The organism is Agarivorans sp. D1326 (assembly GCF_056958115.1).
The window spans coordinates 114980-155913 of sequence record NZ_JBTWEN010000010.1; the positions used below are offsets into that span (position 1 = coordinate 114980).

General features: G+C 44.8%; 39 protein-coding genes and 1 pseudogene (1 of these 40 cut by a window edge). 28 read left to right on the top strand and 12 right to left on the bottom strand.

Translation table 11 applies throughout. The features are described 5' to 3' along the window. From pomA to ACYFDN_RS17905, 4 genes are all read left to right on the top strand, one after another. Positions 1-640 carry the 3' portion of a flagellar motor protein PomA gene (gene pomA / locus ACYFDN_RS17890; RefSeq protein WP_221074381.1) on the top strand. 125 nt of this gene lie to the left of the window's left edge, so only the last 640 of its 765 coding nucleotides appear in the window; its start codon lies off the left edge, out of view; its stop codon occupies positions 638-640. A 10-nt stretch (positions 641-650) separates the two neighbouring features. Further along, complete coding sequence (locus ACYFDN_RS17895; protein WP_040307387.1) at positions 651-1568, top strand: flagellar motor protein MotB; 918 nt, start codon at positions 651-653, stop codon at positions 1566-1568. A 158-nt stretch (positions 1569-1726) separates the two neighbouring features. Further along, positions 1727-3190 carry a tRNA uracil 4-sulfurtransferase ThiI gene (gene thiI, locus ACYFDN_RS17900; protein WP_483512183.1) on the top strand — a complete coding sequence of 488 codons (1464 nt, stop codon included), beginning with the start codon at positions 1727-1729 and terminating at the stop codon, positions 3188-3190. Positions 3191-3388: 198 nt separating this feature from the next. After that, positions 3389-3892 (top strand): glycine cleavage system transcriptional repressor, encoded by a 504-nt coding sequence (locus ACYFDN_RS17905; protein ID WP_016402708.1) that lies wholly within the window; start codon positions 3389-3391, stop codon positions 3890-3892. Positions 3893-3962: 70 nt separating this feature from the next. On the opposite strand, the gene ACYFDN_RS17910 is transcribed toward ACYFDN_RS17905, so the two are convergent. Next, entirely contained in the window at positions 3963-4367 is a 405-nt protein-coding gene (locus ACYFDN_RS17910; RefSeq protein ID WP_016402709.1) for a CBS domain-containing protein, read from the bottom strand. Between the two features lie 322 nt (positions 4368-4689). On the opposite strand from ACYFDN_RS17910, the gene ACYFDN_RS17915 reads away from it, so the two are divergent. Continuing rightward, positions 4690-7404 carry a bifunctional acetate--CoA ligase family protein/GNAT family N-acetyltransferase gene (locus ACYFDN_RS17915; protein WP_483512184.1) on the top strand — a complete coding sequence of 905 codons (2715 nt, stop codon included), beginning with the start codon at positions 4690-4692 and terminating at the stop codon, positions 7402-7404. 290 nt (positions 7405-7694) lie between these two features. Here ACYFDN_RS17915 and ACYFDN_RS17920 read toward each other — a convergent pair whose 3' ends face one another. The 3 genes from ACYFDN_RS17920 to ACYFDN_RS17930 form a co-directional block, all read right to left on the bottom strand. Then, positions 7695-8507 (bottom strand): N-acetyl-ornithine deacetylase, encoded by an 813-nt coding sequence (locus tag ACYFDN_RS17920; protein ID WP_483512186.1) that lies wholly within the window; start codon positions 8505-8507, stop codon positions 7695-7697. 125 nt (positions 8508-8632) lie between these two features. Then, positions 8633-9325 (bottom strand): hypothetical protein, encoded by a 693-nt coding sequence (locus ACYFDN_RS17925; protein ID WP_483512188.1) that lies wholly within the window; start codon positions 9323-9325, stop codon positions 8633-8635. Positions 9326-9413: 88 nt separating this feature from the next. After that, positions 9414-10316, bottom strand: a complete 903-nt coding sequence (locus tag ACYFDN_RS17930; protein ID WP_483512190.1) for a LysR family transcriptional regulator — start codon at positions 10314-10316, stop codon at positions 9414-9416. A gap of 228 nt (positions 10317-10544) precedes the next feature. On the opposite strand from ACYFDN_RS17930, the gene ACYFDN_RS17935 reads away from it, so the two are divergent. Genes ACYFDN_RS17935 through ACYFDN_RS17950 form a run of 4 tightly spaced genes read left to right on the top strand, consistent with a single transcriptional unit; the run spans position 10545 to position 16327 of the window. Continuing rightward, complete coding sequence (locus ACYFDN_RS17935) at positions 10545-11318, top strand: (Fe-S)-binding protein (protein ID WP_483512192.1); 774 nt, start codon at positions 10545-10547, stop codon at positions 11316-11318. After that, entirely contained in the window at positions 11315-12778 is a 1464-nt protein-coding gene (locus ACYFDN_RS17940) for a LutB/LldF family L-lactate oxidation iron-sulfur protein (protein ID WP_483512193.1), read from the top strand. Before ACYFDN_RS17935 ends, ACYFDN_RS17940 begins: the two co-directional genes overlap by 4 nt. Then, positions 12778-13443 (top strand): LutC/YkgG family protein, encoded by a 666-nt coding sequence (locus ACYFDN_RS17945; protein ID WP_483512194.1) that lies wholly within the window; start codon positions 12778-12780, stop codon positions 13441-13443. Before ACYFDN_RS17940 ends, ACYFDN_RS17945 begins: the two co-directional genes overlap by 1 nt. A gap of 55 nt (positions 13444-13498) precedes the next feature. After that, positions 13499-16327 (top strand): FAD-binding and (Fe-S)-binding domain-containing protein, encoded by a 2829-nt coding sequence (locus ACYFDN_RS17950; RefSeq protein WP_483512196.1) that lies wholly within the window; start codon positions 13499-13501, stop codon positions 16325-16327. Positions 16328-16354: 27 nt separating this feature from the next. On the opposite strand, the gene ACYFDN_RS17955 is transcribed toward ACYFDN_RS17950, so the two are convergent. The 5 genes from ACYFDN_RS17955 to ACYFDN_RS17975 form a co-directional block, all read right to left on the bottom strand. Then, positions 16355-18166: an ABC transporter ATP-binding protein/permease gene (locus tag ACYFDN_RS17955; protein ID WP_483512197.1), complete on the bottom strand. Its 1812-nt coding sequence runs from the start codon at positions 18164-18166 to the stop codon at positions 16355-16357. A 195-nt stretch (positions 18167-18361) separates the two neighbouring features. After that, the gene (locus tag ACYFDN_RS17960) at positions 18362-18889 is read right to left on the bottom strand and encodes a hypothetical protein (RefSeq protein WP_483512198.1); all 528 of its coding nucleotides are present in this window, start codon (positions 18887-18889) and stop codon (positions 18362-18364) included. A gap of 202 nt (positions 18890-19091) precedes the next feature. Continuing rightward, positions 19092-19649, bottom strand: a complete 558-nt coding sequence (locus ACYFDN_RS17965; RefSeq protein ID WP_483512199.1) for a VC2662 family protein — start codon at positions 19647-19649, stop codon at positions 19092-19094. Positions 19650-19799: 150 nt separating this feature from the next. Then, the gene (locus ACYFDN_RS17970; RefSeq protein ID WP_483512201.1) at positions 19800-21041 is read right to left on the bottom strand and encodes a cytochrome-c peroxidase; all 1242 of its coding nucleotides are present in this window, start codon (positions 21039-21041) and stop codon (positions 19800-19802) included. A gap of 124 nt (positions 21042-21165) precedes the next feature. Further along, positions 21166-22110 carry an AraC family transcriptional regulator gene (locus ACYFDN_RS17975; RefSeq protein WP_472588873.1) on the bottom strand — a complete coding sequence of 315 codons (945 nt, stop codon included), beginning with the start codon at positions 22108-22110 and terminating at the stop codon, positions 21166-21168. Positions 22111-22244: 134 nt separating this feature from the next. On the opposite strand from ACYFDN_RS17975, the gene ACYFDN_RS17980 reads away from it, so the two are divergent. The 10 genes and pseudogenes from ACYFDN_RS17980 to ACYFDN_RS18025 all read left to right on the top strand — a co-directional run bounded on the left by ACYFDN_RS17980 (position 22245) and on the right by ACYFDN_RS18025 (position 29374). Beyond that, positions 22245-23066 (top strand): NAD(P)H-binding protein, encoded by an 822-nt coding sequence (locus ACYFDN_RS17980; protein ID WP_483512202.1) that lies wholly within the window; start codon positions 22245-22247, stop codon positions 23064-23066. Positions 23067-23231: 165 nt separating this feature from the next. Then, a complete protein-coding gene (locus ACYFDN_RS17985; protein ID WP_483512203.1) occupies positions 23232-23813 on the top strand; it encodes an SCO family protein in 582 nt (193 codons plus the stop codon). After that, entirely contained in the window at positions 23810-25309 is a 1500-nt protein-coding gene (locus ACYFDN_RS17990; RefSeq protein ID WP_221074363.1) for a methyl-accepting chemotaxis protein, read from the top strand. Before ACYFDN_RS17985 ends, ACYFDN_RS17990 begins: the two co-directional genes overlap by 4 nt. 196 nt (positions 25310-25505) lie before the next feature. Further along, entirely contained in the window at positions 25506-25820 is a 315-nt protein-coding gene (locus ACYFDN_RS17995) for a hypothetical protein (protein WP_483512204.1), read from the top strand. An 80-nt stretch (positions 25821-25900) separates the two neighbouring features. Further along, positions 25901-26071 (top strand): hypothetical protein, encoded by a 171-nt coding sequence (locus ACYFDN_RS18000; protein ID WP_483512206.1) that lies wholly within the window; start codon positions 25901-25903, stop codon positions 26069-26071. 97 nt (positions 26072-26168) lie between these two features. Beyond that, a complete protein-coding gene (locus ACYFDN_RS18005) occupies positions 26169-26417 on the top strand; it encodes a DUF3297 family protein (RefSeq protein WP_152781741.1) in 249 nt (82 codons plus the stop codon). A 201-nt stretch (positions 26418-26618) separates the two neighbouring features. After that, positions 26619-27143, top strand: a complete 525-nt coding sequence (locus ACYFDN_RS18010; protein ID WP_483512207.1) for a GNAT family N-acetyltransferase — start codon at positions 26619-26621, stop codon at positions 27141-27143. Positions 27144-27228: 85 nt separating this feature from the next. Beyond that, positions 27229-27642: a lysozyme inhibitor LprI family protein gene (locus tag ACYFDN_RS18015; RefSeq protein ID WP_483512208.1), complete on the top strand. Its 414-nt coding sequence runs from the start codon at positions 27229-27231 to the stop codon at positions 27640-27642. Positions 27643-27807: 165 nt separating this feature from the next. After that, positions 27808-28323, top strand: a complete 516-nt coding sequence (locus ACYFDN_RS18020) for a TetR/AcrR family transcriptional regulator (protein WP_483512210.1) — start codon at positions 27808-27810, stop codon at positions 28321-28323. After that, positions 28323-29374: pseudogene (locus ACYFDN_RS18025) on the top strand (alcohol dehydrogenase family protein). The gene ACYFDN_RS18020 and the pseudogene ACYFDN_RS18025 overlap by 1 nt, the downstream one beginning before the upstream one ends. A gap of 123 nt (positions 29375-29497) precedes the next feature. Here the strand turns inward: ACYFDN_RS18025 and ACYFDN_RS18030 are convergent. Continuing rightward, the gene (locus ACYFDN_RS18030; protein WP_483512211.1) at positions 29498-29929 is read right to left on the bottom strand and encodes a GNAT family N-acetyltransferase; all 432 of its coding nucleotides are present in this window, start codon (positions 29927-29929) and stop codon (positions 29498-29500) included. Positions 29930-30275: 346 nt separating this feature from the next. Between ACYFDN_RS18030 and ACYFDN_RS18035 the strand changes: the two genes are divergently transcribed. Together ACYFDN_RS18035 and ACYFDN_RS18040 are read left to right on the top strand one after the other, a co-directional pair. Beyond that, positions 30276-31763 carry an L-fucose/L-arabinose isomerase family protein gene (locus ACYFDN_RS18035; RefSeq protein ID WP_483512212.1) on the top strand — a complete coding sequence of 496 codons (1488 nt, stop codon included), beginning with the start codon at positions 30276-30278 and terminating at the stop codon, positions 31761-31763. Between the two features lie 157 nt (positions 31764-31920). Continuing rightward, positions 31921-33081 (top strand): PQQ-dependent sugar dehydrogenase, encoded by a 1161-nt coding sequence (locus tag ACYFDN_RS18040; protein WP_483512213.1) that lies wholly within the window; start codon positions 31921-31923, stop codon positions 33079-33081. Here ACYFDN_RS18040 and ACYFDN_RS18045 read toward each other — a convergent pair whose 3' ends face one another. Beyond that, complete coding sequence (locus ACYFDN_RS18045) at positions 33082-33666, bottom strand: TetR/AcrR family transcriptional regulator (RefSeq protein ID WP_221074354.1); 585 nt, start codon at positions 33664-33666, stop codon at positions 33082-33084. A 273-nt stretch (positions 33667-33939) separates the two neighbouring features. Here ACYFDN_RS18045 and ACYFDN_RS18050 point away from each other — a divergent pair, with 273 nt between their 5' ends. The 3 genes from ACYFDN_RS18050 to ACYFDN_RS18060 all read left to right on the top strand — a co-directional run bounded on the left by ACYFDN_RS18050 (position 33940) and on the right by ACYFDN_RS18060 (position 36207). Next, positions 33940-34551, top strand: a complete 612-nt coding sequence (locus ACYFDN_RS18050) for a glutathione S-transferase family protein (RefSeq protein WP_483512214.1) — start codon at positions 33940-33942, stop codon at positions 34549-34551. Between the two features lie 113 nt (positions 34552-34664). Then, positions 34665-35132, top strand: a complete 468-nt coding sequence (locus tag ACYFDN_RS18055) for a nuclear transport factor 2 family protein (protein WP_215426505.1) — start codon at positions 34665-34667, stop codon at positions 35130-35132. A 121-nt stretch (positions 35133-35253) separates the two neighbouring features. Continuing rightward, positions 35254-36207: a pyridoxamine 5'-phosphate oxidase family protein gene (locus tag ACYFDN_RS18060; protein WP_483512216.1), complete on the top strand. Its 954-nt coding sequence runs from the start codon at positions 35254-35256 to the stop codon at positions 36205-36207. Here ACYFDN_RS18060 and ACYFDN_RS18065 read toward each other — a convergent pair. Next, positions 36204-37166 carry an integron integrase gene (locus ACYFDN_RS18065; RefSeq protein WP_483512217.1) on the bottom strand — a complete coding sequence of 321 codons (963 nt, stop codon included), beginning with the start codon at positions 37164-37166 and terminating at the stop codon, positions 36204-36206. The genes ACYFDN_RS18060 and ACYFDN_RS18065 overlap by 4 nt on opposite strands. A gap of 236 nt (positions 37167-37402) precedes the next feature. On the opposite strand from ACYFDN_RS18065, the gene ACYFDN_RS18070 reads away from it, so the two are divergent. The 4 genes from ACYFDN_RS18070 (at position 37403) to ACYFDN_RS18085 (ending at position 40719) form a co-directional block, all read left to right on the top strand. After that, positions 37403-37951, top strand: a complete 549-nt coding sequence (locus ACYFDN_RS18070; protein WP_483512219.1) for a hypothetical protein — start codon at positions 37403-37405, stop codon at positions 37949-37951. A gap of 78 nt (positions 37952-38029) precedes the next feature. Further along, entirely contained in the window at positions 38030-38713 is a 684-nt protein-coding gene (locus ACYFDN_RS18075; protein ID WP_483512220.1) for a S1 family peptidase, read from the top strand. Positions 38714-38820: 107 nt separating this feature from the next. Further along, on the top strand, positions 38821-39684 hold the full coding sequence (locus ACYFDN_RS18080; protein WP_483512222.1) for a hypothetical protein: 864 nt from the start codon (positions 38821-38823) through the stop codon (positions 39682-39684). Between the two features lie 255 nt (positions 39685-39939). Further along, positions 39940-40719, top strand: a complete 780-nt coding sequence (locus ACYFDN_RS18085) for a hypothetical protein (protein WP_483512223.1) — start codon at positions 39940-39942, stop codon at positions 40717-40719. Positions 40720-40934: the final 215 nt, after the last annotated feature.

The window sequence follows — 40934 nt, forward strand, 5'->3', positions numbered from 1 at the left end:
CTTGTTTGTTGTATTGATGAAATACAACCTAGGTCAGTTTTTGGGAGCGATTAAAATTGCGGCTAAGGCTTTTATGTTTAAAGCAGACAAGCCCGACGATCTTATCGAACGCTCTGTAGAAATGGCTGACGCAGCCCGTAAAGGCGGCTTTTTGGCGCTAGAAGAAGCCGAGATCACCAACCCCTTTATGCAAAAAGGTATCGATATGCTGGTGGATGGCCATGATGCCGACGTCGTGCGCGCCACCATGGAAAAGGATATCTTGCTTACCTCCGAGCGCCATGAATTTGGAGCCGGTATTTTTAAAGCCTTAGGTGATGTAGCACCAGCCATGGGAATGATTGGTACCCTGATTGGCCTGGTAGCTATGTTATCTAACATGGATGACCCAAAGTCTATTGGTCCAGCTATGGCGGTAGCCTTGTTAACGACTTTGTATGGAGCCATTCTTGCCAACATGGTGGCCATTCCTATTAGCGAAAAACTGCTATTGCGTGCGGGTGAAGAAAAGCTTAACCGTAGTTTGATTCTGGATGCTGTATTGGGTATTCAAGATGGCCAGAACCCGCGAGTGATTGAGGGTGTTTTGAAAAACTACTTGCCAGAAGGCAAACGCTCACTAGGCACAACAGACGAGTAGGTAGCGCAGTATGGAAGAACCTTGCAAGTGCCCCCCCGAAGGACTACCCGCATGGATGGGCACCTTCGCCGATCTCATGTCTCTGTTGATGTGCTTCTTTGTATTGCTGTTGGCTTTCTCGGAAATGGACGTACTAAAGTTTAAGCAAATTGCCGGTTCAATGAAGTATGCTTTTGGTGTGCAAAACCTACTGGAAGTAAAAGACATTCCAAAAGGAACCTCGGTAATTGCGCAAGAGTTTAGGCCGGGCCGCCCTGAGCCAACACCTATCGAAACCATCATGCAGCAAACCATTGATATGACTCAGGCCAAGCTTGAGTTTCATGATGGCGAAGAAGCCGATGCTGGTGGTCAGCAAAAAGCTGCTGGCCAGCAAACCGGTGGCCGAGCCTCAGCAACTCAAGCTCAGTCTTCACAAAGCCAATCCGAAACCCAAGCGCAACAAAATGAAACTGCTAAACGAATCGCCCAGCAGCTGCGTGACCAAATTGAAGATGGCGCCATTGAAGTGGAGTCGCTTGGTCAGCAAATTATTATTCGGGTGCGAGAGAAGGGCGCTTTCCCTTCAGGATCTGCCTTTTTACAACCTAAGTTTCGCCCGGTTATTCGCCGTGTGGGTGAGGTGATTAAAGACATTCCTGGTATTGTCACCGTGTCTGGCCATACCGATAACCAGCAAGCAGAGTCAGAGTTGTACCGCTCAAACTGGGATTTATCTAGTCAGCGTGCTGTGTCGGTGGCTCATGAGCTCATTAAAGTGCGTGGTTTTGCCGAAGAGCGCTTAATCGTGAGCGGATTAGCGGATACTCAACCCTTAATGAAAAATAATACTATCGAAAACCGCCGCCGTAACCGCCGCGTAGAAATCGGCATTATGCAAGGTAAGGCCTCTCAATCTGGTGAGATAGCCGTTTCTGGAGAAGAGTAAACCAGCCAACTCGCTTAGCCGAGCTAAGCGAGTTTTGTATTTTCTCAATTTGTACTTTCCCCAAAATTCCTGCCAAGGCGAGCTAAACTAAACAATATTGGCTCGCTGCCTTAACTCGCGGTATAATTCGCGCCCAAATTTATCAAGGCCCTTGAGTTATGAAGTTCATCGTTAAACTATTTCCAGAAATTGCCATGAAGAGTAAGCCGGTGCGTAAGCGCTTCAGTAAAATTCTTCAAAGTAATATTCGCAATGTAATTAGTCCAATCGATGAAACTATTCGAGTGCGTTTAGATTGGGATCGCATGGTTGTTACTTCGCGTAACGACAGCGAAGAGAACCGCGAAGCGGTGATTCAAGCGCTTTCTTCTACGCCGGGTATCGTGCACTTCTTGGAAGTGAAACAACATAGCTATACCGATTTACACAGTATTTATGAGTTAACTTTTGACGCTTGGAAAGATCGCTTAAAAGACAAAACCTTTTGTGTGCGGGTTAAGCGCAGTGGCAAACACGATTTCTCATCTATTGAAGTAGAGCGGTATGTTGGTGGTGGTTTAAACCAACATTGTGAGAGTAATGGTGTTCGTTTAAAAAATCCTGATGTTACGGTGAAAATCGAAATCGCCGACGACGTGATGTATTTGGTGCAAGAGAAGCACCCAGGTTTAGGCGGTTTCCCTATCGCAACACAAGAAAGTGTATTGTCGCTAATTTCCGGTGGTTTTGACTCAGGTGTGTCGAGTTATCAACTCATCAAACGTGGCGCAAAAGTACACTACTGTTTCTTTAATTTAGGTGGTCGCGCTCATGAGCTAGGCGTTAAGCAGGTTGCTCACCACCTCTGGAAGCGCTTTGGTTCGTCGCATCGGGTTAAGTTTGTTGCGGTAGACTTTGATCCAGTGGTGAACGAGATACTTGAAAAAGTAGACAACGGCCAAATGGGCGTAGTTCTCAAGCGTATGATGGTGCGAGCAGCATCTAAAGTAGCTCAGCATCTAGATATTCCCGCATTGGTAACCGGTGAAGCGGTAGGTCAAGTGTCTAGCCAAACCTTGGTTAACTTAAGCATGATTGACCGAGTGTCAGAAACCTTGATTCTTCGACCGCTAATTGCCACCGATAAACAAGATATTATTGATACGGCTAAGCATATTGGTACCAACGATTTTGCTGAAACCATGCCAGAGTACTGCGGTGTTATTTCTAACAAGCCAACGGTAAAAGCGGTTGAGTCTAAGTTACTGGCCGAAGAAGAAAACTTCGATTTTACGATTTTGGATAAGGTAGTAGAAGAGTGCCGCATTACCGATATTCGTGATGTGACCAAAGAAGCCGACGAGCAAGTAACCGAAGTGCTTAGCGAAGAAGAGCTAGCACGAGATAAAGAAGCGGTTGTTTTAGATATTCGCTCCATAGAAGAACAAGAGCAACAGCCTTTTAGCTTAGAAGAAGTGGAAGTAAAGCATATCCCATTCTTTAAGTTAGCTACTCAGTTTGGCGATTTAGACCAATCTAAGCATTACATGCTGTATTGTGACCGTGGGGTCATGAGCAAATTACAAGCTTTGTATTTACAAGATGCTGGTTTTAAAAATGTCGGTGTTTATAGCAACAAATAAGCATGAAATAGAGCCGACGATAGTCGGCTTTTTTATTGGGCTGGCAAAGCAAACTCATTAAAAAATAGGCATTTTTCTGCCCACTTAGCATTTTTACAAGCTTTTACTGTTAACCCGCTCAAATCCTGCGTCTCGTCACACCCTTTGCCGCTGGGTGGTATAAACTTAAACTAGGTTTTAGCATAAAGGGGTAGATGTATGAGCGATCTATTTTTAGTTACTGCCACCGGTGAGGATAAGCCGGGTACACTAAATCGCTTGGCCGATATCACCCACTCTCATCAAGGAAAGTGGTTAAGTAGTCGGGTTGTAAATTTGGATGGTCAAGTGGCTTGTATCTTCAAAGTGCAGGTTCCGCAAAAAAATACTCAGGCCTTGCAGCAAGCCTTGCTAGCGGTAGATGACTTACACCTAAGCATTAACGGCTGCAAACCTGCCCACTTATCTCAAAGTGAATCATTAAGTTTGGTTATTGATGCAGAAGATCGCCCCGGCCTCATTAACGATATTACGCGTTTGCTAGTCGGGCATGGCGTTAATGTTAACAAGCTTGAATGCCATAGAATGAGCGTACCTGAAGCTGGGGGGAGTGTATTTACCGCCGAGCTTGATCTAATGGTGCCAGACAGTGAGAACACTGCTGGAATTATTGCCGAGATAGAAGGTTTGCAATCTCAAATGGTGGTTAATCAAGTTCACTAATCGGTAGGTTACCAAGAGCAAAAAAGGGCAGCTTAACTGCCCTTTTTAGTGAGTAAAGACAGTGAACTAGTTATTTGAGATTAAATTCTTTCACTGCATTAAGAATGCTTCGAATACTGTATTGACCAATAAATTTGCCATTTTGCACCACTGGCATTCTACGACGTTTTTCTTTAATCAATTTTTCTGCAACAGCAAGAATATCCATGTCGGTGCCAATAATATCTACTTCTTCACTCATGTAATCAGCGACTGAACCACCAATCTCCCCATGATAAGTGCCTTTTAAAATGGCCTGTAAGCAGTCAATTTCAGAAATAACACCAACTACTTCACGTCGCTCGTTGATGACGGTCGCGCCAGAAACCTTGGCGGTAATCATGATATCAATCGCTTCAAATAGAGAGTTTGAAGGGGTAACCGTAACCGGATTTTTGGTCATGTAGTCAATTGCTCGAATAGAGGTTAACGGCATGCTTTCTTCCTTAAAATTGCAGGGTTTCTTTAAGATATGAATAAAAAAAATGCTTTTTGTCCAGTTGTTTGTATAAAAAACTGGTGCGACTTAAAAAAACCAGGGTGACTTTGAATTAATTGTAGTTGTAATGTTGCTCAATAGTCGTATTTTTTGTGGGTAATTAGATTATAAGGTCTCTAGTTACTCTATTATTCAGCTCACGCTTACTACTACCTTGGTCTAGCGATGTAAATTGTGTGAACAATGAATACTTTAGTCTTAGTCGATACACGTTACACTTGAGCATAATTGCTTAAGTTCAGCCAAAGAGATCCCGCTAATGAGTCAACGCAAGCTGCATGATTTGTTTTCGCCAAAGTCTATCGCGGTTATTGGTGCATCTAATCGTGCCTCACGACCTGGCAATGTGGTAATGAAAAACCTAATGAGCGCCGGCTTTAATGGTCCTGTTATGCCGGTGAGCCCTAAATATAAAGCGGTGTTAGGTGTACTGGCTTATCCCAGTATCGAGAAGCTCCCTCAGCGCCCAGACCTCGCCATTATTTGTGTAAACGCTAGCCGTTTGCCAGAGGTTGTGGAAAAGCTTGGCCAATTTGGCTGCAAAGCCGCCATTATTACAGCCGGCGGTTTAGATATTAAATTAGACGGCCAAGAGCAAACTATTGCTGAACAGGTTCTGGCCTTTGGCCAGCGTTACGGCATGCGTATTTTAGGGCCAAACAGCTTAGGCTTAATGCTACCTAATATTGGATTAAATGCCTCATTCGCTCACGCCAATAGCCAGCCAGGCAAGATAGCCTTTGTGTCGCAATCTGCTGCTGTGTGCACAACCGTGCTCGATTGGGCAAACAACAAGGGCATTGGCTTCTCCTCCTTTATCTCATTGGGAGATGCCTTAGATATCGACTTTGGCGAACTGCTCGACTTCTTATCCAGAGATGCCAAAACCCAAGTGATTATGCTGTATATCGATTCGGTGAAGGATACCCAGCGCTTTATGTCGGCGGCTCGAGCTGCCTCTCGCAATAAAGCCATATTGGTGATTAAGTCCGGCCGCAGCCGTTTAGGCGCTCAAGCGGCAGCCCTACATACCGGCGGACTAGTGGGTAACGACGCGGTTTACGACGCGGCGTTTAAGCGTGCTGGTATGTTACGGGTAAAAGACCTACATGAGCTGTTTGCTGCGGTAGAGACGCTGACTTACGCCAACCCTTTGCAGGGTGAGCGCTTAGCTATTTTAAGCAATGGCGGTGGGCCAGCAGTGCTGGCGGTAGATGCTTTAATGGAGCGCGGGGGGAAACTGGCAGAGTTCTCAGAGGATACTTTGGCTAAGCTGTCTGAGGTGCTACCCAGCGCTTGGTCAGGGCAGAACCCCTTAGATATTGTTGGCGACGCCGACCCAAGTCGCTATGCCAAAGCCTTAGACATAGTTGCAAGCTCAGGCGAAGCAGACGCATTGCTGTTAATGCACGCACCTTCGGCGCTGGCGGGGGCAGAGTCCACCGCCGATGCTTTAATTAATGTGATCAAGCAAGATAGCAAGGCGCGTCGCCTTAATATACTTACTAATTGGATGGGGGAAGAAACCGCTTATTCTGGTCGGCTGGCCTTCACTAAAGCAGGCATTCCTACCTACCGCACCCCCGAAGGGGCTGTGGGAGCATTCATGCATATGGTTGAGTTTCGTCGCAACCAAAAATTGTTGTCAGAAACCCCCAGCACTACCGACAAAACCTTGGTTGATCAAGATGCTAAGCAGTTGCTCCAGCAAGCGATTGCTAAAGATATTTTTGTGCTGGAAACTCATGATGCCAAGCCCTTGTTGCATGCCTATGGCTTGCAAACTATCGATACTTGGTTTGTGCACAATGTTGAAGAAGCCATTAGTTGCGCCGACACCATTGGCTACCCGGTAGCCTTAAAAATTCAGTCGCCCGATATACTGCACAAATCTGATGTGCATGGGGTGAGCTTAAATATTAATAACCAGCATGAGCTAGAAATAGCCGCAGAATCGATGCTCGACAGGGTCAAGCAAGCCTATCCACAAGCCAAGGTTGAAGGCATGATCCTGCAACGAATGGCCTTAACTGCTGGCGCACAAGAGCTGCGTGTGGCAGTAATTAATGACCCAGTATTTGGCCCTGCTATTTTCTTGGGCGAAGGTGGCTCTGAGTGGGACGAAACCCAAGATGCAGCGGTGGCCCTGCCGCCACTTAATATGAGTTTGGCGCGTTATTTAGTTATTTCGGCACTTAAAGCAGAAAAAATACGAGACAGGCGCTTGCCTAACGGATTGAAAATGCAGGCGCTCTGCAGCATGTTAACTCGGCTATCAAACTTGATTATCGATTGCCCAGAGATTGCCCGCTTAGATCTCAATCCGGTGCTGGCTGCTGGCGATAACATTACCTTGCTTGACGTGAATATGCGTTTGCAAAAAAACGATCAGCGCTCAAGCCAGCGCCTTGCCATTCGCCCTTACCCCAAAGAGCTGGAAGAGTATTGCCAGACCAAAAGTGGTACAAAGGTATTACTTCGCCCAATTTTGCCAGAAGACGAGCCTAACCACTTAGCCTTCGATTCATCACTTACCGAAGAAGATCGCTATAAGCGTTACTTTGGCGCACGTGGCCAAATGACCCATGAAGAAATGGCTTTGCTCACTCAAATTGATTACGCCCGAGAAATGGCCTTTATTGCGGTAGATGAGCAAGCCGAAGACGACCGGATGATACTAGGAGTAGTGCGCGCCAGCATCGATCCCGACAACTTGGATGCCGAGTTTGCTATGGTGGTGAGAAGCGACTTGCAAGGGCAAGGTTTAGGTAAACATTTGCTGCAAAAGATGATTCGCTACTATCAACAAATGGGCACCCAAACCTTAAGTGGCATGACCATGATCCAAAATCGCGGCATGGCGGGTTTAGCCAAACACCTTGGTTTTAAGGTGAAGTTTGAACTGGAAGATGGGGTAATTGAAATGCAGCTTGAGCTACAAAACAATCCCCCAGCAGAGGCTAAGGTCTGTTGATCTTTGATCTTTGATCTTTGATCTTTGATGTTGAAATGTTGTTCGAGATAAGCGGGCTTTAATCGCGGCGAGCACTTAGAAGCCTAGTGGGCTAAGCAAGAAGTGCTTAACAAAGAGTAAAGTTCGCTTATCCGAACCTTTCGGGCAGCATTTCTTAGCCATTTATTCAGCGTTAGCGAGTGATTATTAAGCCCACTTAACTGCACACTCACTGCCTTGCCTAAATGGCTAATAAATAACTGCAAAAACCATCAGCAAAGATCAACAGACCCTAGTTAGCGGCTATTTAGTTATTGGCTTGAAATAACAAACTTTTGCATCACAGCGCAGTTAGCATTAATGCGCTGGTCAAAATCTTCTAGTGCAGGGGTTTCGCTGCACGCGCCGCGTTTAGCGCCAATGCGCACTAAGCAAGATTCAAAGGAGCTGTCGTAATGGTTGTGAATCAAACCATTGTCCAGTGGGCAACCGTCAATGCTGTTGTCCTCGGCCACCTTAAAGTACTGCGCTAAACTATCTCGCAAACCTAGGCTAAAAGGCCCTGCATCTAGCTCTGGTTCAAAAGAATACACATAGCAGTGGTGTTGCAATACATCTTCGTGGCAGGTCAGTATGCCGTCACTGCTTAGTGCCTTTAGCAGCGCTTGTTGCTTAATAAGCAGCTTGCCTTCTTTAGAGCTTTCTTCGGTTTCAATTGCGGTGCCGTCGGCTACTCCAAAACCGCGATTGGGGTTTTCGCCATATTGATTAAAGCGATGTCCGGCTTTAAATCCAGTAGGGTTCACTAGCGGCAATAGGCTTAGGTTTACTGATAGAAATACATCATCGTTAAGCTGGCTAAGAAACTTTAGCATTCCCCATGGTCCAGCTGCTTCTTCTCCATGAAAGCCCGCGCTAATAAGAATATTAGGTAAATGTTGCTTGGGCGCCGCAGAGCGATATAAATCAACAGGGTAGCTTTCAATTTTACCAAGTGTTTGCTGTTGCATGCCTAAACGCTGCATTTGTTCATGAAGTAATGAATAGAATCTATCGATGTCATTGCTGGCACAGCCAAACTGCTGAGACTGCCAATGAAACTGTTGGAATGAAGAACGGCTCAAAACCTAAGCTCCTGCATGGTTAAGTGATTGCTTAAACGAACACTACCAGTACTTTTGCTTAGGCTCTAGTCTTGAGCAGTATTTACTTGTTTTTCTAAAAGGAATTAGCGCTTTAGCTTAAGTGTTTAATCGTCGTCATTGTCGGGGTGAAGGCTTACTACTTCGGCGAGTTCTTGTTGAAACAAATCGGCAATAGCGTGATGTTTTTCATTCAAGTAAAAGTAGCTAGTTATGGTAATGAAGGGTTCATTAAAGCAAGGTTTTATTAGCGCCTGGTCGGTTTCATCAAGCAAAAACTCTACGGAGCGTTTGGTTGCTGGGAAGTAATCTGCGCGGCCGCGGCGAAGCATTTCCACCATTATGTGCGGGGTAGCTACTTTCTCAAACCCCATTTCTGATAATTGATAAAAGATATCAAAGTAGGGTATTCCATTTAAACCTACCGGCTTAAAGTTACTGAGCTGGTTTGGGTCATTCACGCAGTTTTGGTCGTGCGGAACCCAAATCCATAATGATGAGCTCTCGATGGGCACATCTATTTTTATCATGTGGCTGGAATCACGAGTAGGAATTTCGTAGGGGAAAGCCTCGCCGTCTAACTCACCATTTTGCACTAAGCGGTGGGCGCGCGCTTCCGGCAGAGGGATAAGCTCCAGCTCAATATCTATTTGCGCGGCGGCTTCTACTAAATAATCTAAACCTGGCTCATCTTCGCCGGAGTCTAGGTCGTAGTCGAGCACGGCTACTTTCATCAATGCCGCTGCATTAATGAAAAAAGGCGTGAACAAAAAGCTTAGTATTAACAATCGAGTTGGCATTATTACTCAAGCGTTTTATTGGCTTAAGCAAAGTATAGAGGGCATTTTAATAACGCTGGTTGTTATTTGATCATTTTGTGCTTAATGCCTAAAAATACTCCGAAATGGCTAGGTAGTGCTGCCGAATATGTTCAATCAGCAATTTGATTTTTTTCGGCTGCTGGCGGGTAAAAGGGTACATGGCGTAAATGCCTAGCACCTTTGCAGCTTGGTCTGTTAGCACTTCTTGTAAGTCTTGTTTGGCTAAATCTTGGTACACCAAACAACGAGGCACATAAATTAAACCATGCCCAGCTAACGCGGTTTTGCGTAATGCTCGTGCGTTATTGGTGCTAAAGCCGCTGTTAATGCGAATGGCCTGAGTATTCTCTCCAACCTTAAATAGCCAGTCTTCGGCACCACCTTCTTGATAGCTATAACTTAGGCAGCGATGTTGTTTAAGCTCATCTGGGGCTTTGGGAGTGCCATGCTGTTTTAAGTAAGCTGGGCTGGCTACCACCACCCAATGCGAGTCGATAATATGTCTGGCAATTAATGATGAGTCAGGCAAGCTACCGGTGCGAATCACTAAATCAAAACCATCTTCTAGCAAGTCAACAAAGCGATTATCCATCGACATCTCAATGCTAATTTCAGGATGTTGTTCGCTAAATGCTGCTAAGGCTTCGGCAAGTAGCAGTTCTCCCGAGATAGTTGGCACACTAATGCGGATCTTGCCGCTTAGGCTTTCGCCATATTCGCCTACTTCAGCGAAGGCTTCTTGTGCACTAAGCGCAATGTGTTTGGCTTGGCTATATAGTGCTTGGCCGGCTTCGGTGAGTGTGAGTTTTCGGGTAGTGCGATAGAGCAGTTGTACCGCCAGTTGCTGCTCTAAACGAGCCACGCGCTTGCTCACTACCGAATTAGTTAACTCGCGCTGTTCTGCGACCCGAGAGAACGAGCCTTGCTCAACCACGTCGGCAAATAAAATCAAATCATCTACATTTGGCATATTTTGGAAATAATTAATTTCTTTGTTTCTATATATGGATAAATCACCAGGGTGTAAAGTAAATGTTAATTAAAAGTGTGATTTTAGCTAAGGCTTGCTTGGTACTTCACGGTTTACTTGCACTAAGGTCTGATTTCCGCTGGAGCAGGATTAACTAAAATCAAAGCTGAAATGCTAAACCTTGTTTTATAGCTGGTTGTTTATTAGTAAGGGAAAGGGATGAGTCAAATGGGATTAAGGATATACCCCAGCAAACCCAGTAAGGTGTATTTTTACGCAACTTGCTTGCTAGACCTGCTCGATCCCGATGGAGGCATTGCCGCCATAGAGCTAATTGAACGAGAAGGGGTAGAGGTTATTTGGGTAGAAAAACAAAGCTGCTGTGGCCAACCTGCCTATACATCTGGTTACCAAGAACAAGCAAAAACCGTCGCCTTAAGCCAAATGGGGCTATTTCCCGAAGATTATCCAATAGTCGTGATGTCGGGTTCTTGTGCCGGAATGATGTTTAAACACTATCCCCACTTATTTGCTAATGATGATATTTACGCCGACCAAGCGGAAGCATTTGCTGAACGGGTTTTTGAGTTTAGCGAATTTTTAGCCCATATTTGCCGGGCAAAATTACACGACCAAGGGCCCTTAACCTCGGTTGTGTTACACACCTCTTGCAGCGGACGAAGGGAGTTGGGGATCCATGCCAGTTCGCAAGCTTTGCTGTCTCAGCTAGATAAAGTAGAACTTAAAAGAGCCGAATACGAAAGCGAATGTTGTGGTTTTGGCGGCAGTTTCTCGCTGCGCCATAGCGAGATAAGCCAAGTCATGGTGGAAGACAAAGCCAGACATTTGCAAGGCTCTGGTGCCAGTTATTTAGTGAGTGCCGATTGGGGCTGCTTAACTAACATTAATGGACATTTGGCCTATCGAGGAGAAGCCAGTCGCTTTAACGGCCAGCACCTCGCGAGCTTTTTATGGCAACGTACCAAGGGAGCTAAAGCATGAGTGTACAGCATTACCAAGCGAGCCAGTTTAAACAACAAGCTAGCGATGCCTTAGCCAATCAAACCCTACGCAGTAACTTTCGCGGTGCTATGGATTATTTGCAACAAAAGCGCAAAGACGCGTTTAGCGATCCGCAAGAGCTTGCACAATTGCGTGAACACGCCGAGAACATTCGCCAACGCTGTTTAAGCAAGTTACCGCAGCTACTAGAGCAGTTAGAGGAAAACTGCCAAGCCAATGGCATACAAGTGCATTGGGCCGAAGATGCCAAGCAAGCTCAACAGTTAATTGCCGAGTTAATTCAAAGCCAAGGCGCTACTAAGGTCGTTAAAGGCAAATCCATGGTGACAGAGGAGATCGAGCTTAACCAACATCTAGAAGGCCTAGGCATTGAATGCGTAGAGAGCGATATGGGTGAGTACATTGTGCAGCTGGCCAAAGAAACGCCCTCTCACATTATCATGCCGGCCATTCACAAAAATAAGCAGCAAGTAGCCGATTTATTTCAGCAACATATTAAAGACTTTGATTACACCTTATCGGTAGACAAGTTAATCCAAACCGGCCGCGAGGCCTTGCGCACAAAGTTTAAGCAAGCAGAAGTGGGCATATCTGGGGTGAACTTTGCGGTGGCTGAAACGGGCACCTTATGTTTGGTTGAAAATGAAGGTAATGGCCGCATGACCACTACCGTGCCACCAGTGCATATTGCGGTTACTGGTATTGAGAAGGTGGTGGAGTTTTTAAGTGATGTGCCACCACTATTTAGCATTTTAACTCGCTCGGCGACTGGCCAGCATATTACCACTTACTTCAATATGATCTCTGGTCCACGACGTGCGCCAGAGCGAGACGGGCCAAACGAAGTGCATTTGGTATTGCTCGATAATGGTCGCTCACAAGCCTATGCCGACGAAGCCTTGCGTAAAACCCTGCAGTGTATTCGCTGTGGTGCCTGTATGAACCATTGCCCAGTTTATACCCGTGTTGGTGGCCATGCCTACGGCACCACTTACCCAGGCCCTATTGGGAAAATAATCTCGCCCCATTTACAGGGTTTAGCGCAAACCAGTGACCTGGTAACCGCCTCAAGCTTGTGTGGTGCCTGTGAAGAGGTGTGTCCGGTTAAGATCCCCATTCCTAGTTTGTTGCAGCGCTTGCGCCACGATGCAAAGCTGCCTGCTGCCGAGCAGACTCCAAGTTTGAAAGGGCAAGCGAGCGCCGCTAGTTGGCCAGAGCACACCGCGTGGCGGATGTGGGCTTGGTTGAGTACTCATCCTAGTATCTACAATTGGGCTATGGCTGTTGGTGTAAAGCTTGCCAAATATTTGCCTATGCCAATGGGAGAGTGGACGCGTTGTCGTAATAAACCTGAGTTAGCCAGCCAAACCTTTCACCAAACAATGAAGCGCCGCGCTAGCAAGTCGGTAACTCGTTCAGCAACTGGAGGAGCACGCTAATGGCGGTGAGTAACTCAAATGCCAAGCAAAACATTATGCAGCGCTTGGCCGCAGTTTCGGCCTTAGCGCCAACAAACCAAACCAGTGCTAATGCCTGGCAGGCTTCTACACCAGAGCAGGCTTTAGCCCGTTTTGAACAAAGCTTAATGGCCGCCCATGCTGATGTAATTATTCTAGAAAATTCCAAGCAATTATCAGCTTGTTTGCTGGAGTTACAGCAACAGCACCAATGGCAAACTGCGCTATGTGGGGAAGACGGCGAATGGAGCAAAGCTTTTAGTTTAGCGCTTGCAGAACACTTACAACTAAACCACTTTTTGCAGCCTTTTGAGCAGCTTAAAACTGCCTTGTTTGATAGTACCGATGTCACTTTTACTGGCTGTGCAGCCGGCATTGCCGATACCGGCACTTTAGTGCTTAAACCCAGTGCCGATGAGCCCCGTAGTTTATCGCTGATTGCGCCGTGTCATGTGGCTGTGATTAAAGCCAGCCAAATTGTCGATAATTTTAGCCAATTAATCAGCGAGCAACATTGGCATAAAGGATTGCCAAGTAACGTAGTGCTGATATCGGGGCCCTCGAAAACCGCCGATATTCAGCAAACCTTAGCTTACGGTGCACACGGCCCCAGCCAGCTAATTGTGATTGTGATAAGTGGCGAGTAGCCGAGATTAAACCAATTTGTTAACACCAAGTAGAAGCAGTGGAGCAGCCAAAAACATGCCTCAAACACATAACGAGTTAGACGGACCTTACCAACAATTGTTTGAGCACTTGTCACTTACGCTTGCTCCCGAGCAGCTAATGACCAGTGAAGCGCAAACTTTAGCTTATGGAACCGACGCCAGTTTTTACCGCCTAATTCCGCAGCTGGTGGTTAAAGTTAACACCTTAGAGCAACTGCAACTAGTAATGGCCAGCTGTGCTAATTTGCAGCTGCCTTATACTTTTCGTGCTGCAGGCACCAGTTTGTCGGGGCAAGCGATCAGTGATTCTGTGCTTATTCTGCTTAGTGATGATTGGCGCTCTCATAAAATATTGGATAATGGCAACAAGATTAGCCTGCAGCCAGGGGTGATAGGCGCCGACGCCAACCGTTATTTAGCCCCTTTTCAGCGAAAAATAGGCCCTGATCCGGCTTCGATTAATGCCTGTAAAATTGGTGGTATTGCGGCCAATAATGCCTCGGGCATGTGTTGTGGCACTGCTCAAAACTCTTATCACACTATGGCATCTATTACCTTGGTACTTACCGACGGTACGGTGCTTAATACCGGTGACCCACAAAGTGTGGCGGCCTTTAAGCAAAGCCACGCTAGCTTGTTAGAACAGCTGAGCGAGTTAGCTCAAACCACCCAACAAAACACCGCTTTAGCCGACAAAATTCGCCATAAATATCGACTAAAAAACACCACGGGTTATAGCTTAAACGCGCTGGTGGACTTTACCGACCCCTTCGATATTTTACAGCACTTGATGATTGGCTCAGAGGGTACCTTGGCCTTTATCGCTGAGCTCACCTACAACACTGTAGTGGAGCATCCGCATAAAGCTTCAACGTTGTTGGTGTTCGAAAATAGTGATGTGGCCTGTAAAGCGGTAGAAGTATTAGCCAAGCAAGCGGTTGCGGCAGTGGAGTTAATGGATGGCCGCGCGCTAGCATCAGTGGCTAACCAAGCGGGTATGCCCAAGTTTATCGCCGACCTAGATAATCAAGCCTGCGCTTTACTAGTGGAAACGCGTGGTAGCCAAGCCGATGAATTAAGCCAATTATGTCAACAAGTGATGGACAGTTTGCTTAATTTCCCCCGCATCGGTGAGGTTGCGTTTACCACTAAATCTTCAGAAACGGCTGCCTTGTGGGCCATTCGCAAAGGTATGTTTCCTGCTGTGGGCGCAGTGCGAGAAACCGGCACAACGGTAATTATCGAAGATGTGGCTTTTCCAGTAGAGCGCCTAGCCAATGGCGTGAACGAGCTGCAAGCATTGTTCACCAAACATGGTTATCACGAAGCGATTATTTTTGGCCACGCCTTAGCAGGTAACCTGCATTTTGTATTTACCCAAGGCTTCGAAGACCCGGATGAAGTGGCGCGCTATGGCCGTTTTATGGATGAAGTAAGCCAGCTGGTGGCGGTTAAATATCAAGGCTCTCTAAAAGCCGAGCATGGCACTGGCCGCAACATGGCGCCTTTTGTTGAGCTAGAGTGGGGCGCCGAGGGCATTGCGCTCATGCAACAAATTAAGCAACTGTTTGACCCACAAGGTTTGCTTAATCCCGGCGTTATTCTTAATGATGATAGCCAAGCCCACTTAGCAAACTTAAAACCGATGCCAGCCGCCGACGACCTAGTGGATAAGTGTATTGAGTGCGGCTTTTGTGAACCGGTTTGTCCCTCGCGCAGCTTAAGCTTGAGCCCGCGGCAACGCATTGTTCTGTACCGAGAGTTAAGCGAATTACGCCGAACTGGCGACAAACCTCTGCGCTTGGCCGAGCTAGAAAAAGACTTTAAGTACCAAGGCGTTGATACCTGTGCTGCAGTAGGCTTGTGTGCTGATCGTTGTCCTGTTGGCATTAACACCGGCGATTTAGTGCGTAAACTGCGCGAAAAACACTATGCCAAACATCAAAATATCGCTCGCTGGACAGCGGAGCATTTTTCTAGCGTAGCCACAATGACACGTTTAGGTTTAGGCACGGCAGAGCTTGGCCATAAAATACTGGGCGACAAAGCCCTAGGTGCCATTAGTAAAGGCATTACTAAGGTATCGACGGGTAAGGTGCCTACTTGGAACCCTAGTTTTCCGCGTCGGGCCAAGTATCAACCACCTCAAGCGCGCTTTCATAAACAAAAGGTGGTGTATATTCCGTCTTGTGCCTCGCGCACTATGGCACCGCCCGCTGATGCTATCGACCCACGCCCTTTGCTGGAAGTGACTTGCAGTGTGCTAGAAAAAGCTGGCTATGAAGTGCTTATTCCCGGTAATGGTGACGAGCTATGTTGCGGGATGCCTTATCACAGTAAAGGCATGTTTGATCTTGCTAGCAGTAAATCACAGCAATTAGAAGACACTATATGGCAGTTAAGTGAACATGGCCGTTGGCCAGTACTCATGGACACTAGCCCTTGTGCTAAACGCAGTAAAGAACAGTTTGAGCGTGATCTGGATATTCACGAACCCATTGGTTTTATTCACCAGCACGCGCTAGACAAGTTAGAGATTGCCCAACTTGATGAACCGGTTATGCTGCACCTAACTTGTAGTTCACGGCGAATGGACATGCACGACCCCTTGCTAAGCATTGCCAAGCGCTGCGCCAAGCAAGCGATATTGCCTGAGCATATCTATTGCTGCGGCTGGGCAGGCGACAAAGGCTTTACCACTCCCGAGTTAAACCAAGCCGCGCTAGCCCCACTTAAAGCACAAGTACCAGAAGGCTGCAGCCGTGGCTACAGCAATAGCCGAACCTGCGAAATAGGCTTATCACAACACAGCGGTGTGGTGTATCAATCGATATTGTATTTGGTAGATGAGGTGAGTTTGTGAAACTCTTTGGGGCTATGTCTTAAAAGACTAAGAATTGTGCTTAAACTGCAACTCTACTAAGCGTTGATATAGCGGGCAGCTTTGCAGCAGAGATTGGTGATCGCCAACATCAATTAAGCGGCCTTGGTCCATTACTGCGATTTTGTTGGCGTGCTGAATGGTTGAGAGGCGGTGAGCAATAATTAAGGTGGTTCGCTTATTCATTAACTCTTGCAGGGCTTGCTGAACGTGGTGTTCGCTTTCGCTGTCTAGGGCGCTGGTGGCTTCGTCCAGCAACAATATACTTGGGTTCTTTAATATGGCTCTGGCGATAGCAATGCGCTGGCGTTGGCCGCCAGATAATCGCACGCCTCGCTCGCCCAAAAAGCTGTTATAGCTTTGTGGTAATTGGCTAATAAACTCATGGGCGTGGGCTTTTTTAGCTGCTTCTATTACTTGTTCGTCGCTGGCATCGGGATTGCCATAACGAATGTTGTGGAATACGTCGCTGCTAAACAGGGCTGGGTGTTGTGGCACTAAGGCCATGTGTTGGCGCAGCGATGCTGGTTCTAGTTGGCGAATGTTTACGCCGCCTAAACTTACTTCGCCTATTTGCGGGTCGTAAAAGCGTTGCAGTAGTTCGAACAGGGTGGTTTTACCAGCGCCCGATGGCCCAACTAGTGCCAGTACTTTGCCTTTATCTGCCTTTAATGTGAGTTGCTCTGTTGCTGCAATATCGGGCTTAGAAGGGTAGTGAAATGTGACATCTTTAAAGGCCACTTCGGCGCTTAACCCGTTAGCTGATGCAAGGTCTTGGGTAGGTGCGGTAATGTGGCTTTTTACTTGCAGAATTTCAATCAAGCGCTCGGTGGCACCGGCAGCACGTTGTAATTCGCCTAATACTTCTGAAATGGTCGCTAAGGAAGAGGCAACCATAATGGCATAAAACACAAAGGCGGCTAAATCGCCGGCTGACATTACGCCATTAATTACATCGCTTCCGCCTACCCACAACATGCCGGCAATGGCACTAAATACAATCACGATAACGCCAGAAATTAAGATGGCACGTTGTTTAACTCGCTGTCTGCCTACTTCAAAGGCCTTTTCTACTTCTTTTGAAAACAGCGCACTTTCTTGGGCTTCGTTACTGTAACTCTGTACCGTTTTTATTTGCTCAATGGCTTCGCCTGCGTAGCTGCCTACATCGGCCATTGAGTCTTGGCTTTGGCGTGAGAGGGCTCTAACACGTCGGCCGTAAATCAGGATAGGAACCAAGATAAAGGGCACCGAGGTTAATACAATAAGGGTGAGCTTTATATTGGTGGCAAATAGCATGATTATTGCGCCCACACACATTAAGGCACTGCGCATAGCCATAGAAAATGACGAGCCAATAATGCTTTGCAATAGGGTGGTGTCGGTGGTGATGCGCGACATAATGTCGCCGCTGCCGTTGGTTTCAAAGTAGCTTGGGTGCAAGGTAATTACGTGGTTAAACACTGCTAGCCTTATGTCGGCGCTTACTCGCTCTCCCACCGAAGACACTAAGTAAAAACGAAAAAAGGTGCCAATAGAAATGAGCAGGGTGACCATAAGTATAAATTGAATGGCATTACCCAGTTCTTGTTGCGACTGCTGGGCGAATCCTTCATCAATTAAAATGCGCACCCCGTAACCCACCGAGAGGGTGAGAGAGGCGGTGAAGATTAGCGCAAGTAAAGCCCCAGCCACCTTAACTTTATAGGGGCGAATAAAAGCAGTTAACTCAAACAAAATGCGCAGGTTTTTAGCTTTTTTCTGTGGCTGCGCAGAGTTTGGGTTGGCGTTGTGCGCATGGTTGTTTGTTTGCGTTTGCATTGCTGAGCCTTGGTTGTAGCCAGCGTTTCGCTAACTATTTTGTACTGCGTGTTTAAGCCCAATATAAGCTTGATAGTGCTGCTCATATAACGATGACTTCAAGTGCTTAGAATAGCAAAGCTTAGTCTTTGAAGTGTGTACCAATTGTCACTTTGTAAGTGTTGTTAAGCATGTTTAACAAGGGCGCTTGGCTCTTCACTTTGTGGCGTCTTTAATGGTTTTGTAAACCTTTAGTTGGCAGGCATCACAGCGGGTTTCTAAACCAATGTACAAAGGGCCTTGGCAAAAGTGGCAATGGGCAGCCTTTAGTGGTTCTAGCTTGGCTCGCCGTTGTTTGTGGCTAGGGCGCTTTTTGTGTTTAAGTAACCAAACAAAGCATAAGATGTTGATGGCAAAGCTTAAGCCACGCAGCCACCAAATATAGTCACTGTATTGCGATGCTTCTGGGTCAAATAGTAGGCCGGTTACGATCAGCGAAAATAACAAAATCACCACTTTTGAGACTAATTCATTGGTGTAACGGCTATCGGTTTGATTATTACATTCGCTACAAAGCCAATGCTGCCTTTTGTTTAACGGTAAAATGGGGATCCAAAACAAACCTAGCCAAGCGCGATAACGCCACAGCTCGGCAATCACTGGTTTCTCACAGTAATTACAGTAATCTCGGCTGTAGCCAATCCGTTTGGTGTTTCGTTTCTTAATCCCTAAGTGTAAGTACATGCTGGCCGTTATCCGAGCCTAAGGCGCTTAGTGCTTAGGCAAGTGGGGGGTTGTTTTTAGTTTACACAAGCGTGTATGTTACTGATTGGAATACAAGTAATACAGAATATTATTGGATTATGTGATGTGAAGTTTGCGGAAATAAAAAGGCCAGCAAATAGGCTGGCCTAGGATTAACCTTGGCTTTTAAGCTTTGCAGAGTTTATTTAGCAAAGTTCAAAATTGGGAAGCACTTAAAGAAGCCATTGTCGGCACAGTTGATTAGGCCAATTTGAACACCGTCGATTTCTTTGGTCATGTTAAATACACCTAACTGGAAGTTAGACTTTTCTGAAATGCTGGCCAAGCCTAAGTCTGCTTTGGTGTACCCTTCTGATACGTTTACCGCACTCCAATTTAGGCCGTTTACATCGTTAGTAATGTTTACTGCTGCCAAGTTAACACCGGTAGTTGAGCCGGTATTCCAGTTAAATAAACCTAAAGATGCTCCTTTCATTTCTTCGGTTACTTTAGCGCCACCAAAAAATAGCCCAAAGTTAATGCCGGTGGTGCGCTTGGTTTCAGACATACCTAATACCGAGAAGTCTACACCTCTTACTTCGTCTACTTGACCATGAAGTACTGATAAACGTACGCCGCCAACAGCATCTGAATCAGGCGCGTTGTAACCGTTAATAGTTGAGAACATTACGGGGGATTCGGCAAAGGCAGGAGCAGAAATTAGGGCGCTAAGCGCGATAGCTGAAATGATTCTTTTCAAAGGTAAATCTCCATTAGCCGCATTGGTATTATAAGTTGTTTTACCAAGGCAGTTGTCAATCAATAAGGGCGCGCAGTATATAGCAGTGAGTGATGTTGTGAATACCAAAATGCTTATATCTACAATGCGCACCATGTAAACATTTAGTGCCTAATTAAAAGGGTCACTGTATTTTTCATCGGCCAACATCTCATGGTCGGTAAGGGTATTTAAGAAGGCGATGAGAGCTTGCTTTTCCTCTTCATTAAAGTTGAATTGGAAGGCTTGGCCATTTGAGTCTAAAAGTGGGGCTCTTAGGTTTGGGTGGAGTTGAATACCGTTGCTGTAATGATCTATCACTTGCTCTAAGTTGGCAAAACGGCCGTCGTGCATATAGGGCGGACGAATAGCAATGTTGCGCAGTGAAGGCGCTTTAAATTTTCCGCTGTCGTTGCTGTTGCCGGTTGTTTCTGCAATACCTAAATCATCGGTGGATATCGCATCTAGTCCATTTACCGTGGCGGTAGTTCTAAGCACTGGGCCATTGGGTATTGGGCCTACAAATGCTTCGCTAACATGGCAACCCGCGCAATTGGCACTATCTCCGTTTTCATTTTCTCTCGGTAACAGGAAGAGATCTTTACCAAGGTTTTCTTGGGCGCTAAAACCTGGGAAATCAACACGAGGCGATAGCACCTCACTTCTGGCTACATCATATTTGGCGGTGGTACTTACCATGCTTCTTACAAATTGGGCTAAGGCTTTAGCAATGCGGTCACTGGAAATGCTCTCATCACCAAAGGCATCGTTAAACAGTGCAGGATAGTATGTTTGGTTGGAAACTATTTCTTCTAGCTCTGCGAGGATCAGCCCCATTTCTATTGGATCTTGAAATGGCATAAGCACTTGTTCTTCTAAAGTTGCTGCTCGCTCGTCCCAAAAGAACGTGCCACTAAAGTAAAAACGCGCGTTAACAATACTCATTGAATGACGGCGGGTTAGTTCGCCATCAAAACCAATGCTTTGCACTCGCGGGTCTGAGAAGCCATGTTCCGCCAAGTGACAAGATGCGCAGGCTGTGGTGCCGTTGGCACTTAGCTTTTTATCGTAGAACAGTACTCGGCCTAAGGTGGCGCCAGCATCGGTAACGGGGTTGTCTACTGGTGTATTGTCAAACTCGATGGCCGCATGTTGAAACTGAGATTGCGCCGGAAAGTTGTTTTCAGTGTAGTGAGTGGGTAGGGCAATATTGGCGTAATTAAAATGCGCTTCGGGTAAGTTTAGCGCCGATTCTGGCTCGGTGATAGGAGGGGCAACTTCTGCATTGTCACCACTTGAGCTTGTTTCACCACCGCCACCACAAGCACTGAGTAAAAGTACCAAACCAAGTTGAGTCGTAAACTGTTTTATCATCACTGACGAGTACCTTAAAAATTCCTTTTTTTTAAACTAACAGCTGCAGTGTAAAGATGTGTAAACCTACCTAATCTCTGGCGATAGTGTGAGGTAATACTAGAGTCAACAACCCCTTAATTAGTTAAAGCACTTTACCGGGAGAGACACCAATAACACGCTTAAACGCTCGAGAAAACGCCGCTTCAGAGTTATAGCCGAGCTCTTCGGCCAGTTCTATTAACGGAACATGCTGTTGCTGTAAGCGCTGATGAGCGAGGTTCATTCGCCATTGAGTGAGGTAGTTTTTAACGCTGTTGCCAATGAGTTGGCTAAAGCGGGCAGAAAACCCTGAGCGCGACATACCACATTCTTGGGCTAGGCTTGCCACTGTCCAGCTTTTTTCTGGCTGGTGGTGAATCGCCCGTAAGGCGATGCCTATTTGTTTATCGCGTAATGCTCCCAACCAACCTTCACTGGCTTGTGGCGCTTGTTCAAGCCAATGGCGAATCAGCTGTATCACCAGAATATCGGCCAAGTGGGTAATGATGGTTTCCCCGCCAGGTTTAAGTTGCTGCGCTTCAGCGGTAATAAGGTCAAGGGTACTGGTAAGCCATTGTGGATGTTCTAACTCACTTTGGTGCAGGCTTAATACTGGCGGCAATTGCTGAATGAGTTGTTGCGCCGCCAGCTGGTCGAAGCCAAGCACACCACAGGTTACCTCTGTTAACTCGCCGCTTTGGTTAATCTCTAAGGTTTCGTATCTCTCACTTAGGCGTTTTACCCCAGACTCAAACAGTGGGGTGGGGCTTAGTTGAGGATTGCTCGTTAAGGTATGACCAAGTGTATGCGGTATTAATACCAAACTGCCTTGTTTTAGTTGTTGCGGAGCTTGATTGGCAATACACAACCAGCACTGGCCTTTAGTCACTATGTGAAACATCAACTTGCCAGGCAAAAGCGGCATAGAGATAGACCAGTCCCCGCGCAACACCGAGCGACAATATAAACCGCCATCTACCCGCAGTTGATGCAGCGTTTCTCCCAAAGGGTCGTTAGCAGTAGGAAAAAATACCGGATTGATGGACATAGCCCTTAATCTCGTTAATTTGGACGAATAGTTAAAAATTGTAGCTTTAAGGGCATTAAACATCCAGTTGCTTTATCAAATACTAAATAGGTGATTAACACACTAGGTCTTCAACAGATATTTAGGAGCACAAGATGACAGCAACCACCTTAATTATTGGCGCAAAAGGTAAAACCGGACGTCGCGTAGAATCGTTACTGCAAGCTAAAGGCATAAGTACTCGCGGTGTTTCCCGCTCAAGCTCTACAGCTTTTGATTGGCTCAAACCAGATACTTGGCTAGAGGCAATGCAGGGTTGCGAGTCTGCTTACGTAACTTACCAACCCGATCTGGCGGTTCCAGCTGCCAAACAACACATTGCGGAGTTTATCGTACAGGCTAAAAAAGCCGGCATAAAACACCTAGTGTTGCTATCGGGAAGAGGTGAGCAAGGCGCCAAGCAGGCAGAGCAGCAACTTATTAATAGCGGTTTAAAGTGGAATGTAGTGCGAGCTAGTTGGTTTTCGCAAAACTTTAGCGAGGGCTTTTTAATAGAGTCTGTTTTAGCTGGGCAAGTAGCTTTACCCGCCGCAGACGTGCTCGAACCTTTTGTTGATGTAGACGACATTGCCGAAGTGGCTGTAGCTTGTTTAACTAAACCTGCTTTAGCAAATACTTTGTTTGAAGTAACGGGCCCCGAATTATTAACCCTTCGCGACTGCGTGGCGCAAGTTGCTCAAGCACAAAATAAGCCCATTGAGTTTATCGAAATTAGCGTAAGCCAGTTTGTTGAAGCGCTAAAAAACCAAGGCATGCCAGCAGATATGCTATGGCTAATGAATGAGTTATTCGGGTCGGTAATGGATGGTCGAAATAGCCATTTATGCAAGGGGGTAGAGCAAGCTTTGGGGCGCAAACCTAAATCATTCTCTAGCTATGCAGCGGAAGCTCATGCATCAGGTGCTTGGCAGCTATAGTTTAAATCAGCGTCTCCATTAATAAGCGAATGCAGGGCATTCGCTTTTTCTTTTCTCTATAGCCTTTATTCGCTTGGCTAGTGCCTCGCTAAAAAATGAGAGACAGTTCAAAAACTTGCTTACTGATAACTGGGTCACTAGCTTGGCTGCAACTAAGCTGAAATGATGAACAAGTATCTCGTTAAATTTAGGGCACTTTTACTGTTTGTTTGCCCAGCTATGTTTGCTTTTGCGTTGCCATTTGTAAAACCAGTTTCCCAAACTGGCGATTTTTATGGGCAATTTAGCCAAGCTCAGGCTTACAATATTTTGCTAAATCAACAGGGTGAGCTGAATGATTACCAAGGCAAATATACCTATTTGTTTTTGGGCTTCCAGGGGTGTAGTCAGGCTTGCCCTCGCCAGTTACTCAATCTAGCAGCCTTAGCCGATGAAGCGGCATTACAGGGCGCCCAGTTTTTGTATATTGATTTGGTGATGTCTGCCCCTCAACAGGCCTTTAGCTCTGCGATGTTAAACAAGGTGGAGTTTCGTCAGGTTGCTGACTTTCAACAATCTATCGAGGTTTCACAACGCTTTCCAGGTTACGTCTCAACCAGTTTCGACCAGCAAGTTGTTGACCATTCAGCATACTTGTACCTGCTTAATCCTCTAGGTGAAGTGAGCTTGGTATATACCCAGCAAAACCTTGATATTAGCCAGGTAGTTACCGATTTTAAGTTATTGCAACAAGGTGATTTATTATGATTTCTAACTCTGCACAGCTAGCCGACAAGCAGGTGCTGTATATTCTGTTGGCTCATTTACCGGTAGTAGGGCTGCTGGTACCTATTGGTTACGCAAGCCATTCTTTTGCGCTAACCATGTCGGTGCTCATCTCTATTGTTGCCTTGCTTAACTACACGTATATGCGCGGCACTCGTTTGTCTTCTTGCATAAATGCCATGTTGCTGATGGTGTATTCCATGGTAATGATTCAGGCCCAACTGGGCCGATTAGAAATGCATTTTCATATCTTTGCGGCCTTGGCGTTTGTATTGATCTACAAAGATTGGTTACCGGTGGTGGCTGCAGCGGGTTTAATTGCAGTGCATCACTTGGTGTTTACCGCTTTGCAGCTAAATGATGCGAGCTTGGGCGGTATACCAGTGATTTTATATAGCACCGGTTGCTCCTGGGGAACGGCTTTTGTTCACGCAGCTTTTGTGGTGGTAGAAAGCGGGGTACTGATTTTTTACGCGATCAACATGGCTAAGGATGCGAAGGTATCGAATTCGGTTATTTTGGCCGTCGATAAGTTGGCCGAAAATAAAGACCTTACCGCTACTATTACCAGCAATACTGAGCACCCCACGGTGATTGCATTCAATACTTTAATAACCGAATTCAATGAGCTGTTTAGCGACTTAAAACAATCTATTGTGGATATAAATGATTTAGTGAGTGGGCTAAACCAGCAAAGTAGCGAAACCAAAGAAATTGTTATGCAGCAAATGCAGCAAAGTGATTCTGTCGCTAGCGCCTCTGTGCAGTTATCTCATTCGGCGCGTAACGTGTCTGATAACGCCAGCAATGCGGCAAATGCGGCGGAATCTGTAGAGACGCAAATTCAGTCTGGCTCAAAAGATGTAGATGAATCGGTAGCTGCTACGCAAACATTAAATAGCTTGCTTAGTGATTCGGAAGTTTATACCAGCCAACTAAATGAAAATGTTCAGGGAATTAATGCGGTTATTGAAGTGATTAAAGCGATATCGGAACAAACTAATTTGCTGGCCTTAAATGCAGCCATTGAAGCCGCCCGTGCAGGCGAGTTAGGGCGCGGTTTTGCGGTAGTGGCTGATGAAGTGCGGGCATTGGCAGCTAGAACCCAGCAATCGACTGGAGAGGTTAATCAAATCATCGATACCTTGCAAACTAACGCTTCGCAGGTGGTGGATTCAATGCAAAAAGGGTTGGTGTATTCCGATGAATCTAAAGCCAAAATTGAGTCTGGCGGTAGCACTCTTTCTCAAATTAATCAGAGCGTAAGTGATATGCGCGATGTGAATACCCAAATAGCTAATAGCACCACCGAACAAACCGATGCTTGTAACCAGATAGAACAAAGTATTAATGAGATAAGAGATAAAAACACCGTGTTAATTGAGCAAAGCCAGTTGCTTGCCGACACTGCTGAGAAAGTCGCTAATACCATGCTTTCGCTCGAGCAACGAGTTGCTTTGTATCAAACTCAGAAGTGATTTTATGGCAGGAGGCAAAGCTTAGTCCTTTGCCTTGTTTGCCTTGGTTGGGGCTGCGATTGGATATCAACAGGCTGGTAAAACAATTTACTCAAGTGCAACCATCTACACTGCTTTTTACACATTAATCGTAGGCGACGATAAACCTCGTAGTTTATTGTAAGATGGGTTCTATACCCCTATCGCTAGAGTAAACATGGACGTTAAACCTTACATAGATTATTTCGAAGAAATTGCTCATCTAGAAAGAGATAAGCAGTTTGACTTGTTAGAGCAGGCTTGTGAGCAGATTAACGCTTCCAGTCCTTTTCCAGTTTTTCCGCTAATTACCCATTTAGTACGTTTAGGTTTATTGTTGCTATTGCTTGGTGGCAGCTATTTACTCTTTGGTTTAACCATTTGGATCTTAGCCTTAGCCGGTGTACTGGGTTTGTTAGCTGCACGTGTAGTAAGCAGTGAAATAACCGACACACTTATTCGCAAGGCGCTTAAATCGCTCTTGCTTGAGTAAGGGTATATTGATTTATATCAAAAGCTTATGGCGCTTTATTGCTTAGCCTTTTCGGTTATTTCAACCTCAAGGAATAGAGTATGAACAAGTGCGGACAATGCAGGCAATTTACCCGAACACGTGAAAACCAAAAAGATCTTTGCGGAGCATGGGAACAGCCAACCATGGCTGATCGTCAAGCCTGCGATTTTTTTGCAGCTAAAAAAACTTCTAGTAACCCAACTTCCTTAGCGTCAGAGTCTGACAGCTAGCACTGGCAAGAGAGCTTAGCGTGATGTTTCCATTTATTGAGTCTAGCGCTGGCATTGTCTACAATGACGCACTTTTTACGTATTTCAGGTAGTTAACATGAGCGACAACAACGCTAAACCTGCTTTGCCAGATCATCTTGCGGGCAACCCTCGCAGCCCTTTCCATGTTGCAGAGTGTTTTGAGCACGATATTGGCATTAAACTTAATGGCAAAGAGCGCACCGACGTTGAAGAATACTGTATTAGCGAAGGGTGGGTAAAAATCCCTTCACCTAAAGCTAAAGACCGTTTTGGCCAGCCAATGCTCATTAAACTAAAAGGCGAAGTGGAAGCGTTTTATAAGTAGGCCCGCTACCACAAATCGTTAAGCCATAGTGCTGTTAAGCCATAACGCCTTAACTGTACTATGGCTTTTTTATTGGCTAAAGCAGCCGATAAAGATTAAAAGTGATAATCTGCATTTTATTAGCTTGTTCCGAATGAGGATAAGCTCTTAGATGAAAAAAATTGTCCTCAAAATTGCAGTGATATATTCAAAGAGAACTTAGTGCAACTATTTGAAACACCAAGGTTGGTTGTAAGGCCATTATCTTATCAAGATCTTACGGCTTTAGCTGAAATACTACGTGACCCAGAAGTTATGAAGTATTCAGTTCGCGGAGTCTGTGATGAAGACGCTACGCGAGCCTTTATAGGCTGGTGTTTAAAATGCTATACGTCTCATAGGTTTGGCCCATGGGCTTTGGTTGAGAAAATATCAGATAAGTTTATAGGCTTTTGTGGAGTTTCACCTGAGATAGTCAGCGGCGTTGAGGAGAGCAATTTAGGCTACCGTTTAGCATGTTCATATTGGCATCAAGGCTTTGCAACAGAAGCGGTTAAAGGTGTAATAGAGTATGTTTTCGAGCAAGAAAGCTGTGAATCTGTAGTTGTTCTTATCGAGCCAGAACATGCTGGGTCAATTAGGGTGGCAGAAAAGGCTGGATTCGTTGAATACAGTCTTCAGCAATTCCATAAGCGACCGGTGCGCTTGTATCGAATGACTCGTCAACACTGGAAATTGCGTAATTGATTGTCGTGGCGAACGGTGTCGCGAATTTTTATCTGTTGTCTATTAAGCGATGTGATTTGTTAAACAAGAATTGGTTGAATACAAAATGATGAAAAAGTACATCTTATTAACTTTGTTGAGTTTTTCGTTTGCCATTGGAGCAGCGGATGAACCTCTTGATTGTGAGAATGCTATTTCTACCTTCGACACTAATAAGTGTGCTGCTATTGAGTTGGAAGCGGCAGATGCAAAGTTAAGCCAGTATTTGCAAGCTAGCTTTAAGCACAATGCTTATGATCCTGAGTTGATCATTGCTATTAAGGCAGCTCAAACGGATTGGAAAGCTTATATGTCTTCTCATTGTGACTCTATTTATACACAATGGCGAGAAGGCTCGATTCGAGGTGTTATGGCTATTTCTTGTAAAACGGCCTTAACTAAGCAGCGAACTCACGATATTTGGTCAAACTTTTTAACTTATATGGACAGTACACCCCCAGTTTTACCCGAGCCTAAATAAGCTGCAGCTTTTCACCTTTATCTCAATCAGTTAACGCAAGCACCACCTTTACCTTCACCTCTACCCCGACCCCAATAGTGCCTCTGGCTTAAATGTTCTGTTGACCTAGGTAGAGTGTTTATTCTATCATTGCGGGTAGAATGAACACTCTACTTGAGAACATCAATGCTTGAACAACAAATTGCCGAACAACTTGAGCGGGCATTTAGCGATTATGGGTTTACCGAGCCTAGTGTGGCTAAGTTGCAAAAAGCCTCTGGGGTAAGCTTGCGAACCTTATACCGTTATTATCCTTCTAAAGAATCGATGGTAATTGGCGCTTTGCAGCATAGACATGCTCGTTATATTGAGCTGCTTTCAGCTGAGCAAACAAACTCGCGAAAAGACAATCTGTTAGCAATATTTAGGCAACTAGAACAGTGGATGCAATCTCAAGCACCCAGTGGGTGCATGTCGATGAGTGCTTTGGCAGCGTATCCCGATAACACTTTAATTAGTGAGGCAGTAAAGCAACATAAGCAAGATTTGTTAGCCCTGTTTGAAACGTGCTGTGGCGATAAAGCATTAGCCATGCAGATCTTTTTGCTGCACGAGGGGGTAAGCGCTGCTTGGCCGGTAATTGGTGCTCCCAGCTTTGAAGCTGCTCAACTCACTTTAGAACAACTTATAGGTAATTCGTAATGACAACTCTTCCAAATGTAATGTGTGCCGTGCATATGACCGGTCACGGAGATACCGATAAACTGAGCTATCGCAGCGATGTAGCAATGCCGATTATTGGCGCGCGTGATGTATTAATTAAAGTAGCCGCCGCCGGGGTAAACAATACCGATATTAATACCCGCATTGGTTGGTATTCGAAAAGTGACAAGGCCGATGACGCCTCTTGGTCGAGTGAGGCTTTGCAGTTTCCGCGTATTCAAGGTGCCGATGTGTGTGGCTATATTGTGGCCGTAGGCGAGCAGGTTGATGCAAGTAGAGTAGGAGAACGGGTACTTATTGAGCCTTGTTTAACGGAAGCGAATGGCAAAGCGCTAGAGCAAGCTTGGTACTTTGGCTCGGAGTGTGATGGCGGCTTTGCCGAATACACTAAAGTAGCGGCTAGCCATGCCTACAAAATAACCAGTAAATATAGTGATGCAGAGCTCGCGTCTTTTCCTTGCTCTTACTCTACTGCAGAAAACTTACTGACCCGCGCTAAGGTTAAACAGGGTGACAAGGTACTAATTACTGGTGCTTCCGGTGGTGTTGGTTCGGCGGCCATTCAATTGGCTAAAGCACGTGGCGCGTATGTGCTTGCGCTCACTAGCCCAAGCAAGCAGCAAATGATTGAAGAGCTAGGCGTTGATGAAGTGGTACTGCGCAGTGACAAGCTTAGCGATGTGATGTCCGCGAACAGTGTCGACGTAGTCATTGACCTAGTTGCGGGTAGTTTGTTCCCTCAGTTGCTTGAGGTTTTAAGGCCAAAAGGCCAAAAGGCCGTTACGCGGTATCGGGCGCGATTGGCGGAGCCATGGTGGAATTAGACGTTCGCACCTTGTACTTAAAAGACTTAAGTTTCTTTGGTTGTACCGTGATAGAGCCGGAGGTTTTTGGTAATTTGATTGCTCACATCGAGCAGGAAGATATCGCGCCGCTAGTTGCGCATACCTATCCATTAAAAGAGATAGTGGCTGCGCAAACCACCTTCTTAGAGAAAAAATTCTTAGGTAAAATTGTGCTAACGATGTAGCAAGCTACGCGCTACACATCTTGTTTTTCTATTAAACAAAGCGCTTAATTAAAAAGCCCTGAAGGAAAGTTGCTTCGGGGCTTTTCGGATCTGCAGAGCGTTACTAGCTTCTGAGTTAATGAGTTAAAGGCTTAAGTGCAAAATGGGGAAAGGCTTTCCCATGTCATCATGCGGAGAGCGGGATACAAGCTTAAATCCCATGTGTTGATAGAAACCTACCGCAGCTGGGTTTTGCTCATTCACATCTACTTTAGTGCAGTTTAAGGTGTCGATAGCATATTGCAGCAACAGTTTACCAATGCCTTGCTCTCGTGCTGAGTTGGCAATAAACAGCATTTCAATTTTTTCATCGTTAGCGCCAATAAAGCCAATAATAGCACCGTTGGCATCTTTAACGCAGCGCAGGGCTACAGCAGGAAAGGCCTGCTCAAGGATGATAGGTTTAAAGAACTCAATATCATCTTCTGTAATAAAGTCGTGAGTTACTCTCACCGAGTCTTCCCAAAGACTAAGCATTTCTGGGTAATCTTCAGCACGCACGTTTTCTGCAATCATTATTTTTCTCAGAGTATTTGAATCAATTTGAACGGCTAAAATAACCGTACTTTTTACCCGCCAATATTAGCAAATAAACAGCTATTAGAGATAAGTATCGTCTTTGGGCTAGGCTTATTTTTTAGGTGACTAGGCGTCGTAATTGGCCTTAACAAATTTGTTGCTGGTATGTCGTAAACCACTTTCTTCACTAACGCTTTTTAATATGAGTATTTCGTTATTTCGCAAGCGAAACCTTTGTTGATCCGCATCAATTCATCTACTGCACCGCTCTCATTCACACTAGGGCAACTATAAAACAAAAGCTAAAACCAAGGTCAAAGACCAAACACCCGTGGAGCGAGTGATGATAAACATCCCACAAGTAAAATTAGGTATTGTTGCGGTTAGCCGCGATTGTTTCCCACTTTCATTGTCTGAACAGCGCCGCAAAGCGGTGGCTGCAGCATGTACTGAAAAAGACATTGAAGTGGTTGAGCTACAAACCATTATCGAAAATGAAAATGACGTAGTGAAAGCCTTAGCTGAAGCCGAGCAAGCAAGCATTAATTCACTGGTTATTTATTTAGGCAACTTTGGCCCAGAAGGTCCACTAAGCATTATGGCGCAGCGATTTGCTGGCCCAACCATGTTTGTCGCTGCCGCCGAAGAAGCCACTGCGGGGCTTAAAGATGCGCGCGGCGATGCATACTGCGGCGTATTAAATGCTTCCTACAGTGCTGGTTTGCGCAACTTAGCTGTGCATATTCCAGAATACCCAGTTGGCACGCCAAGTGAAGTAGCCAAAATGATTGGCGATTTTGTACCGGTTTCTCGCACAATTTTGGGTTTACAAGGGCTTAAGATTTTCTCGTTTGGCCCACGACCACAAGATTTTGTGGCTTGTAACGCACCAATAAAAGCCTTGTTTGATCTTGGCGTAGAGATCATGGAAAACAGTGAGCTTGATTTACTGGATATCTATCAAGCTGCCGAAGGCCATGCCGACATTCCTAAAATTGTTGCCGAGATGGAAGCAGAACTTGGTGATAACAACCCATACCCAGATTTGTTACCAAAGCTTGCTCAGTATGAAGCTGCCTTGCTAGATTTTCATGCGGCTAATATGGGCGCGTCTACTTTTGGGGTGTTTGCCAATAAGTGCTGGCCGTCGTTTGAGAAGTTCTTTGGTTTTGTGCCATGTTACGTAAATGCACGTTTAGCCCAGCGCGGTATTCCGGTTGCTTGTGAAGTGGATATTTATGGTGCCTTGTCTGAGTACATGATCACCTGTGCCACTAACCACCCAGCCACTTTGTTAGACATTAACAACACTGTGCCACAAGACATGGTTGACGCTAACGCAGCGGTAATGGGTAACTATACGGCGAAAGATTTATTCATGGGCTTTCACTGTGGTAATACTGCGCCAAGCTGCATGAAAAATTCGCAACTTCGTTTCCAAAAAATTATGCATAGCTTAATGGAACCAGGCAAAGAACCCGATATCACTCGTGGTACCTTGGAGGGACAAATTAAACCGGGTGAAGTAACCCTATTTCGTTTGCAATCCACCGCAGATACTAAGTTGCGTGCCTACGTTGCGCAGGGTGACATTTTAGATATCGACCCACAATCGTTTGGTGCAATTGCTGCCTTTGGCATTCCTGAGATGCAACGTTTTTACCGCCATGTATTGGTTGAGAAACGCTATCCGCACCACGCTGGTATCGCTTTTGGTCATGTAGCTAAAACGCTGTACCAAGTGCTTAACTTATTGGGCGTGTCTGACATTGACTACAACCAGCCTGCTCAAGAGCGTTATCCAAACGAAATCCCAAGTGTGTTTTTGTAAACACCTAAATAGGTAAAAATTGTAGTCTTGAAAGCCGACCTTAGTCGGCTTTCTTGTTTGAATTCTCTAGCTTATATGAGCAGATATTAAACTGTAGAAAACCTCTAAATTTGCTTATAGTTAGCTTGTCCATTTGGTTCGGCGTAGGGATAAACTAATGAGCAAGCTAAGTAATCGTATAAGTTTTTTGTGGCTTTTGAGTGGTGTACTTGCAGCAATGCTTTTTATTGGTGAACTTAATGCGAAGCCTACTCACCACACCAGCCAAGATTACACCTTACAAGTAGAGGTCCTCACTCAACTGCCAGGAGTGCCTTGGGGCATGGCTTGGCTTAATGCCGATACATTGATTGTTACTTTGCGCCATGGTGAGTTAGTAAGTGTTAACCTTACTCAAGCTAAACAAGGGAAGAAAGCCTGGAAGAGTATTGCAGGTTTACCGGCAATTTGGGCACAGGGTCAAGGTGGATTGTTAGATGTTGTACGTGGACCCGATGGAAGCTTCTATTTTACCTACAGTAAGCCTCTCAATGGCAGCGGCGTAACAACCTTAGCTAAAGCGCAAATTAAGCAAAATGAATTTGGCCAAGTGATGATGAGTAACTGGCAAGATGTGCTCGTTACCGACTCTTCAGGTTCTACTAATCGCCATTACGGCAGTCGAATTGCGTTCGATGACTCTTATCTGTATTTCTCTGTTGGAGATAGAGGTGAGCGTGATAATGGCCAGAATACCGCTAACCATGCGGCCAGCATTATTCGACTTAACCTTGATGGTAGCCTACCAAGCAACAACCCTTTTGTAGCTAATAATAAAGTAGCCGACGCTATATATAGTTACGGTCACCGTAATCCTCAAGGTCTCGCTTATGATACAAAGCACCAGCGCCTATGGGCTATAGAGCACGGCCCGCGTGGTGGTGATGAGCTTAATCTAATTGAAGCAGGCGCTAACTATGGTTGGCCGATTACCTCTCATGGCAAAGAATATTGGGGGCCGCTAAAGGTAGGCGAAGCAGAAATAAAAGAAGGCATAAATTCACCCTTAAAAGTGTACGTTCCTTCTATTGCGCCTGGCTCATTAATGCTTTACTCCGGTGCTGCTTTTCCGGCTTGGCAAGGTGACTTACTAAGCGGTGCATTAAAGCTACAGCATATTAACCGCATCATTATGGATGAAAACGGTATGCCCGTTGGCGAAGAGCGTTTACTTGAAGACTTGAATGAACGAGTGCGCGCACTACTTAGCGATAGCCAAGGAAACATCTATTTTAGTGGTGATAGCGGCAATATCTACAAGCTTAGCCCTGCGCTATAGCTATGCCGCTTCGGCATAGCTGTTTAACAGTACTTCAGCCACTGCTTTAGCGTGTTTTGCTGATGCCGAATCGTTAGTGGTGTGAGCGCCTACTATCGCGCCGTCGGCTAAAATAGCGAGCTGTTTGGCAGTCTCTAAAGGTTGGGTAAGTGCTAACTCACATAACTGCTTTTCGATAAGTTTAATCACCAAATTTTTGTGTTCGGTGCAGGCAATATGTACCGGATTATCCGCTTGGTGGTATTCGGCAGAGGCATTAATAAACATGCAGCCAAAAAAGTTATCTGAGTTAATCCAACTATCAAGGGCATCAAAAAAGGCCATGATGCGGGCAAACTGTGGCTGGCACTGTTGCTGGGGAGCAAGCTGTTCAATGCTGTTTTCTAATAGCTCCAATAGCTGCTGATCACGCCGATACAAGCAAGCAACGATAAGATCTTCTTTCGATTTAAAATGGTTATACAAGGTTTTTTTGGCCACGCCAGATTCGGCCAAAATGGTATCAATACCCGTAGCTCTAAAACCGTGTTGGTAAAACAGCCCTTGGGCGGTGTCGATAAGTAAATCGCGTTTAGTACTGGCCATAATGTTTCCTGATTGCTTCGTGTTAAGTATACCGCTCTGTCTCCTGATTCGGCAAACTCTCTGGTTCACAAATTTTTCAAATTTAAATTCTCTTTTTAAAACAGTTTGTTAGCTGGATACTTAAATTTGTCTCTGCCCTTTGGGTGATATTTTTATTGACATAGACAGACTTGTCTCCTAATTTAAATAGCAAGTAGACAGACTTGTTTACTTTGCTAAGGCGAAGTCATCAGGTTTTGAGCCAAGAATGTTTAATCAACTAAGGATAAGGTTATGTTAAAGCTTTACGATTTCGAGTTGTCTGGTCACGCCCATCGAGTGAGATTGATGCTGGCTTTGCTAAAACTGCAGTATCAAAAAATTCCAGTTAACTTAGCGCAAGGAGAGCACAAACAAGCCGCTTTTCGCTCGATTAACCCTTTTACTCAAGTACCGGTACTAGACGACGATGGTCTGGTGATTCGAGATTCCATCGCTATTATCATTCACCTTGCCAACACCTATGCGCCGAGCTGGAACCCCAAAAACAGCGAACAACAAGCGCAAATTCAACAATGGTTGGCGCTAGCTGCACGCAACCTCGCCGAAGGGCCAGCTCGCGCTCGTTTAATTACGGTATTTGGCGCCAAGTTTGATCAAGAGGCAGTAATTGAAGCCAGCCATCAAATGTTGTCGATTATTGATGGTTTGCTTGAAGGTAAAGCGTGGATGGTGGGAGAGCGAGCCAGTATTGCCGACGTAGCATGTTACTCCTACATCGCTCATGCACCAGAAGGCAAGGTTGAGCTAGATGCATACCCAAATATTTTGCGCTGGTTAGCGAATGTAGAAGCGCTTGATGGATTTGTTGCAATGCAAAAAACTCCCTTAAAAGAAGCCGTTTAAGTTAGTGCAAATAGCTCGGTGTTTAGCGATGTAAACGCCGAGCTAGCCTAAAAATTGCTTAAACAGTACGCATTCAATCAATTACGACTCAAACATAGGAAAACAGCATGACCATAGAGCAACGCCTTCCACTACCGCCGTTTAATGCCGACACGGCTGCACTAAAAGTGCGCATGGCTGAAGATGGTTGGAATTCACGCAACCCAGAAAAAGTGGCTTTAGCCTATACCAAAGATAGCCAGTGGCGAAACCGCGATAGCTTTATTAAGGGCCGCGAGCAAATTCAGCAGTTTTTAAGCGAAAAGTGGGAAAAAGAACAAGCTTACCGTTTGATTAAAGAATTATGGGCCTATAGCGGTAACCGTATTGCGGTGCGATTTGCATACGAGTGGCAAGACAAAGCTGGCCAATGGTATCGCGCTTACGGCAACGAAAACTGGGAGTTTGATGAAAATGGCTTAATGCAAAGTCGTCATGCCAGCATTAATGACCTAGCAATAAGCGAAGAAGAGCGGCTGTTTCATTGGCCGCAAGGGCGCAGACCAGACGACCATCCAAGCTTGAGTGACTTGGGTTTATAACAAAGCAGGGGCGAAGTGTATTGCTCCGGTGTAATGATGTTGGTTATCGGGTGAGTTGGTGGTGTTGCAAAGGGGGCTTTGGCAGTGGTAGCTAAAGCCCAAAGCTTGAGAGGGAGAGTTTATGGCTGTTTTTCACAAAGGTGAGTTAAGCGTACAGCAACAGGTTGGAGTGGCCGATATCGCTAAAACCATTGGTGATAAAGCCATTCGAAACTATATGCCCGAGCAGCACCGCGAGTTTTTTAGCCAACAAGCTTTGTTGTATGCCGGCGTGCTAGACAATCAAGGGCACCCCTGGGCTACGCCTATTTTGGGCGAGCAGGGTTTTGTTAGCTCGCCCAATGCTACCACCTTGTCTATCGAGGCCAGAGCGCTAATCGAATACGCACAAGTTGCTCAATTGTCGGTGGGTGACAGCATAGGCTTGTTGGGTTTGGAGTTTACTACTCGTAGGCGTAACCGCGTAAATGGTTTGGTTGCGTACTCAAGTGAGCAAGCGCTGCGTTTTGAGGTTCAGCAAAGTTTTGGCAATTGTCCCAAGTACATTCAAAAGCGCGAGTTAAAGCCAAGTGTGTTTAACCATGCTTTTATGCCCAAAGCTGAAAACTTTCGCGAGCTGGCAGCAAATGATGTAGTGCTTGAGCAGGTATTAAGGCATTGTGACACCTTTTTTATTGCCTCTAGAGCTGCCGCGCTAAATAGTGAAGACAGCGATGGAGTCGATATCTCTCACCGCGGCGGTAAGCCGGGTTTTATTGATGTGGATAAGAGCAGTAACGGTAAAATGCCAAGCTTGGTGTTCCCCGATTTTTCTGGCAACAATTTATTCAATACCCTTGGCAATATAGTGGCCGACCCAAGAGTGGGTTTGTACATACCAGACTTTGAAACCGGCTATAGTTCTTGGATTAAAGGCAAGGCATCAATCATTTGGGATGTGTCGCAGGTAAAACCTTATCCGGGCGCACAACGTTTTGTACAAGTCAGCATCGAGCAATGCCTCAGCTTAACCACGCCTACCTTAGTACAAAATTCAGATGTAGAGTTATCGCCAGCTTTGCAAAATTTGTCTTAAACCGTGTCTAGTGGGCTAGCCACGCCATCGGCACCCATATTAAGTACATGGGTATAAATCTGAGTGGTTCTAATATCACTGTGACCTAACTGGGCTTGAATGGTGCGAATATCTGTACCTCGTTGCAATAAATGCGTAGCAAAAGAGTGGCGCAAGGTATGGCAAGTGATAGGTTTACCAATATGCGTTTTTGTTCTGGCAGCCTTAAGGGCTTTTTGAATACCGCTTGGATCTAGATGATGGCGGCGAATGCAGCCATCGTTGGGATCTTTACTTAACGAGTGCGAAGGAAACAAATAATGCCAAGCAAAGTCGTGTGGGGCAGCTGGGTACTTCTTAGCAAGAGCATAAGGTAAATATACGCCGGCATATTCATTTTTTAGCTTGTCACTCTGATAGTATTGATAAGCAACAGTAATTTGCTTTTGTATTGCCGTAACCAGTGACTTTGCCAGTGTCACACGCCTATGCTTACCCCCTTTGGCGTCCCATACTTCAATACCGAAATAGTCAAAATCAATATCTTTAATGCGTAAACGTAACATTTCGGTTTTTCGCAGGCCGCTGCCGTACATTAGCTGTGCCATTAATACATGTGGTGGGGAGAGTGCATCTATTAATGCGGTAACCTCGTGACGAGTAAGTACAACAGGTAGTTTGGCTTGGCGCTTGCTATGGCGAAAGTCTAACTGTAGTGATAAAGGTTTCTTAACAACCTCTTTATAAAGAAAAACTAAAGCGTTTAGTGCCACTGCTTGGCTTTGCGGAGCCAAGTTTCGTTGATTGGCTAAATGGCTGAGGAATTGCTCAACTTCATGATTGTGTAAGTCGCTCGGGTGTTTTTTGTGATTAAATAAAATAAAGCGTTTTATCCACTGTTGGTAGCTGCGAATAGTGGATTCCCTAAAACGTTTGGTTCGCATTTTTTCTTCTATGTAGCTGAGGTAAGGCGAGCTCATAGCAATCCCTTGTGCTGTTTTTTTATACAGTATTGATGCGATTCCTACTTTCTACAAGTGTTTGCATACTTTCATGCTGATGTTTTTGTTACTTTTCGAGCTAGGTGGCTGATGTACCTTAGGAAAGGTGATAACCTTGTTTTTATCAAATGTATGATAAGAGGAAAAACTCCGTGTTTAAACAAGGAATTTTTCCTATTAATAAACTGTTAAGTCTTAAAAGAGAATTATGAGTCATGCCTAAAGAATGGATAGATGTCATAGATACTGCAGTAAAAATAGGCTTAGGAGCATTGATTTCTGGCGGGTTCACCTACTTGGGGCTGAAGTTTAAATCTTCTTCTGAAAACAAGCGTTTCATGCTTGAAAACAAGGCAAAAATCCTTGAAGAAGTTGCGTCTGAAATCCACGATTATTTGATCGCGTGGCGCTATTACATATCGATTATTTCTGGAATTGCGCGCCGAAAAATGATGAACGACGAGGATGGTTCTGATTTTACCAAGGGACAACTGGAGTCCATAGCTGAAAGAAATGACATTTTAGTCGAGTCTTGGCCAAAGAGAGAGTCTGCCATATCCAAGCTTACCCTTCTGAAAGGCAATAAAGTTGCAGAGATTATAATGCAGTGCAATGAGCTCGAATCAGAATTAAGGAGTCAAATTATCTTTGATAAAAAGACACCTCTCTACGAGGACATAAAAGATTACTCAAAACGAGTAAAAGAACATGTTGCATTAGTAAATTCTGAGCTGGCAGATTTTTATGCCACACTGGAGACTTAACAAATCAATCAAAGTCGCCTTCGGCTGGACGCGCTAACGCGCGCCCTTTATTGAGGCGTTATGCATTAAGGAGGCAGCGTGGTAACTGGTAATGCAATACATAGAACATTTCAAATTATGGTTGGTCAATCAACAGGAACTTGCTTCACAGTCGATGTAGATGATAAGCAATATATTGTAACTGCAAAGCATGTAATAGAGTCTATTTCTGATTCAGCAACAATTTCAATATTTCATGATAACCAATGGAAGCCTATTGATGTAACTCTTGTTGGCCACTGTAAAGGTGATATCGACGTTTCAGTTATGGCGACTACAGCACTCTTATCTCCATCTTTAGAGCTTGAATCATCTATGGATGGAATAATGTATGGTCAAGATGTTTATTTTCTTGGTTTCCCATATGGGATGGTTACTGATGCAGGTGTAATAAATAATGACTTCCCAATGCCATTTGTAAAAAAAGCAATAGTTTCAAATATCACTTCTACTGCGTCAAAAACTGAATTAATTTTTTTAGATGGACATAACAACCCAGGGTTTTCCGGTGGCCCTGTGATATTTGTAGATCAATCTAATAAAAAGCAAAAAGTCGCTGCAATTATCTCTGGCTATAGGTTTAAGGAAGAGCCTATTTACCAGAATGGGCTGGAAGTAAATCTAACATACAAATACAATACTGGTTTGATAATTACCCATGATATTAAGAACGCGATTGATTTAATTAAGGCAAATCCAATCGGATGTGTAATTAATGCATAACAAGGCATTTAAACGGACAAAAAACCGTTGGTTTTGTTCGTGCCTCGCAATTATAACCAACTGTTTTTAGCCGCTTAATGCGGCGTTAGGCTCCCAGGAGGGTACAAATGAGTGAAACAGCGGGTACCATTATAAAGCTACTGGCAGCCCTTACTTCACCAAAGGCATGCGTTAAGTACATAACAGTTGCAGTGACTTTATTGATCTCTTGGAAATACCTTGAGCCAGTTATCTCAGAGACTCAAATATCAAAAGAACAACTGTCAATTGTTCTGCTCCTACTTGGTGTAGGGTGTGGCTCACTTGTAGGACAAGCAATATCTTGGGCTACTGAGTTCTTATGGAAACAGCATAAGTCAAAAAAAGAAGCGGCGCTTAAACAAGAGATGGAATTAGAAGAGGCCGAGCGTGAAAGAATTGAGAAAGAAGAAAAGGAAAAGTCGCTATTAACAAAGATTCAAAGTTCGTTTGAGCATTTACATTTCGAACAGAAAGCCACCTTAAGAAAGTTAACCCTGAAAAATGAAACTCTAGATATGTCTGAGTCAAATAACTCAGCGCTAGAGAAAAATGGATACATTCAAAGGCTAGTGCATGTCAGGGTTGCAGATTACATGACCCAAATTAATCCCCTAATCAGTAATTTCATTAAAGAGCAATGGTTAGCCGAAAAAGAATCAAAGGTAAAATCGTTCCTAGAATATAACGATCATGCAGAGAAATTGCTTGAGTTACTTGAGGAAGAAAATCAGGACAAGGACTTTCCTGTTGATAAAGAAGTACTGAAAAGCACTTCACGTTACTCAGAGGGTGTTCGGGGGCAAGATGACGATAGTGAAAATAGCACAGGCTATTGGGTGTGGTTCGAGGACTATCTTTTAGATGAGTTCGAGAAAAAGACTGGGAAATCGTATGTTGATGAAGCTTTTATATCCTTGCAGAGAATTACTGACGATGAAGTCACAGCCTAACAAGCGCATGTTGTCGGACTGGTTTTCCGCTGCGCTCCAAACCAGCCGCAAATACGGTCGTTATGCGGCCTCCCGTTATTTGATGGGATTCTGCATCCTGTGACGATAGCTTCTGAGCTCGTTAATGTCTGATATTTATTTGTAATTTCACAAGATTGTTAGGGAATTACTAAGATAATAAGTGAGAGTGAGGCATGAAAATATCTCCTATAATTACATTCTTAATGTTCTGGCTGTATTTTAGGGAGGGGGAGAATGCAAGGTGCTAAAAGTGACGCTACAGGTCGAACAATCTTTGATTTACTTAGTAGACTTGGACCTTTCACTCTTGGAGTTGTTATCGTAACTCTAATAATTCTTTGTACAGTTGTTTTTTATAAATCTGAGCCTGGAACAGAAACATCTTTCTTCGGGATTAAATTTACAAAGGCAAGTGTTGACCTTGAAAAAGAAATTTCAATGCTATTAAAAGCAGAAAGAGAAGATTTTGAAAAAGAATTGAAGTCGTTGAAAGCCGTTGTCGAGGATAAGGTTAAGCTGGTCGCACAACAGAAAAATGAAATATCATCTTTAGAGTTAATTGTGAGAGATAATCAAGTTGTAATAGATGACTTGACAGAGAAACTTAATAAGCTGCTTCCATATGAATCTGACGATATAACTAACAAATTGTCGTTATTAAATAGTTATCTTACTTTTCGACCTGAGGTGAATAATGAAGTTGTTACAAGTTTTAGATGGGAGCAGAGTACATGCTCCATCCATATGGAATATAAAGGATATGTAAAGTACAATAGAGAGAGGCCACTCTGTGAAGGTGAAGTTCCATTAAGATTAATAGTTAACCCGAAGCGAACGGATACTCTTGAGGTAGTAGTAGGGATAGCTAAATACAATTTTGTAATGTGTAGATTAGAAAAAGGAAAGTCTGAATATGAGAGGGTGTCTTTATTATTCAATACCTCTGCTGAGGCAAGTAAAGGGTTTGAACTTATTCAATCGCTCAAGTTGCCACCACACTGTGCGTTAAATTAATCCAGCATCATAACAAGGCCATTAAGTCGGATTCGTAACAGTTGGCTCAGTTTCGCTTCGCTACACATTATAGCCAACTGTCACACACCGCTTATGGCAGCGTTATAAGAAATTGAGGTATCGGTTGAATCAGATTATTAAGTTAGTTCCAGTTCTATTTGTTTTGAGTATTCCTTCATTATGCTTTGGAAAGGAGCTATGTTTCGATAATAGCT

Coding starts and splice junctions, on each gene's coding strand:
- ACYFDN_RS17895 (WP_040307387.1), top strand. CDS start 651: ATGGAAGAACCTTGCAAGTGCCCCCCCGAAGGACTACCCGCATGGATG.
- thiI (WP_483512183.1), top strand. CDS start 1,727: ATGAAGTTCATCGTTAAACTATTTCCAGAAATTGCCATGAAGAGTAAG.
- ACYFDN_RS17905 (WP_016402708.1), top strand. CDS start 3,389: ATGAGCGATCTATTTTTAGTTACTGCCACCGGTGAGGATAAGCCGGGT.
- ACYFDN_RS17910 (WP_016402709.1), bottom strand. CDS start 4,367: ATGCCGTTAACCTCTATTCGAGCAATTGACTACATGACCAAAAATCCG.
- ACYFDN_RS17915 (WP_483512184.1), top strand. CDS start 4,690: ATGAGTCAACGCAAGCTGCATGATTTGTTTTCGCCAAAGTCTATCGCG.
- ACYFDN_RS17925 (WP_483512188.1), bottom strand. CDS start 9,325: ATGCCAACTCGATTGTTAATACTAAGCTTTTTGTTCACGCCTTTTTTC.
- ACYFDN_RS17930 (WP_483512190.1), bottom strand. CDS start 10,316: ATGCCAAATGTAGATGATTTGATTTTATTTGCCGACGTGGTTGAGCAA.
- ACYFDN_RS17935 (WP_483512192.1), top strand. CDS start 10,545: ATGGGATTAAGGATATACCCCAGCAAACCCAGTAAGGTGTATTTTTAC.
- ACYFDN_RS17940 (WP_483512193.1), top strand. CDS start 11,315: ATGAGTGTACAGCATTACCAAGCGAGCCAGTTTAAACAACAAGCTAGC.
- ACYFDN_RS17945 (WP_483512194.1), top strand. CDS start 12,778: ATGGCGGTGAGTAACTCAAATGCCAAGCAAAACATTATGCAGCGCTTG.
- ACYFDN_RS17950 (WP_483512196.1), top strand. CDS start 13,499: ATGCCTCAAACACATAACGAGTTAGACGGACCTTACCAACAATTGTTT.
- ACYFDN_RS17955 (WP_483512197.1), bottom strand. CDS start 18,166: ATGCAAACGCAAACAAACAACCATGCGCACAACGCCAACCCAAACTCT.
- ACYFDN_RS17960 (WP_483512198.1), bottom strand. CDS start 18,889: ATGTACTTACACTTAGGGATTAAGAAACGAAACACCAAACGGATTGGC.
- ACYFDN_RS17970 (WP_483512201.1), bottom strand. CDS start 21,041: ATGATAAAACAGTTTACGACTCAACTTGGTTTGGTACTTTTACTCAGT.
- ACYFDN_RS17975 (WP_472588873.1), bottom strand. CDS start 22,110: ATGTCCATCAATCCGGTATTTTTTCCTACTGCTAACGACCCTTTGGGA.
- ACYFDN_RS17980 (WP_483512202.1), top strand. CDS start 22,245: ATGACAGCAACCACCTTAATTATTGGCGCAAAAGGTAAAACCGGACGT.
- ACYFDN_RS17985 (WP_483512203.1), top strand. CDS start 23,232: ATGAACAAGTATCTCGTTAAATTTAGGGCACTTTTACTGTTTGTTTGC.
- ACYFDN_RS17990 (WP_221074363.1), top strand. CDS start 23,810: ATGATTTCTAACTCTGCACAGCTAGCCGACAAGCAGGTGCTGTATATT.
- ACYFDN_RS17995 (WP_483512204.1), top strand. CDS start 25,506: ATGGACGTTAAACCTTACATAGATTATTTCGAAGAAATTGCTCATCTA.
- ACYFDN_RS18000 (WP_483512206.1), top strand. CDS start 25,901: ATGAACAAGTGCGGACAATGCAGGCAATTTACCCGAACACGTGAAAAC.
- ACYFDN_RS18005 (WP_152781741.1), top strand. CDS start 26,169: ATGAGCGACAACAACGCTAAACCTGCTTTGCCAGATCATCTTGCGGGC.
- ACYFDN_RS18015 (WP_483512208.1), top strand. CDS start 27,229: ATGATGAAAAAGTACATCTTATTAACTTTGTTGAGTTTTTCGTTTGCC.
- ACYFDN_RS18020 (WP_483512210.1), top strand. CDS start 27,808: ATGCTTGAACAACAAATTGCCGAACAACTTGAGCGGGCATTTAGCGAT.
- ACYFDN_RS18030 (WP_483512211.1), bottom strand. CDS start 29,929: ATGATTGCAGAAAACGTGCGTGCTGAAGATTACCCAGAAATGCTTAGT.
- ACYFDN_RS18035 (WP_483512212.1), top strand. CDS start 30,276: ATGATAAACATCCCACAAGTAAAATTAGGTATTGTTGCGGTTAGCCGC.
- ACYFDN_RS18040 (WP_483512213.1), top strand. CDS start 31,921: ATGAGCAAGCTAAGTAATCGTATAAGTTTTTTGTGGCTTTTGAGTGGT.
- ACYFDN_RS18045 (WP_221074354.1), bottom strand. CDS start 33,666: ATGGCCAGTACTAAACGCGATTTACTTATCGACACCGCCCAAGGGCTG.
- ACYFDN_RS18050 (WP_483512214.1), top strand. CDS start 33,940: ATGTTAAAGCTTTACGATTTCGAGTTGTCTGGTCACGCCCATCGAGTG.
- ACYFDN_RS18060 (WP_483512216.1), top strand. CDS start 35,254: ATGGCTGTTTTTCACAAAGGTGAGTTAAGCGTACAGCAACAGGTTGGA.
- ACYFDN_RS18065 (WP_483512217.1), bottom strand. CDS start 37,166: ATGAGCTCGCCTTACCTCAGCTACATAGAAGAAAAAATGCGAACCAAA.
- ACYFDN_RS18070 (WP_483512219.1), top strand. CDS start 37,403: ATGCCTAAAGAATGGATAGATGTCATAGATACTGCAGTAAAAATAGGC.
- ACYFDN_RS18080 (WP_483512222.1), top strand. CDS start 38,821: ATGAGTGAAACAGCGGGTACCATTATAAAGCTACTGGCAGCCCTTACT.
- ACYFDN_RS18085 (WP_483512223.1), top strand. CDS start 39,940: ATGCAAGGTGCTAAAAGTGACGCTACAGGTCGAACAATCTTTGATTTA.